The 55821-nt window shown below is 71.4% G+C and carries 52 protein-coding genes and 2 tRNA genes (1 of these 54 only partly in view); 26 read left to right on the top strand and 28 right to left on the bottom strand.

Going from position 1 to position 55821, the window contains the following annotated elements; all coding sequences use genetic code 11:
* The 6 genes in view from ACWCQ6_RS19405 to ACWCQ6_RS19380 are tightly spaced (at most 37 nt apart) and all read right to left on the bottom strand, a layout consistent with a single transcriptional unit that may run on beyond the window.
* Positions 1–289, bottom strand: the 5' portion of a protein-coding gene (locus tag ACWCQ6_RS19405) for an STM4011 family radical SAM protein (protein WP_451090680.1). The gene continues 590 nt to the left of window position 1, outside the view; only the first 289 of its 879 coding nucleotides appear in the window; it begins with the start codon at positions 287–289; its stop codon lies off the left edge, out of view.
* Between the two features lie 8 nt (positions 290–297).
* Positions 298–1659 (bottom strand): STM4012 family radical SAM protein, encoded by a 1362-nt coding sequence (locus ACWCQ6_RS19400; RefSeq protein ID WP_451090678.1) that lies wholly within the window; start codon positions 1657–1659, stop codon positions 298–300.
* Positions 1656–2471, bottom strand: a complete 816-nt coding sequence (locus ACWCQ6_RS19395; RefSeq protein ID WP_451090716.1) for an STM4013/SEN3800 family hydrolase — start codon at positions 2469–2471, stop codon at positions 1656–1658. The genes ACWCQ6_RS19400 and ACWCQ6_RS19395 overlap by 4 nt, the downstream gene beginning before the upstream one ends.
* A gap of 37 nt (positions 2472–2508) precedes the next feature.
* On the bottom strand, positions 2509–3663 hold the full coding sequence (locus ACWCQ6_RS19390; RefSeq protein ID WP_451090676.1) for an STM4014 family protein: 1155 nt from the start codon (positions 3661–3663) through the stop codon (positions 2509–2511).
* Positions 3644–4615, bottom strand: coding sequence for an STM4015 family protein (locus tag ACWCQ6_RS19385; protein ID WP_451090674.1), 972 nt, complete (start codon positions 4613–4615; stop codon positions 3644–3646). The genes ACWCQ6_RS19390 and ACWCQ6_RS19385 overlap by 20 nt, the downstream gene beginning before the upstream one ends.
* Before the next feature lie 6 nt (positions 4616–4621).
* On the bottom strand, positions 4622–5578 hold the full coding sequence (locus ACWCQ6_RS19380; RefSeq protein ID WP_451090672.1) for an STM4015 family protein: 957 nt from the start codon (positions 5576–5578) through the stop codon (positions 4622–4624).
* A gap of 190 nt (positions 5579–5768) precedes the next feature.
* Between ACWCQ6_RS19380 and ACWCQ6_RS19375 the strand changes: the two genes are divergently transcribed.
* Positions 5769–6095: a hypothetical protein gene (locus ACWCQ6_RS19375; protein ID WP_451090670.1), complete on the top strand. Its 327-nt coding sequence runs from the start codon at positions 5769–5771 to the stop codon at positions 6093–6095.
* A gap of 114 nt (positions 6096–6209) precedes the next feature.
* On the top strand, positions 6210–7211 hold the full coding sequence (locus ACWCQ6_RS19370; RefSeq protein ID WP_451090668.1) for a DUF6745 domain-containing protein: 1002 nt from the start codon (positions 6210–6212) through the stop codon (positions 7209–7211).
* Positions 7212–7276: 65 nt separating this feature from the next.
* Here the strand turns inward: ACWCQ6_RS19370 and ACWCQ6_RS19365 are convergent, their stop codons facing one another.
* The 3 genes from ACWCQ6_RS19365 to ACWCQ6_RS19355 all read right to left on the bottom strand — a co-directional run bounded on the left by ACWCQ6_RS19365 (position 7277) and on the right by ACWCQ6_RS19355 (position 12443).
* On the bottom strand, positions 7277–7867 hold the full coding sequence (locus tag ACWCQ6_RS19365; protein WP_451090714.1) for a TetR/AcrR family transcriptional regulator: 591 nt from the start codon (positions 7865–7867) through the stop codon (positions 7277–7279).
* 125 nt (positions 7868–7992) lie between these two features.
* A complete protein-coding gene (locus tag ACWCQ6_RS19360) occupies positions 7993–11721 on the bottom strand; it encodes a S8 family serine peptidase (RefSeq protein ID WP_451090666.1) in 3729 nt (1242 codons plus the stop codon).
* A 158-nt stretch (positions 11722–11879) separates the two neighbouring features.
* The gene (locus ACWCQ6_RS19355; protein ID WP_451090664.1) at positions 11880–12443 is read right to left on the bottom strand and encodes a carboxymuconolactone decarboxylase family protein; all 564 of its coding nucleotides are present in this window, start codon (positions 12441–12443) and stop codon (positions 11880–11882) included.
* Positions 12444–12603: 160 nt separating this feature from the next.
* Between ACWCQ6_RS19355 and ACWCQ6_RS19350 the strand changes: the two genes are divergently transcribed.
* The 7 genes from ACWCQ6_RS19350 (at position 12604) to ACWCQ6_RS19320 (ending at position 19076) form a co-directional block, all read left to right on the top strand.
* Positions 12604–13044 (top strand): PPOX class F420-dependent oxidoreductase, encoded by a 441-nt coding sequence (locus ACWCQ6_RS19350; protein WP_451090662.1) that lies wholly within the window; start codon positions 12604–12606, stop codon positions 13042–13044.
* 98 nt (positions 13045–13142) lie between these two features.
* Positions 13143–14384, top strand: a complete 1242-nt coding sequence (locus tag ACWCQ6_RS19345) for an MBL fold metallo-hydrolase (RefSeq protein ID WP_451090660.1) — start codon at positions 13143–13145, stop codon at positions 14382–14384.
* Between the two features lie 363 nt (positions 14385–14747).
* On the top strand, positions 14748–16688 hold the full coding sequence (locus ACWCQ6_RS19340) for an ATP-binding protein (protein WP_451090658.1): 1941 nt from the start codon (positions 14748–14750) through the stop codon (positions 16686–16688).
* 7 nt (positions 16689–16695) lie between these two features.
* On the top strand, positions 16696–17130 hold the full coding sequence (locus ACWCQ6_RS19335; protein ID WP_072488891.1) for a roadblock/LC7 domain-containing protein: 435 nt from the start codon (positions 16696–16698) through the stop codon (positions 17128–17130).
* Positions 17131–17132: 2 nt separating this feature from the next.
* Complete coding sequence (locus ACWCQ6_RS19330; protein WP_451090656.1) at positions 17133–17504, top strand: DUF742 domain-containing protein; 372 nt, start codon at positions 17133–17135, stop codon at positions 17502–17504.
* Positions 17505–17868: 364 nt separating this feature from the next.
* Positions 17869–18492, top strand: a complete 624-nt coding sequence (locus tag ACWCQ6_RS19325) for a GTP-binding protein (protein ID WP_451090712.1) — start codon at positions 17869–17871, stop codon at positions 18490–18492.
* A complete protein-coding gene (locus ACWCQ6_RS19320; protein ID WP_451090654.1) occupies positions 18489–19076 on the top strand; it encodes a GAF domain-containing protein in 588 nt (195 codons plus the stop codon). The genes ACWCQ6_RS19325 and ACWCQ6_RS19320 overlap by 4 nt, the downstream gene beginning before the upstream one ends.
* Before the next feature lie 12 nt (positions 19077–19088).
* Here ACWCQ6_RS19320 and ACWCQ6_RS19315 read toward each other — a convergent pair whose 3' ends face one another.
* The 3 genes from ACWCQ6_RS19315 to ACWCQ6_RS19305 all read right to left on the bottom strand — a co-directional run bounded on the left by ACWCQ6_RS19315 (position 19089) and on the right by ACWCQ6_RS19305 (position 21167).
* Positions 19089–19217 carry a hypothetical protein gene (locus tag ACWCQ6_RS19315; protein WP_451090652.1) on the bottom strand — a complete coding sequence of 43 codons (129 nt, stop codon included), beginning with the start codon at positions 19215–19217 and terminating at the stop codon, positions 19089–19091.
* 279 nt (positions 19218–19496) lie between these two features.
* The gene (locus ACWCQ6_RS19310; RefSeq protein ID WP_451090650.1) at positions 19497–20399 is read right to left on the bottom strand and encodes a transketolase family protein; all 903 of its coding nucleotides are present in this window, start codon (positions 20397–20399) and stop codon (positions 19497–19499) included.
* A gap of 66 nt (positions 20400–20465) precedes the next feature.
* Complete coding sequence (locus ACWCQ6_RS19305) at positions 20466–21167, bottom strand: transketolase (protein WP_451090648.1); 702 nt, start codon at positions 21165–21167, stop codon at positions 20466–20468.
* Positions 21168–21293: 126 nt separating this feature from the next.
* On the opposite strand from ACWCQ6_RS19305, the gene ACWCQ6_RS19300 reads away from it, so the two are divergent.
* Positions 21294–21367, top strand: a tRNA-Pro gene (locus ACWCQ6_RS19300).
* Positions 21368–21649: 282 nt separating this feature from the next.
* On the opposite strand, the gene fusA is transcribed toward ACWCQ6_RS19300, so the two are convergent.
* Positions 21650–23752, bottom strand: coding sequence for an elongation factor G (gene fusA, locus ACWCQ6_RS19295; protein WP_451090646.1), 2103 nt, complete (start codon positions 23750–23752; stop codon positions 21650–21652).
* A gap of 542 nt (positions 23753–24294) precedes the next feature.
* Here fusA and ACWCQ6_RS19290 point away from each other — a divergent pair.
* Positions 24295–24927 carry a class I SAM-dependent methyltransferase gene (locus ACWCQ6_RS19290; protein ID WP_451090644.1) on the top strand — a complete coding sequence of 211 codons (633 nt, stop codon included), beginning with the start codon at positions 24295–24297 and terminating at the stop codon, positions 24925–24927.
* Between the two features lie 19 nt (positions 24928–24946).
* Here the strand turns inward: ACWCQ6_RS19290 and ACWCQ6_RS19285 are convergent, their stop codons facing one another.
* Positions 24947–25273: a hypothetical protein gene (locus ACWCQ6_RS19285; protein WP_451090642.1), complete on the bottom strand. Its 327-nt coding sequence runs from the start codon at positions 25271–25273 to the stop codon at positions 24947–24949.
* A gap of 122 nt (positions 25274–25395) precedes the next feature.
* On the bottom strand, positions 25396–26274 hold the full coding sequence (locus tag ACWCQ6_RS19280) for a DUF2510 domain-containing protein (RefSeq protein WP_451090710.1): 879 nt from the start codon (positions 26272–26274) through the stop codon (positions 25396–25398).
* A gap of 109 nt (positions 26275–26383) precedes the next feature.
* Between ACWCQ6_RS19280 and ACWCQ6_RS19275 the strand changes: the two genes are divergently transcribed.
* The 6 genes from ACWCQ6_RS19275 to ACWCQ6_RS19250 all read left to right on the top strand — a co-directional run bounded on the left by ACWCQ6_RS19275 (position 26384) and on the right by ACWCQ6_RS19250 (position 32302).
* Entirely contained in the window at positions 26384–27163 is a 780-nt protein-coding gene (locus ACWCQ6_RS19275) for a crotonase/enoyl-CoA hydratase family protein (protein ID WP_451090640.1), read from the top strand.
* 92 nt (positions 27164–27255) lie between these two features.
* On the top strand, positions 27256–28302 hold the full coding sequence (locus tag ACWCQ6_RS19270; RefSeq protein WP_451090638.1) for a S66 family peptidase: 1047 nt from the start codon (positions 27256–27258) through the stop codon (positions 28300–28302).
* A 144-nt stretch (positions 28303–28446) separates the two neighbouring features.
* Complete coding sequence (locus ACWCQ6_RS19265; RefSeq protein ID WP_451090636.1) at positions 28447–29193, top strand: FadR/GntR family transcriptional regulator; 747 nt, start codon at positions 28447–28449, stop codon at positions 29191–29193.
* Between the two features lie 168 nt (positions 29194–29361).
* Entirely contained in the window at positions 29362–30129 is a 768-nt protein-coding gene (locus ACWCQ6_RS19260) for a (Fe-S)-binding protein (protein ID WP_451090708.1), read from the top strand.
* Entirely contained in the window at positions 30126–31673 is a 1548-nt protein-coding gene (locus ACWCQ6_RS19255; protein ID WP_451090634.1) for a lactate utilization protein B, read from the top strand. Before ACWCQ6_RS19260 ends, ACWCQ6_RS19255 begins: the two co-directional genes overlap by 4 nt.
* Positions 31670–32302, top strand: coding sequence for a LutC/YkgG family protein (locus ACWCQ6_RS19250; protein ID WP_451090632.1), 633 nt, complete (start codon positions 31670–31672; stop codon positions 32300–32302). Before ACWCQ6_RS19255 ends, ACWCQ6_RS19250 begins: the two co-directional genes overlap by 4 nt.
* Positions 32303–32353: 51 nt before the next feature.
* Here ACWCQ6_RS19250 and ACWCQ6_RS19245 read toward each other — a convergent pair whose 3' ends face one another.
* From ACWCQ6_RS19245 to ACWCQ6_RS19230, 4 genes are all read right to left on the bottom strand, one after another.
* Entirely contained in the window at positions 32354–34255 is a 1902-nt protein-coding gene (locus ACWCQ6_RS19245; RefSeq protein ID WP_451090630.1) for a DUF2264 domain-containing protein, read from the bottom strand.
* Positions 34252–35292, bottom strand: coding sequence for a hydroxyacid dehydrogenase (locus ACWCQ6_RS19240; protein ID WP_451090628.1), 1041 nt, complete (start codon positions 35290–35292; stop codon positions 34252–34254). Before ACWCQ6_RS19240 ends, ACWCQ6_RS19245 begins: the two co-directional genes overlap by 4 nt.
* A 41-nt stretch (positions 35293–35333) precedes the next feature.
* Positions 35334–35522: a hypothetical protein gene (locus ACWCQ6_RS19235; RefSeq protein ID WP_451090626.1), complete on the bottom strand. Its 189-nt coding sequence runs from the start codon at positions 35520–35522 to the stop codon at positions 35334–35336.
* A 166-nt stretch (positions 35523–35688) separates the two neighbouring features.
* Complete coding sequence (locus tag ACWCQ6_RS19230) at positions 35689–36825, bottom strand: substrate-binding domain-containing protein (RefSeq protein ID WP_451090624.1); 1137 nt, start codon at positions 36823–36825, stop codon at positions 35689–35691.
* A 435-nt stretch (positions 36826–37260) separates the two neighbouring features.
* Here ACWCQ6_RS19230 and ACWCQ6_RS19225 point away from each other — a divergent pair, with 435 nt between their 5' ends.
* The 3 genes from ACWCQ6_RS19225 to ACWCQ6_RS19215 are packed head-to-tail and all read left to right on the top strand — an operon-like array spanning position 37261 to position 41050.
* Entirely contained in the window at positions 37261–39177 is a 1917-nt protein-coding gene (locus ACWCQ6_RS19225) for a RiPP maturation radical SAM C-methyltransferase (protein ID WP_451090622.1), read from the top strand.
* On the top strand, positions 39174–39779 hold the full coding sequence (locus ACWCQ6_RS19220) for a DUF5825 family protein (RefSeq protein WP_451090620.1): 606 nt from the start codon (positions 39174–39176) through the stop codon (positions 39777–39779). Before ACWCQ6_RS19225 ends, ACWCQ6_RS19220 begins: the two co-directional genes overlap by 4 nt.
* Before the next feature lie 5 nt (positions 39780–39784).
* Positions 39785–41050, top strand: a complete 1266-nt coding sequence (locus tag ACWCQ6_RS19215) for an MFS transporter (protein WP_451090706.1) — start codon at positions 39785–39787, stop codon at positions 41048–41050.
* Positions 41051–41131: 81 nt separating this feature from the next.
* On the opposite strand, the gene ACWCQ6_RS19210 is transcribed toward ACWCQ6_RS19215, so the two are convergent.
* Together ACWCQ6_RS19210 and ACWCQ6_RS19205 are read right to left on the bottom strand one after the other, a co-directional pair.
* Entirely contained in the window at positions 41132–42661 is a 1530-nt protein-coding gene (locus ACWCQ6_RS19210; protein WP_451090618.1) for an amino acid permease, read from the bottom strand.
* A 77-nt stretch (positions 42662–42738) separates the two neighbouring features.
* Positions 42739–43746: a hypothetical protein gene (locus ACWCQ6_RS19205; RefSeq protein WP_451090616.1), complete on the bottom strand. Its 1008-nt coding sequence runs from the start codon at positions 43744–43746 to the stop codon at positions 42739–42741.
* A gap of 442 nt (positions 43747–44188) precedes the next feature.
* Between ACWCQ6_RS19205 and ACWCQ6_RS19200 the strand changes: the two genes are divergently transcribed.
* Both ACWCQ6_RS19200 and ACWCQ6_RS19195 read left to right on the top strand, forming a co-directional pair.
* Entirely contained in the window at positions 44189–45622 is a 1434-nt protein-coding gene (locus ACWCQ6_RS19200; protein ID WP_451090614.1) for an FGGY family carbohydrate kinase, read from the top strand.
* A 19-nt stretch (positions 45623–45641) separates the two neighbouring features.
* Positions 45642–45812: a hypothetical protein gene (locus ACWCQ6_RS19195; RefSeq protein WP_451090612.1), complete on the top strand. Its 171-nt coding sequence runs from the start codon at positions 45642–45644 to the stop codon at positions 45810–45812.
* Positions 45813–45819: 7 nt separating this feature from the next.
* Here the strand turns inward: ACWCQ6_RS19195 and ACWCQ6_RS19190 are convergent, their stop codons facing one another.
* A complete protein-coding gene (locus ACWCQ6_RS19190; RefSeq protein ID WP_451090610.1) occupies positions 45820–46188 on the bottom strand; it encodes a hypothetical protein in 369 nt (122 codons plus the stop codon).
* Between the two features lie 133 nt (positions 46189–46321).
* The gene (locus ACWCQ6_RS19185; RefSeq protein WP_451090608.1) at positions 46322–46843 is read right to left on the bottom strand and encodes a DUF309 domain-containing protein; all 522 of its coding nucleotides are present in this window, start codon (positions 46841–46843) and stop codon (positions 46322–46324) included.
* A 108-nt stretch (positions 46844–46951) separates the two neighbouring features.
* On the opposite strand from ACWCQ6_RS19185, the gene ACWCQ6_RS19180 reads away from it, so the two are divergent.
* From ACWCQ6_RS19180 to ACWCQ6_RS19165, 4 genes are all read left to right on the top strand, one after another.
* Positions 46952–49585, top strand: coding sequence for an ATP-binding protein (locus tag ACWCQ6_RS19180; protein WP_451090606.1), 2634 nt, complete (start codon positions 46952–46954; stop codon positions 49583–49585).
* A gap of 50 nt (positions 49586–49635) precedes the next feature.
* Positions 49636–49709 (top strand) — tRNA-Pro (locus ACWCQ6_RS19175).
* A 262-nt stretch (positions 49710–49971) separates the two neighbouring features.
* A complete protein-coding gene (locus tag ACWCQ6_RS19170) occupies positions 49972–50391 on the top strand; it encodes a GNAT family N-acetyltransferase (RefSeq protein WP_451090604.1) in 420 nt (139 codons plus the stop codon).
* Positions 50392–50545: 154 nt separating this feature from the next.
* On the top strand, positions 50546–51772 hold the full coding sequence (locus ACWCQ6_RS19165) for a cytochrome P450 family protein (protein ID WP_451090602.1): 1227 nt from the start codon (positions 50546–50548) through the stop codon (positions 51770–51772).
* 26 nt (positions 51773–51798) lie between these two features.
* On the opposite strand, the gene ACWCQ6_RS19160 is transcribed toward ACWCQ6_RS19165, so the two are convergent.
* The 5 genes from ACWCQ6_RS19160 to ACWCQ6_RS19140 all read right to left on the bottom strand — a co-directional run bounded on the left by ACWCQ6_RS19160 (position 51799) and on the right by ACWCQ6_RS19140 (position 55730).
* A complete protein-coding gene (locus ACWCQ6_RS19160; RefSeq protein WP_451090600.1) occupies positions 51799–52293 on the bottom strand; it encodes an FBP domain-containing protein in 495 nt (164 codons plus the stop codon).
* A gap of 55 nt (positions 52294–52348) precedes the next feature.
* The gene (locus ACWCQ6_RS19155; RefSeq protein ID WP_451090598.1) at positions 52349–52840 is read right to left on the bottom strand and encodes a nucleotide triphosphate diphosphatase NUDT15; all 492 of its coding nucleotides are present in this window, start codon (positions 52838–52840) and stop codon (positions 52349–52351) included.
* A 119-nt stretch (positions 52841–52959) separates the two neighbouring features.
* Positions 52960–53859: a hypothetical protein gene (locus ACWCQ6_RS19150; protein WP_451090596.1), complete on the bottom strand. Its 900-nt coding sequence runs from the start codon at positions 53857–53859 to the stop codon at positions 52960–52962.
* The gene (locus ACWCQ6_RS19145) at positions 53856–54869 is read right to left on the bottom strand and encodes an SPFH domain-containing protein (RefSeq protein WP_451090594.1); all 1014 of its coding nucleotides are present in this window, start codon (positions 54867–54869) and stop codon (positions 53856–53858) included. Before ACWCQ6_RS19145 ends, ACWCQ6_RS19150 begins: the two co-directional genes overlap by 4 nt.
* Positions 54870–54923: 54 nt before the next feature.
* The gene (locus tag ACWCQ6_RS19140) at positions 54924–55730 is read right to left on the bottom strand and encodes an SDR family oxidoreductase (protein ID WP_451090704.1); all 807 of its coding nucleotides are present in this window, start codon (positions 55728–55730) and stop codon (positions 54924–54926) included.
* Between the last annotated feature and the right edge of the window lie 91 nt (positions 55731–55821).

The raw sequence follows: 55821 nt of genomic DNA, 5'->3' as shown, positions 1-55821 counted from the left end.
TACGGCTGCTGATGTTGGTCTGGATCGCGACCCGGCGGATGTGCGGCAGCTGCGCCAGCTCGACCAGCGCACGGCGGTACCAGGAGCGGACAAGCCCCTCGCCCCACGGCGTGAAGAGCACCGAGACCCGGTCACCGGTCTGCGCCGCGGCCCACGCCGTGAACCGCTCCAGCGCGGCACGGTCGGCCCGCAGCTGCTCCCGGCTGTCGCGCCGCTTGGCGAACGGGCAGTACGGACAGTCGTAGTCGCACGACGCGAGCGGGCCGCGGTAGAGGATCGTCAGGTCCACGGGCACGCTCACTTCAGCTCGTACGCGGCCATCGCGGCCCGCACATCGGGGGAGAACAGCTCCGGTCCCAGCGCGTCGGAGTGGGCCAGGCCCTCGGGGGAGAGCCGCAGCAGCCCGGACGCCCCGGCCGACGCGTCGAGCCAGCCGCGCGTCTCGAACCGGGCCAGCTCAAGGGGGAAGTCGTCGGCCGGCGAGGTGCCGAACCGCTCCCGGTAGTCGGCCAGTCGCAGCCCCTCCGCCTGGAGGACCGACTGCAGGAGGTGACGCCGGCGCGCCTCGTCGCCGGCGACGTACCGCCCGACCTCCGCGCGGGAGAAGTCCTCGGTGGCCGCGTAGCCGTCGATGATCGCCCGTACCTCCCGCATCTCCACCGCGTAGTCGAAGGAATAGTGCAGCTTCGTGGTGTACGAGCGGGCACCGCATCCCAGGCCGATCATGCCGTCGGTCTGGCACGCGTAGTCGTCGGGGCCGTCCGTCCGCGGGGTGTCGGCGCGGCGGAACATCCGCATCGAAACCTGCTCGTAGCCGTGGGCCAGGAGATGGTCCCGGCCCGCGCGATACAGCCGCAGCCGCTGCTCGTCCCAGGCCGCGTCCGCCGACGCCCCGCCGTCCGCGTCGAGCCGGCCGAGACCGGTCAGCGGGCGCACGTACAGCGGGTAGAGGTACAGCTCCTCCGGACGCCAGCCGAGCGCCGCGTCCAGCGAGGTGAGCCAGCTTTCCTCGGTCTGCCCGTCGATGCCGTAGATCAGATCGATGTTGAGGACCGGGACGCGGGCATCGCGTATCCGGTCCAGCGCCGCCTCCACGTCGGCCCGCCGCTGCGGGCGCACCGCGGCACGCGCCTCCGCCTCGACGAAGCTCTGCACCCCGATGCTGACCCTGGTCGTACCGCGGTCGGCCAGGACGGCCAGCCGGTCGGCCGTCGCGGTCGAGGGCGACGTCTCGACCGACAACGGGACGGCCCGCAGATCGGCGCCCATCCGCTTCTCCGCGATGTCGCAGAGCCGCTCCAGCTCCGCCGCGGTCAGGAACGTGGGCGTACCCCCGCCGAAGGCGGCCGCGGCGAAACGCACCGGCTCCTCGTCGCCCAGCGCCTCCCGGACCGCGGTGGCCTGCCGGTCCAGCGCGTCGAGATACCGGGTCGTCAGCTCGCCCGGTGCGCCGATCCGGGTGAAGAGATTGCAGAAGCCGCAGCGGACCTCGCAGAACGGTATGTGCAGATACAGCGAGAGCGCGTCCTTGCGCTCGGCTGCCCACAGCTCGCGCAGCGCCGGCCGGCCGACGAGCGGCCGGTAGGCGGTCTTGTGCGGATAGGCGTAGACATAGCTCTGATACGGCCGGGTGGCCGGCGCGACGGTCGTGGTGATCATGGTGCGATGGCCCCCGGTTCCAGGAAGAAGTGCGCGTACGGAACGGTCCAGACGGACTCGTGGCCGAGCCGGTGACCGGTGTAGCCGTCGTCCCCGTACGCCGTGCCGTGGTCCGAGCAGACGATGGCGAAACAGCGACGGCGGCTGCTGGCGGCGGCGAAAAGCCTGCCGATATGGGCGTCGACGTACTCCAGGGCCGCGGCGTGCGTGTCGCGGGAGTCGCCCGCCTCGCGAGTGGCGCCCGGCCGGTGGAACCAGTTGGGCTGATGGAGGGCGGACACATTGACGAAGAGGAACAGCCGCTGCTCCTCGGGGAGCCCGGCGACGACCTCCTCGGCACGGGCCACCTGTGCCTCGAAGGAGATGGGAGACGCCACGCCGAACTCCGGCTCCCAGTGGCTCTCCTGGAACATGCCGGGCAGCACGGAGCCGAGCGGCGCCTGCTTGTTGAAGAAGCCGACACCGCCGATGCACACCGTGCGGTAGCCCACGCGGGCAAGACCGGAGAGCAGATCCGGCGTGTCGAAGACGAAGGTGCCCGAGGCGGTGGACTCACTGCCCGCGAACCGCGCCGCGAACAGCCGGGGGTGCGGCCCCTGGCCCGCCGGGGTGGGCAGGAATCCGGCGAAGATCGCCTGGTGGGAGGCGTAGGTGAAGCTTCCCGGTGCATGCCGCTTCTCCCAGACGCCGCCCGGCAGATGGCGCGCCAGATGTGGGATGCGGCCCGCGGCGGCGAGTTCCGCCGCCACGTCGTGGCGCAGGGTGTCGAGGGTGACGAGCAGCAGATCGTGGCTGCCCACGATCTCGCTCATGTCCGGGTTCCGGGCGTCCATGGGGGCGCGCGGGGTGTCAGGCAGTGGCGGTTGCACGGTGGTTCCTTGCTGTGTTCATTACGGCGGCGACCTGCGCCGCATAGGTGTCCAGGCCCTCGGCGCCGCTGCCCGGAAGACCGGTCAGCCGCGGCAGGAGGTCACCGAAGGCGTTGACCTCGCCGACGGCGAAGCGCCGCCAGCCGGTCGCGGGCAGCAGATCGACGCCCACACACAGGGTGTCCGGGAAACACTCCGCGGCCCGTTCGCACGTGGCCAGGGCCTCGCTCCAGCTGCCGCCCGCCGCTTCGACGGCAGCGCGGACCTCGTCGAGATCCCCGCGCTCGCCGCCGAGATGGAGGTTGGTCATGGGGGAGCGGCTGGTGCGCACCACGGCGTGGGTGGCCCGGCCCGCCACCACCACGACCCGCAGATCCGTCGCCCGGCCCAGCCGGGTGGCCTTGGGCAGCCAGCGCTCGATGTGCAGCCCGTCCGGTGCGAGCGCGTCCACGAGCGCCGCGACCTCCCGCTCCGTCGTGACGCGCCGCACCCGCAAGGAGTTGAAGAGCCGGCCCGACGCGTCCCGCTCCACCGATGTGGTGGCTCTGACCCGGCCGGGCCCGGCCGTTTCCACCGCCAGGACCCCCGAGGCGGACGAGCCGTGCGCGAGCTTCACGAACACCCTGGGCAGGCCGTGGTCCGCCATCCGCTCCCGGACGTCCGCCCAGTTCCGCACCACGGGCGCTGCCGCGCCCGAGGTCGGCGAGGCCGGGACCGGCACCCCGGCGCCGTCCAGCACGGCATGGCAGAGCCGCTTGTCGAACAGCACCGCCACATCGCCGGGATCGTCGAGCAGCACGGCACCGGCAGCGGCCGCCGCGCGCGCCACCTCCCGCACGGCCGCGGTGAAACGGGCGTACCAGAGTGCCGTCCCCTCGACCCGGGTCGGATCCCCGACCGCGCGGAGCCGCCGCTCCAGCTCGGCGTCCTCACCGGGGGAGTCCATCCGGACGGTCTCGCCGGGCAGGAAGCCGGCCTCGCCGTGCAGGACATCGAGCCAGGACACGACACGCACCGCCGGCAGCCCGGCTCCGCGCACGGCGTCCTGGAAGAGCGTGACCCGGCGGTTGCCGGGCACACCCACGACGGCGAAGCGCGGCAGCGGGCCGGCCGTACTACTCGCCGACAGCGACATAGCGGTCGATGTCCTCTTCCGGATCCCAGTACTCGACCTCGTCGATCTCGACGTTCACCCGGTCCGGACCGAGGCGGTCCCTCAGGCGGTCCACCAACGGGTCGCTCATGTAGTGGTGGTGAAGATCCAGCGAGGTCAGGTGGGTGAGCGGCTGGCCCGAGAGCAGCGCTTCGGCGCCTTCGTCCCCCAGGGTCCCCATCGAGAGGGAGAGCGTCTCCAGCTGGGCGACGACCGGGGCGGAGGCCACGGCGGCCGCTATCTCGTCCTGGATCTCGCTGTTCTGCAGCCCCAGATGGCGCAGGGCGGGGAACGTCGCGCCGGACAGCAGCGGGGCGAGGTCCTCGACCTCGGTGTCACCGCCGTACTCGGTGACGCCGAGCCAGAGGTCGAGGCGCTCCAGCGCGGGCAGCTCGGAGGCGCCGATCGCCCGCACGATCTCGGACGGAAGCCCGCCGGACTCGAACCGCAGCGACTTGAGCGACTTGTGCCGCACCGGCCGCAGACCGAGCGAAGGCCGGTCGGAGACCGGCTCTCCGCAGCCGCGAACCGTCAGCTCCTCCAACTGGCCGAAAGCTTCGACCACCGGCGTCACGTCGCACATCTCCAGCCACGACACCTCGCACTCCTCGCTGACGACGTCGGCGAGGAAGAGCGCCCGCAGGGCCGGGAAACGGTCGGCATGACCGACCAGCAGATCGACGACCGGGGCGAAGGACTCGTACTCCTCCTGCCACCAGGGGCCGATCAGCAGGGCCCGCACCTGCGTCGTGTCGACGGTCTCGACGAAGTACCGCCACAGCGGGCCGAACGTCAGATCGCCCTGCCAGGCGCTCTCCAGCCGCCACGCGACCGAACCGGCCTCCGGCAGCGGCGTGCCGGAGGCCCGATCGGGACCGGGAAGGGTGTGGACGGGCAGGCCGTGAAACGACTCGGGGTGTTCGATGTCAGTCACGGGGCGTCACTCCGACGCCGAGGTGTAGCGGCCTTCGACGCCGCGGTCGCCCCAGGGCTTCTCGCGCTCCGACACATCGACCCGCACGCCGTGCGGTTCCAGCGCCTCGGTGATCCGGCGCTCCATCGGCTCGGTCATGAAGTGGTGGTGCAGATCGAGCATCTCGAGATGGGTCAGCGGCTGGCCGTCCAGCAGCGCCACCGCGCCCTCGTCGCCCATGGTGCCGTTCGACAGGTCGAGGACACGCAACTGCGCGACGACCGGGGCACTCGCGACGGCCGTCGCGATCTCGTTCTGCAACTCGCTGTTGCGCAGACCGAGATGGGTGAGCCGGGGGAAGCGGGTGCCGGAGAGCAGTGGGGCCAGGTCGGCCACATCGGTGTCTCCCCCGTACGCGGAGACACCGAGCCAGAGGTCGAGCCGCTCCAGCGCGGGCAGCTCGCTGTCCAGGATGCCCCGGATCACCTCGACCGGCAGACCGCCGGTCTCTATGGTCAGCGAACGCAGCCGCTCGTGCTTCGTAGGGGAGAAGACCAGGTCGGTGCCGCCGCGCACACCCAGTTCCAGCAGACCGGGGAAGGCCTTCAGCAGCGCCGTGACATCCGACTGCTCGATCCAGGAGATCTCGTTCTCCTCCGAGATCATGTCGCCGACGAAGACGGCCTCCAGCGAGGTCAGCCGGTCGGCCGCGGCGATGATGAGATCGATCGGGTAGGACGAGTCCTCCTCGTACGACTCGCCCCACTGACCGACGATCAGTGCCCGCACCCCGGCCGGGTCGACCGCCTTCAGGAACGCCTGGAAGGCCTCCTCCCAGGTCATCTCGGAATCGTCGTCGTACGGATCGACCGAGATGCGCCAGGCTGCCGCATCGGCGGCCTGCACGGGCGGCTCACCCGTCGCGTGCTGGAAGTCGACAGTGGGAAGGCCGAGCAACTCGTGCAGATGGTCCACACCGGACATGACCATGAGCTCCTGGTACTGGGGAACGGCTGATGCCCACAAGGTCTATCAAGCCGCACTGACAGCCGGTCGACCGGGACCGCCGCGAAGGGTCGCCGGCCCGGCCGGCCGCCGGTCGATTGTCAGACCCTCCACGTAGCGTTTTCTCCGTGGCCGGCACAGCGGGTGCGGCCATCGAGGGGAGACGTCTGTGTACCGGCAGGGCGATGTACTGATCGTGTCGTTGGAAGAGTCGGCGGTGCCCGCGCATCTCGTGGACGCGCCGGGTGAGCCGAGGGACGGCAAGGGCCGCATGGTCCTTGCGCTGGGGGAGGTCACCGGCCATGCCCACGCGGTCCAGGGGCCGGGCCGGCTGATGCGCGAGGCGGGGGCGTTCGGGCCGATGCTGCTCCACCTTCCCGAGGGCGGCCGGGTGGTGCACGAGGAGCACGCGGCGATACCGCTGTCGAAGGGCTGGTACCGCGTGGTGCGCCAGCGGGAGTACACACCGGGCGCGGTCCGCGTCGTCGCGGACTGAGGCGGCCGGGGAAGGGGCCCGAAGGCCCCGCGGCGCACCGGATCACCGTGGCGCACGGCGCGCCACGAACAACACAGAACACAGAACACAGAACACAGGGGACGGGGAAGACCGATGCAGTACGTGGACTCATGGCGGGCCGTGGCAGCGGCGACGGGCGCGGCAGACCGGTCCGCGGCCGAGGACGGGCTGCGGCTCGCCTATAGCAGCGCAGGACTCGCCGAGCCGGAGCGGATCGTCTGGGTCGACTCGCCCAGGGCCGCCGTGGAGGCCGTCGAGAAGCTCGTTGACGCAGGACGCTCGGTGCGCGACGAGGTGCGGACCCGGCCCTGGGCGCAGGAGCGTCGCCGGATGTACGACGAACTCGGCCCGGCGGGCTGGTCCGCGCTCTGGTCCGCCACGGGCGCACAGCTCTGGGAGACCACCGCGGCACTGGCCGAGCGGATCAGGGCCGGTGTCGTCGCGGATCTCGCCGAGCGCCCCGAGGACGAGTCCGACGTCCGGCTGGTGCTGCTCGACGCAGTCCTGGGCCAGCACGACGCGGCCTGGCTCGCCGCCTTCGACGGCCGGGGTGACCGGCTCGACGGCCTGGCCGAGGTGGCCAGGCACGCGGGCTGGTGGTGGCCCTACGAGCGTGTCGTGGTGATCAGCGAGCGCCCGGAGGCGTTGTACCGGGACGAGGCGGGACGGCTCGACCGCGGGGACGGACCGGCGCTCGCCTACCGTGACGGTTTCGCCCTGCATGCCTGGCGCGGCATGCCCGTGCCCGCCGAGTTCCTGGACGAGCTGAACTCCCTCACTCCCCAACGGATACGCGAGGAGGAGAACGCGGAACTGCGCCGCGTGATGCTGGAGTTCTACGGCTACGACCGCTACCTCACCGAGTCCGGCGCCGAGCCGGTCCACCGCGACGAGACGGGCGTCCTCTGGCGCATCGCGATGGACGGCGACGAGGACGTGGTGATGGTCGAGGTGGTCAACTCCACCCCGGAGCCGGACGGTACGCACCGCGTCTACTGGCTGCGGGTGCCGCCGAGCACGAGGACCGCGAAGGACGGTGTGGCGTGGACCTTCGGACTTCAGGGCGACGCGTACGCACCGGTGCGCCAGACCTGACCGCCGCCGGAGGCCCGGACCGCGCGGCGGGACCACCGCCCGGACCGGCATCGGGGCGGGCGGGGTCAGGCCGTCAGTGCCTCGTGGTCGATGCCGAGTTCGCGGGCGAGTGCCTCGTCGGTCCAGGCCAGCATGGTGGCCCGGGAGAGCGGACCCGCGTACGACGTCTGCTGGACGGCCAGGCCGTCCAGCAGGGCGGTCAGCCGCCAGGCCGCGGACATCGGGTCATCGCAGTGGAACTCACCGGCGGCGGCGCCCTCTTCGATGACCTCGGCCAGTTCGGCCTTCCACTGCTGGTCGAGATCGCCGGCCACATTGCGCAGCACCGGATCGCGCAGCGAGGCGGCCCAGGCCTCGATCCACAGCCGCCAGCCCTTGGCCTGACCCGTCGGCGCGTACCAGCGGACGGCGGCGCGCAGCCGCCGTACCGCGCTGGTGCGGCGGCCGAGCACCTTGCGCAGCTGGGCGAGGTCGGCCTCGGCGGCATGCGCGAACGCAGCCGCGACCAGCTTCTCCTTGGTCGAGAAGTGATAGAGCACGAGTGCGTTGCTCACTCCGAGCACGGCGGCCACGTCGGCGATCCGTACCGCCGCGACGCCCCGTACCTCGATCTGTTCGACGGCAGCGCGCAGAAGCTCTTCACGTCGTTCCGCCACGCTCAACCGCACTCTTGCCACGGCGTCACCCTAACGAATATGCCACGCACGGGAAGACCGGGGGGCGGAGCGTCCACGACCCCGCCCCCCTCTTCAACCGGCGCTCCCGGCGCCGGCCCGCACCATCAGCACCAGATGTCGGCACAGCCGGAGTTGTAGGCATCGATCAGCGTCTCCGTCAGCGAAGCGCCCGAGGCGTCCGTGACGGTGGACCTCAGATCGACCTTGGCCGTCCCGAGCGCCGGCACGGTGACCTTCCACCGGCCGTCCGCACCACGGGCCGCCCGGGCCGGCTTCCAGTCGGTGCCGTCCGTGGCGTACCAGACCCTCAACGAGGCGATGGGCAGCGCCTTCCGGTCGCCCTGTGCGGTGAGACCGACCGTGTAGTCCAGCGGCTTTCCGGGATCGGCCGCGTTCTCCCCGGAGAGCGGCAGCCGGTAGTCCAGGTCCAGCAGCCGGGCAGGGACGGCCGACTTCTCGTGCCCGGAACGCAGACGCCATTCGCTGGTGACCCTGGTCCCGAGCATCCAGGTCACCGGATCCGGCGATGTACGGGTGGCGTCGACGGCGAGCCGGTACCAGCCCTTCTCGCGCGGCAGGTCGAACGTGGCGCGTCCCGGTGCGGCATTGCGGGCCAGCACCTTCCCGCTGTCGTCGGAAAGGACCGTGCTCCCGCTGTCCGCGCCCGGCGCCGTCTCGGCGCGGTGCCCGGCCGCGTCGGAGAACAGCGGCAGCGCCACCTTCAGTTTGTCGCCCTCCCTGACGACCTGTGCGGTGCCGGCCTGCCGGCCGAGTGCCGGGTTGAAGGGGGCGGACATCCAGTCGTCCCGGTACTCGCCGCGCGCCCGGTAGACGGTGGGTGCGCCGACGAGCGTGCCCAGCGGATAGACCAGGTCCCCGACGTAGTACTGGTAGTGGAAGGTCGCCGTCGTCCACGCCACGCCGGGGGAGAAGTAGAGCCGCTGCTCCGACGGCGGACGGTAGCGGGTCACCTGCTGGTTGAGCGTCAGTCCGTGCCAGGTCGTCCAGGCGTACATGGCCTTGGGGTCGGACGGGTTGCCGTGGGTGCGCTGTGTCGTGCGCACCTCGGCCAGTTCGGACCGCCGGTCGAACCATTCGGCCCCGGCAGGGACCCGGCCGTCGACCGAGTGGTGCAGATAGTAGGCGTCCGCCCCGGTGCTGACGCCGTTCAGAGTCAGTGTCAGGGGCCCCTGGGCCAGCCGGTCACGCAGCCCGGGCACACTGGCTCGATCCAGCCGGAGTACAGGGGTGGGCCGGTAGACGGAGAGGCCGTAGCCGACGTACATGATGGCGGCCGTTCCGGCGTCGGTCAGTTTCTGGTAGAGCCCGTTGTTGAACGAGGAATTGTTGGACGCCGGCGTCCACAGCACGATTCTGCCCTTGAGATCCATCGCAGCCGGATCGGTGTCCGCCCCGGTGCCGATGTCGACGACCTCCCCGGTCGCCGTGCCCAGCCACCTGTAGATGCTGTACTGCGACAGCAGCAGCTTCAGAGCCTGCGGGGAGGAGCCGGGCTCGTGTGCATCGACCTCCCGCTGCTGCCAGCTCAGCCCGCCGAAGAAGGTGAGTCCGTCCAGCGGACCGCCGGTGGTGGGTACGGCCTCGACGCGGTACTGACCGGCGGAGCTCGGCGCGACGAGTCCGCTGTCCGTGGTGTCCGAGCCGGTGCCGATCCGCGAGGCGATCCCGGTCGCCGACTGGAGGGACACCCGGGCGGACCCGTCGTCCACCCCGATCCGCACCGGCTCGGCGCCCTCGGTGTCCAGTGCGACCGAGGTGTCCCGGTCCATCGTCACCCGTCGGGCGAAGTGGATCGCCGTGGTCCCGACGACGGTGTCGTCCACTGTGTCGTACTCCCATGTGTGGCCGAGGACCCGGTAGCTGCCGCGCGGCAGCGTCACCTTCTTCTGCACGGTGCCGGTCAGCCCGATCAGCTGGGACGCGCCGGTCCGCTCGTTCTGCAGGACCACACCTGTCGAGGTGGCCTCGCTGCCCGCACGGGGCGCGGGGCCGGTCAGCGTGAGGATATGCGTCTGTGGGGCGGCCTGGATCGAGACGGGTACGGTCGCCCGTCCGTGCCCGGGCCAGGACGCGGTCACGGCTCCGTCGTACGTCGTCCCCGGCTCGACCCGGGAGGGTTCGAGGGCGACCGTCGAGACGGCCGAGGACCGCGCGGGCACGGTCAGCGTCCGCGCGCCGAGCCGTACCGCGCCGTCCTGCCCCGCCGAGAGCGTGAGCCGCACGGGCTTGCCGGTGGTGTTCGTCCAGGTCAGCTTGCGGCTCTGCGGCTCGGCGGAGCCGTTCGGGTACGTGGCCTCGGCCGCCAGCGTGGCGGGTTCGGCGACCACCGCGGCGGACAGCGCGGCCGGTACGTCGACAAGGCCCGAACCGGTGTCGCCGACCGTCGCGCCGTCCACCCGCGCCGCGCTGCCGATCAGCGCCGCCTTCAGCCGGGGGCCGGACCAGTCGGGATGCCGCTGGGCCAACAGGGCGGCGGCGCCCGCCACATGCGGGCTCGCCATCGACGTACCGGAGAGCGAGGCGTACTGCTCGGTGACGGCGGCGTCGTCCAGGGTGCCCGCGGCGCGCGCGGCGACGACGTCGCTGCCGGGGGCCGTGAGCTCCGGCTTGACGGCGGGCCGGCCCTGGCGCGGTCCGCGCGAGGAGAACGGCGACATCGCGCCGGACTTGGTGACCGAGCCCACGGTCAGGGCCGCGTCGGCGGCGCCGGGCGCGCTGATGGTGTGGTCGCCGGTGTTGCCCGCGGCGATGACGAAGAGCGTGCCGTGCTCCGCGGAGAGCTTGTCGACGGCGGCGGACAATGGGTCGGTGCCGTCGGAGGCCATGCTCTTGCCGAGGCTCAGGTTGACGATCGCGGCGTCCTGGTCCACGGCCCACTGCATGCCGGACAGGACCCAGGAGTCGTAGCCGTAGCCGTTGTTGTCGAGCACCTTCCCCTCGACGAGTTCCGCGTCCGGCGCGACTCCTGCGTACCGGCCCGCGGACGCGGCCCCGGAACCGGCGATGATCGAGGACACATGGGTGCCGTGGCCCTGCATGTCCTGGACGTCCCCGTCCCCGGTGAAGTCCTGCGAGGCGACGACGGCGTTCTTCAGATCGGGATGGCTCCGGTCGTAGCCGGTGTCGAGAACGGCGACCCTCGCGCCCTCCCCGGTGATCCAGGCCCGGTGCGCCCGGTCGGCGCCGATCTGCGGCACGGACCTGTCGAGTGCGGCCCGCACCCTGCCGTCGAGCCAGACCTTCCCGATGCCCTGGTCACGGGCGCGTGACGGTGTGCCGAGCTGTTTCCAGACGGTCCCGGCCGACTTCTTGGGCACGTCCAGCGCTGAGGTCCCGACGGTCGGGAAAGCTGCGGCGACGCGTGCTCCCTTCGGGGCGGCGGGGCTCGGCGACTCCTCCGTGGCGCCGCCGACGAGGATGCGCAGCGAGTCCGTCTCGGCGTCCGCGTAGCCCGAGGCGGCGAGTTCGGTCACGTCGAACAGCCGTTGGTCCACCCGGCCGCGGGAGATCTGGCCGATGGCATCGATCGGGACGGCGTACTCGTGGCCGCCCGCCCGGAAGCGGGTGAAGCCCATGCCCTCACGGCCGGCACCGGGCACGATCGAGCTGATCTGTAAGGCGTTCCCGCGGCCGGCGTACGTCACCACATCACCGGTCAGCAGGGTGACGCTGCTGACCCGGCCGGCCGTTGCCGGGGGGACGGAAGGGTCGGTGAAAGCGGGGCTGTGGTCGGCGGCGGCAGGCAATGTTCCACCGGTAAGGGCGGCGGCGAGCGCGGTGGCGCAGACCGCCATCCATCTGGTCCGTCTCATTCTCACCTCGTGAACTCGTCGGTTCTCAGGGGGTGGTGAGGTGAGAATGTCAGGAGCATGGCGAGAAGGGGCTGGGTGCGGGCTGGCGGGTAGCTGTCATGGCAGCTACCCGCCGCACCGGCCGGGGGAGAGACGGAAGTGCCGGCCGGGCTGCCGGGTCAGCGGTTCGCGGGGCGTTCCACCTCGCACCGGTCCTTGAAGCCCTGACTGGTCAGGCCGAGAGCGGAATTCGTGCGGGAGCGCATGTTCTCCACCGCGACCATCGTCGTGAGCTCGACGAACGCCGCCTCACCGAGCGCGGCCCGCAGCCGCTTTGCCAGTTCGTCCCCGACCTCCGGCGGGGTGAGGCTCATCGCCTCCGCGTACTTCATGACATCGCGCTCCAGCGGGGTGTACAGCTCGCTCTCCCGCCACACCGGCACATCGCGCAGCTTGCGTGCGTCCATGCCGTGGCGGTGGTTCTCCCAGTAGCCGAAGTCCATGCACCAGCTGCAGCCGATCGTGGCCGCCGACGCCATCACGGCCAGCGCCTTGAGCTGCGCGTCCAGCTTCTTCCAGCGGCCCACCGACAGCTCGAACCGGGCCCCGGCCCACAGCACCCCGGTGTGGTGGGCAGAGGCTCTCAGCGGATCGATGACCTTGCCGTACGCACGGTTCGAGTACCACGACACGGCACGGAAGAGGAGGGAACGGGGCGGGTCGAGCGGGATTCGGGCGGTCATGGCCGGTCTCCTTCGGTACGGCTCCGGCGCCCCGGGCGGCGCCGTGGGGCGCTGCCCGAGGGCTGCTTGCACCGGTGTGACGGACGAGGGGTCCTCGGATGTGACATCGCGATCCGGCCGGATGCGGAATCCTGCGGCGGGCACGGACGTTGGATCCGGCATGACGGGATTCGACGCACGGCAGGAAGCGCTGCTCGGGCTGCTCGCCGAGGAGAACGGAGGAGTGCTCGTGACGCTCAGGCGGGACGGCCGGCCCCAGCTGTCCAACGTCAACCACTTCTACTACCCCCAGGAGCGCATCGTCCGCGTCTCGATCACCGACGACCGGGCCAAGACGAAGAACCTCCGCCGCGACCCCCGGGCGAGCTACCACGTCACCAGCGCGGACCGCTGGGCGTGGACGGTCGTGGACGCCACCGCCGAGCTGTCCCCGGTCGCCACCGATCCGCACGACGCGACGGTGGAGGAGCTCATCGCTCTCTACCGCGACGTCCAGGGCGAACACCCCGACTGGGACGACTACCGCAGCGCGATGGTCCGAGACCGGCGCATCGTGCTGCGGCTCCACATCGACCACGTGTACGGGCAGCCGCGCGGCTGACGCGGCCCGGTCCGGGCGTCGGCGCCGCGGGCCTTCCACCTTCGCGCCCCCGTACCCCCTGCCCATAATGAGACGAACCGACTCCCCCAGGAGATGCTGTGACCGGCGCTGCCCCCTTGCCTCCGCTCCGCACCCGGCTGCGTTCGCTGCGCCCCGCAGCATTCGGCGCTGACCCGGGCGGTGCCCGCATGGAGCGCATCCGCCGCTCGCCCAACTTCGCCGACGGCGTCTTCCAGAACCCGGTGGGGGCGCGGACCAAGCCGTCCGGATCCGCTTTGGAGTTCGCCAAGGTCTACTTCCGCAAGGAGGAGCGGGCGCGCCGGGCACCGGCCGGCACCGTGCCGGTCCACGCCACCACCTACGCCGATCTCGCCGAGATGCCCGCCACGGGGCTGCGGCTCACCTGGATGGGCCATTCCAGTGTGCTCGCCGAGATCGACGGGCGACGGGTGCTCTTCGACCCGGTCTGGGGCGAGCGCTGTTCCCCCTTCGCCTTCGCCGGACCCAAACGGCTGCACCCCGTCCCGCTGCCGCTCGCCGCCCTCGGGCCCGTGGACGCGGTGGTGATCTCCCACGACCACTACGACCACCTCGACCTGCCGACGATCAGGGCCCTCGCCGGCACGGACACGGTGTTCGCCGTCCCGCTCGGTGTCGGCGCCCACCTGGAGCGGTGGGGCGTCTGCGCCGACCGGATGCGTGAACTGGACTGGAACGAGACCACGAAGATCGCCGGGATCGGCCTGACCGCCACCCCGGCGCGTCATTTCTGCGGCCGCGGCCTGCGTAACCAGCAGCACACGCTCTGGGCGTCCTGGGCCGTCGCCGGTCCCGAGCACCGGATCTACCACAGCGGTGACACCGGCTACTTCCCCGGCTTCAAGGACATCGGCGCCGAGCACGGCCCGTTCGACGCGACGATGATCCAGATCGGTGCCTATTCCGAGTACTGGCCCGACATCCATATGACACCGGCCGAGGGGATGCGGGCCCATCTGGATCTCCAGGGCGGCAAGCCGCTCGGGGTGATGCTGCCGATCCACTGGGCCACCTTCAACCTCGCCCCGCACCCGTGGGCCGAGCCGGGCGAGGGCACCCTCGCCGCAGCGCAGGACGTGGGTGCCCGGATCGCGTTGCCCCGGCCCGGTGAGCCCTTCGAACCCACGGCGCGGACCATGCCTTCCGAGCCCTGGTGGCGCGAGGTGGCTCCGCAGCCGCTGGAACGCAGGCCTGTGGGCGCGGCCCGGATCACGGACCCGTCTGCCGATCCGGCGGACGGCAAGGGCTGCGAGCCCGAGGGTGCGGAGGCGGACCACGCCGAGGTGGCGCCGAGCGCGTAGCGGCGTACGGATCATGTGGGGGACATCAGACGGCTCGGCCCGTCCGGCAGGACCGGACGGGCCGAGCCGTTTCCCGTGTTCAGGGGTTTCGCATCCGTAGGCCGTTCGGGTGCCCGCCGATCAGGTGTCAATGCGGTCGTAATCGGTCAACCGTGCGAGCGCTCATACCAGGGCGGGACGGATGGCGGGCAAGTTCGACAACTGCCCGCCGCACCCGTGTGATTGACGACTACCGTGTGTGGCCGGTGATCAACGGTGGGCTCATGACTTTCGAGCCTGCCCGACCGAAGAACCGAGCCTGGACCACCGTAGGTGCCACCGAATGAACGCCGATTCCAGGTGCCCCACGTACCGAGGACACTGATGTCTCAACTTCGCGCACCCGAAGCGCGACCGGAACGCCGAGAGGGCGGACGGCACGGCCGACCGGGTGCCCGTTCCCACTCGGCCACGGGCAGGCCGCGCGCCGCCCAGCCGTCCCCCGAGGCGCGTATACGCCCCCAGATCCTGCGCACCGCGGTGCTGCCGACCCTCGCAGCGGTACTGAGCGGAGCCGCAGCGGTCATCTTCACCGCCCGCTCCACCGGAGCCCGGCCCCCCACCGAACTCTGGACCGTGCTGGGCGCGGCCGGTGCGCTGGCGCTCGCCTCGGTCCTGGCCGCGTACCTCGCCGCCAACCGCGTCGCCACTACGGTCTTCGGACGCTGCCTGGCACTCCGCCGCGCCAGCGCCCAGGGCCAGGCCGAGCTGCGACAGGTGCTGGAACAGCTCCGCAACGGCGAACCGGTGACCGCGCGCAGGCCCACCGAGCCCGCCGCCCCGGGCAGCGACGCCTTCGAGCTGCTCGCCCAGGAACTCGGCCGCCAGCAGGAAGCAGCCGTGGCCGCGGTCGTCCAGGCGTCCCGGCTCTTCGACCACTCCGGCGAGGACCAGAAGGTCGAGGTCTTCGTCAATCTCGCCCGCCGGCTCCAGTCGCTGGTGCACCGCGAGATCCAGCTCCTCGACGAACTGGAACACGAGGTCGAGGACCCCGATCTGCTCAAGGGTCTCTTCCAGGTCGACCATCTCGCCACCCGCATCCGCAGGCACGCCGAGAACCTCGCCGTCCTCGGTGGCGCCGTGTCCCGGCGGCAGTGGAGCAACCCGGTCACCATGACCGAGGTACTGCGCTCGGCGATCGCCGAGGTCGAGCAGTACCCCCGGGTCAAGCTCGTCCCGCCGATCGACGGCACGCTGCGCGGCCACGCGGTGGCCGACGTGATCCATCTGCTGGCCGAACTGGTGGAGAACGCAACCGTGTTCTCCGCACCGCACACCCAAGTGCTGCTGCGCGCCCAGCAGGTCACCGCCGGACTGGCCCTTGAAGTGGAGGACCGCGGGCTGGGCATGCCGGGCAACGAGCAGAAGCGGATGAACGCCCTGCTCGCCGACCCCGACCAGGTCAACGTGGCCCACCTGCTCCAGGACGGCCGGATCGGCCTGTTCGTCGTCGCGTCACTGGCCCGGCGGCACGGCATCGCGGTCCGGCTGCAGAGCAACATCTACGGAGGCACGCAGGCCGTACTCGTCCTCCCGCAGTCCCTGTTGGGCGTCGACGGGGATGCCCCGGCCGCGGAAGGCGCGGCCCCGGTCCCGCCCCCGGGCCCCGTACACCGTCCACCGGCCGAGGCCGAAAGGGGCGGCCGGCACAGGCCGAACCCGAGCCTGAGCCCCGGCCCGGACTCCGCACCGGGTCCGCAGCCGAACACCGGACGTCAGCCCTATGTGCCCAGCCAGCCGCTGCGCCTGCACCAACCGCCCCAGCAGGCACAGGGCCAGGGCGAGGCACCACCGCTCCCGCTGCGCTCCGAGCACCTCGACCGCCCCACCCCGGCCGAGGCCCGTCCCGGAATCCGTTCCACGGACGACGGCCCCGACGCACTCCACTCCGAGCCCGGAGTGGTACGCGGCACCATGGGCCGGCCCCAGCTGCCCCGGCGCGCCAACCAGGAGCACCTGGTCCCGCAGCTCAGGGCGGCACCGGCCCCGCGCACCGAGGACGAACAGACCCTGCACGACCCGGGGCTCGTGGCCGCCTTCCGACGAGGCATCGAACTCGCCGAGGCCCGCAGCGAGTCCGAGGCCGACGCCGCCCCGGAACCTGACACGAGCCCGGAGGCAGCGGCAGCCCCGCAGTCCCGGCCCCCGCTCGCACCGCTGCCGGTGCGCGGGCTCACCGCGACCGTCGCCCCGTACCCCTCGGCCCCGGACCAGGGCGCGGCCCCGGCCGACGACCACCTCGATACGAACACCTCCAAGGAGTAGATGCACCATGGCGACCGATATGCCGTCCGGTCAGGTCTCGGACCTCGACTGGCTGCTGAGCGGGCTGGTCCAGCGCGTCCCGTACACACGCAGCGCGGTTCTCCTCTCCGCCGACGGGCTGGTGAAATCCCTTCATGGCATGGACGCCGACAGCGCCGACCACATGGCGGCGCTGGCCGCCGGCCTGTACTCGCTCGGCCGCAGCGCGGGCGCGCGCTTCGGCGACAGTGGCGAGGTACGGCAGGTGGTGGTCGAGCTCGACTCGACCCTCCTGTTCGTCTCCACCGCCGGGTCAGGCACCTGTCTCGCCGTCCTTGCCGGACGCGAGGCGGACGCGGCCGTACTCGGCTACGAGATGACCATGCTGGTCAAGAGCGTCCGGCCCTATCTGATGACGCCGGTGAGACAAGCGGCCGGGACACCCGGCGCCACGGGGCTGTGAGGGTGTCGGTTTCTCAGGAGGGGCCGCTGCTCGACGACGCGGCCGGCCGGCTCATCCGCCCGTACACCGTGAGCAACGGCCGTACCCGTCCGACGGCCGTGCTCGATCTGCTCTCCCTGGTCATGGCCACGGGGACCGAACCGCAGATACATCTCGGCCCCGAGCACTCCGTCGCGCTGGGGCTGTGCGGCGGTCCCACCTCGGTGGCCGAGATCGCCGCTCACCTGCGGTTGCCCGCAGTCGTCACCAAGGTGCTCGTCTCCGACCTGGTCGACTGCGGGGCAGTGACCGCGCACCCGCCCGCCTTCCATGACATGCCCACCGACCGATCTCTGCTGGAGGCAGTGCTCGATGGCTTACGACGACAGCTCTGACGGCTTCGGCAGCTCCGCCGCGTACGAGAACAACGCAAGCGCCGAAGGCTTCGGAAGCCACGGAAGTCACGGCCGCTACGGGGACACGCAGAACTACGGAAGTGCGGAGGATTACGGGGCCGCGCAGAACTACGACTACGGCTACGGGGAGAGTCCGGGCTACAGGCACGGTGACGCGCAGGGCCACGGGGATGTTCCGGGTTACGAAGCCGGGTCGGGTTACGAAACCGGGCGGGGCTTCGAATCCGGGTCGGGTTACGAAGCAGGGCGGGGCCACGCCGACGTTCCGGGTTACGAAGCCGGGCAGGGCTACGAATCCCGGCCGGACTTCGAATCCGAACCCGCCCACGTCGACCGCGGCGGCATCCCGGACGTCTCCGGGGCCGCAGGCCCCGCCGGCTCCGAAGGCTTTCCCGTCGCGCTCAAGGTGCTGGTGGCGGGCGGGTTCGGCGTCGGCAAGACGACATTCGTCGGCGCGGTCAGCGAAATCGCACCGCTGAGCACGGAAGAGCTGCTGACCCAGGTCAGCGCCGCGACCGACAGCCTTGAGGGCATCGAGTCCAAGACCGCGACCACCGTGGCGATGGACTTCGGCCGCATCACCCTCGACGAGCAGCACGTCCTCTATCTGTTCGGAACCCCGGGCCAGGAACGCTTCTGGTTCATGTGGGACGAGCTCTCCCAGGGGGCGCTGGGAGCGGTCGTGATCGCGGACACCCGTCGGCTTGCCGAGTGCTTCGCCGCCGTCGATTTCTTCGAACGGCGCGGCATCGGATTCATCATCGCGGTGAACGAGTTCGACGGCGCCTACCGTTACGCGCCGGAGGAGATCAGGGCCGCCCTCGACCTGGGGCCGGACGTACCGGTGGTGCTCTGCGACGCCCGGATCGCCAGCTCGGGCACCGGGGCGCTGGTCACGCTGGTTCAGCACCTGATCAACGTCACCTCGGCGCCGGCTCCGCTGACCGGCTTCGGAGCCCGCCCATGACCCGGAACGCCACCGGTCGCATGCTGCTCACACCCGTCGACAGCGATGCCGTCGTCCGTACCCAGCGGCTGAGGACGCTCGGGCTCGGGGAACGCGCGGACGCGTCGTTCGACAACTTCGACGCCTTCGCCGACCGGGTGGCCGAGGTGACCGAAGTGCCCTTCTCGATGGTCAACTTCATCGACGGCAACCGGCAGTTCTTCGCCGGGCTGCACACTCCGGCCGGCACGCACAAGGGCTCCGACCTGGGTGCCGCGGCAGCGGGCAGCAGTCGCAGCGGCCGATACGTCGCGCTCGACCGCGGCTACTGCCCGCATGTCGTCGTGCGGCGCAAGGCGCTCGTGCTGGAGGACGTCTGCGACTACCCCAGGTTCGCGGGCAATCCGGTGGTCGACGACATAGGCATCCGTTCCTATCTCGGCGCACCCCTCATCGACCGCACGGGCATCGCCCTGGGGGCAGTCTGCGCGGTCGACACCGTGCCCCGCCCGTGGGGCAGGGCGGGGCTCGACACCATCAAGTCGCTGGCCCTGGAGCTCGTCGGGCACATCGACCAACGGGAGGGGAACAGCATCGGAATCTGACTCCGGCGGCGGTCAGACCTCGACCGTCGTCCCGTCCAGGAAGGTCAGCACCGCCGAGTCCGCGCCTGCCCGCACCCGCACCGCGTCGCGCAACGTCTGCGGATGCAGGGGTGTCCCGAGAGAGGGCGACGAGCGGCGCATGGACGCTCCGCCCGCCCAGGTTCGGCCTGCTGCGGAGACACGGAATCGCCTAAGGCGGCCCGTACGCGTCGGACTGGACGTCACACGCCACTGCGGCCCCTTCCCGTACCGCCGTCCCAGCCGTGCAGGGCGGTCACGGCGCTGCTCGGACCGTCGGCCGTGCGCGCGCGAGTGCCCAGTCGGGCCCCGACAGGGCACGCGATGGCCGCGCGGTGCTTCTGGCGCCTCCGGTGCGGGCCGGGGGAGAGGCGGCCCCGGCCCGGTGCTGCTCCTCCCCGGTCAGCGGTGGAGGAAGGCGCCGATCCGCTCCCGCAGTCCCCGGGCGTCCAGGCCGTGTGCGGCGAGGTGCTCGTCCATCTCCCCGTACTTGCGCAGCTCGGCCCGCGCCACTCCGAGCCCCAGCACGCGGTGCGGCAGCTCGGCGAGCGCGTCATTGGCGGCGGCCGTGGAGGTGCCCGCCAGATACGGCTCGACGATCACCACATCGGCGACCCCGTGACCGCCGACCGCCCGTCGTAGCCCGGCCCCGTCGAACGGGCGCACCGTCGTCGCGTACAGCACCGTCACATCGAGCCCGTCGGTCGCGGCGAGCACATTGTCGAGCATCGGCCCGACCGCGATCACCGCCGCGCCCGTCCCTTCCCGTACCGTGGTGAACCCGGCCCCCATGCCGACCGGCCGCGCCCGGTCGTTGGACTGCGCCGACAGGCGCACATACACCCGGCCGTCCCCGGCCGCGGCCTCCCGCAGCAGCGCCTCCGCCTCGTCCGGGTGGCCCGGCACATGGACCGTCCAGCCGTCCAGGGTGTCCAGGAGCGCAACATCGCCCGGCGACATATGGGTGAACCCGCCGGCCGGCCAGTCGTACGAAGCTCCGGCGCTCACCAGCACCCCGCCCACTGCCTGGTGGCCGAAGTCCAGCTTGACCTGCTCGAACGGCCGCTCCACCAGAAAACTGGCGAAGGTGTGCACGATCGGCCGCAGCCCGGTGAGCGCCATCCCGGCGCCCGCTCCGACCAGCAGTTGCTCCCTGATCCCCACATTGACGACCCGGTCCGGATGCGCCCGCTCGGCCCGGTCGAAGCCGGCCCGGCTGATCTCGGCCAGGACCAGCGCGAGGCGCGGGTCCTCGTCGAGCAGCTGTGACGTGGTGGCGATGAAGCGGTCACGCATCGTATCCATCTGAAGTGTCCCTCTCATGTTCTCTTCGGTCCTCGCGGCGGCACCTGTCCGGTACGGTCCGTCGGTTCAGTCCTTCGGGTCGACGCGTGCGATCACGGCCCGCGGCCGTCCGGGGTGCGGCGCCGTGAAGGCCGCGTACAGCGCCTCGTGGTCCCGTCCGTCGACGGTGCCCACCGACCAGCCCGCCGCCTCGAACCGGGCCGCGATCCCGCCGGGCCGGGCGTACGAGGCCGACGCGTTGTCGATCACCACGGTGTGCAACTGCTCCAGCCCGGCCGGGCCGGCATAGGCGAGCGCTTCGTGATTGCTCCCCTCGTCCAGTTCGGCGTCCCCGATCAGCACCCACACCCGCGGATCGGTGAGCCCCTGCGCCCGCAGCCCGAGCACGCTCCCCACGGCCAGCGGCAGCCCGTGCCCCAGCGACCCGCTCCCGATCTCGACTCCCGGCACCAGCGTCCGGTCCGGATGGTGCCCGAGCGGCGAGTCGTACGCCCCGAACTCCGACAGCAGCTCCTCCCCGAAGAACCCGTGCGCCGCCAGGACCGCGTAGTACGCCATCGGCCCGTGCCCCTTGGACAGCAGGAACCGGTCACGGCCGGGCGCGTCGACGGTGCCGGGCGTCACCCGCAGCACCCGGTCGTACAGCACCCAGAGGGCGTCCAGGGTGGAGGTCGCCGCGGGACCGTGCTTCTCGTCCCCGGTCATCAGGCTCATCAGGCGGTTCATGTCGCGGTAGTCGCGCTTTGGTGCGGCAGTGGTGTTCGTCATGGAACAAGCGTTGAACATCAAGCTTGGTTGAGGTCAAGCGGTAAAGGTGTTCGTGACCACCCGCCCGAGTGCGGTATTGTTCTCATGCGCGTTCGGCCAGGGGGAAACCCCAGGTCAGGCGGGCATCGGGACGTGGCGCAGCTTGGTAGCGCACTTGACTGGGGGTCAAGGGGTCGCAGGTTCAAATCCTGTCGTCCCGACTTTGAAAGTCGGAGGTCAGGGCCTTGTTTCACTTCGGTGAGCAGGGCCCTTGATCGTTTTTCTGTGTGAACGACAGGTCGCTGTGCCCGGCTCACATCGACGCCACGGTGCCCCGGCACTCTCTTGTTCACCGCCAGGACAGACAGGCGTGCCGCACATCGTGCAGCTGCGTCTGCCGCGCCTCGGCCCCTCGGTGTTTCCACCGCGTGCCCGGTACGGGATGCCACCGACGATTCGGCCCAGCCGGTCCCGCCCGCGGACGGGCGGGACCGGCTGGGCCGCTACCGGGCCGAAGTCCCCGGGGAAACCGGCTTCGGCGCCGGGGCGTAGCCGGTGGGGCGCGAGGTGAACGTTCCCCGGCCCTGGGTCCGGCTGCGCAACCGGGTCGCGTAGCCGAACAGCTCCGCCAGCGGCACGGTCGCCGTGATCACCGCCGTGCCCGCCCGGGTGGTGGAGCCCGAGACCCGGCCGCGCCGCGCCGCCAGATCGCCGAGGACCCCGCCCACGGCGTCGTCGGGCACGGTGACCGTGACCTCCGCCACCGGCTCCAGCAGCACCATCGCGCTCGCGCGCAGCGCCTCGCGGAGCGCGAATCGGCCCGCCGTGCGGAACGCCATCTCCGAGGAGTCCTTGGAATGGGTGGCGCCGTCGGTCAGTGTGACCCGCAGTCCGGTCACCGGGTGCCCGCCCAGGGGGCCCTCGGCCAGCGCGTCCCGGCACCCGGCCTCCACCGCACGGACGTACTCCTGCGGCACCCGCCCGCCGACGACGGTCGACCGGAACTCGAAACCGGCATCGCCGCCGTTGCCGGCGAGGTGATCGTCGGCCTCCAACGGTTCCGCGTCGAGGACGACATGGGCGAACTGTCCGGCGCCCCCGTCCTGCTTCACGTGCCGGTACACCAGCCCGGACACCCCGCGGGCGACCGTTTCCCGGTACGCCACCTGCGGCCTGCCGACGCCGATCTCCAGCTCGTGAGCACGCCGGATCTTCTCCACCGCGACCTCCAGATGCAGTTCCCCCATTCCCGAAAGCACCGTCTGCCCGGTCTCGGGGTCGGTGCGGACCCTGAGTGAGGGATCCTCCTCGACCAGCCGCGCCAGCGCCGTCACCAGCCGTTCGGTGTCGGTGCTCCGGCGGGCCTCCGCCGCCACGGAGACGACCGGGTCGGCCGAGACGGGTGGTTCGAGGACCAGGGGTGCCGCTGGGGCGCACAGCGTGGCTCCGGTGCGGGCCGCCTTCAGCCCGATCACCGCGACGATGTCCCCGGCCACCGCCGTCTCCACGTCCGAGTGCCGGCCGGCCTGCACCCGCAGGATCCGTCCGATGCGCTCGTGGCGCCGCGTCCCCGCGTCCAGCACCGTGTCCCCCTTTCTGATCGTTCCCGAGTACACCCGCAGAAAGGCCAGCCGTCCCGTGGCCGTCGAGTTCACCTTGAACACCAGCGCGGCGAACGGCGCCGCCGGATCGGCGGCCCGCTCCTGCACCGCACCGTTCAGCGTGCCGCGCACCGCCGGCACGTCCAGTGGTGAGGGCAGGAAGGCCACGACGGCCTCCAGCAACGGCTCGACCCCCCGGTTGCGGTAGGCCGAACCGCACAGCACCACGACGGCCTCACCCGTGCGGGTCAGGTCGCGCAGCGCGGCCGTCAGAGTCCGCTCGGAGACCGAGGACTTTGCACAGAACTCCTCCAGCGCGGCCGGATGGAGCTCCGCCACCGTTTCTTCGAGCAGCCGCCTGCGGCGCTGCGCCTCTTCGCGCAGCCCGTCCGGGACCTGCCCCTCCTCGTAGGTGTCGCGGCCTTCGGCCCAGATCAAGGCGCGCATGCGGAGCAGATCCACCACTCCGGTGAAACCGTCCTCGCTCCCGATCGGCAGCTGGACCACCAGTGGGACGGTGTGCAGCCGGTCCCTGATCGAGGCGACCGCGGCGTCGAGGTCGGCCCCGGCACGGTCCAGCTTGTTGACGAAGGCGATCCGCGGCACCCCGTGCCGGTCGGCCTGCCGCCACACCGACTCGCTCTGCGGCTCGACACCCGCGACGGCATCGAACACCGCTATCGCGCCGTCCAGCACCCGCAGCGATCGCTCCACCTCGTCGGAGAAGTCGACATGGCCGGGGGTGTCGATCAGGTTGATCCGGTTACCGTCCCAGGTACAACTCACCGCGGCGGCGAAGATGGTGATGCCGCGGTCGCGTTCCTGGGAGTCGAAGTCGGTGACGGTCGTGCCGTCATGGACCTCACCCCGCTTGTGGACGGCGCCGGTGAGATAGAGGATCCGCTCGGTGACGGTGGTCTTGCCCGCGTCGACATGAGCGAGGATGCCCAGATTGCGAACGGCGTTCAGCGGACTGGTGGGTTGGCGGTGGAGTTCGGTACGCACGGCCCATGGCCTTTCGGAGTGATCCGGAACGGGACGGCGCGATTCCCGGACGGACCGGCCTGCGATCAGGCCGGGCGAAGACCCCGGACGTGGAGCGTCGCACCGATGGGCTTCCGCCCGGTCGTGTCGACGCCGGGCGGTGCGGGGTCAGTTGTTCGTCGCGGGGGACCGGTACGGGCCGCGCAGCCTGCACCGGGCGCACGTAGACACCAGGATCACCTCGTACCGCGACGGGGGAACGACGGCAGCGGTGCGGTAGCGCACGGCCGGTCTCCCCCCACTCGTCACGGTGCGCGCCGCGGAGCTGCTGCGGCGTGCGATTCGTGGCGAGTGTAGTGAACCCGAGTACGGGTGGGGAATCGGTTTTCGAGGCCGTCGCTGATGAGAGAGTGGGGTGTACCGCACCTCTGTTCCCTTCCTTTCCCTCATTCGTGGAAGGTCCCCTGGGCCCCATGTCCCTTGCGAGGTAAGGGCGTTGAAGGCAGTGACGAATGATGAAACGATTCCGGGGACCGCAGGGGGCTACGGAAGGAACCACATCGATGGACGAGGACCACGGCCTCGCCGCCGCCACGGTGTTCGACGCACTGGGCGCCGACTACGAGCGGGCATTCGGCGGATCCGCCGCCCATCACGCCTCGTTGCAAAGGCTGTTGGGCGACCTCGCACCGCACAGCCGGGTCCTGGACGTCGGTAGCGGTACCGGGCGGCCGACCGCACTGACCTTGGCCGAGGCCGGGCATGACGTGCTGGGGGTCGATGTCTCGCCCGTCATGGTCGAGCTGGCGGTCCGGCAGGTGCCCGGCGCGGCCTTCGAATGCGCCGACATCCGCGAACTCTCCTTTGACCAGGGAGCTTTCGATGCGGCCTGCGCGTACTTCTCACTGCTTCAGATGTCCCGCGAGGACCAGTCCCAAGTCCTGCGGAAGCTCGCGCGGCTGCTGGTTCCCGGCGGCCATCTGGTCGTGGCCACCGTGCCACTGGACGTCGAGGACCTCGGTGTCGTCTTCATGGGGCACGAGGTACGGGCGACGAGCTTCGGACCGGAGGAGTTCACGGAGCTGGTCACCGAGGCCGGCTTCTCGGTGGTGTGGGAGCAGAGCACCCTTTTCACCCCGGAGTACGAAGCGGCGTTGGCGGAGCCCCAGTTGTTCCTGCACTGCCGTCGGGCCTGACGCCGGGTCCGGCGGCTATTCAGCGCTCGACCGGCACCTGTTCGGGGCGATGCCCGCGCCGGATCCCAGGGCACCGCCGGACAAGGGCGGCGGTGCGCCCGCCCGCGCGCAGCGGGCCCCTCCAGTTGCGCAGTGCCTGCCTGCTGCATCCGCGCCACTGCGCGGGCGAGACCGGTACGGCCTGCCCGCCCCGCGTGACCAGCGCGTTCACCGGGGTCATCGGATCCGTCGCCATGGTCTTGGCGAGCAGCACGCCGATCACCAGCGGGGCCAGGGACAGCGCCAGAGTCGTGCCGGCCGTGGTGACCTGCTGGATGCGGGGGCGGAGCGGTGCGTCAGGAAGCATGACTGTCATTCGACCAGCGGCCGCCCGCCGCCGGATCGGACGACGTACTCAGCTCGACCCGCCCGCGTACTCACGCCCGGATGCACGAGGGCGGGCCACCGTGCCCGTCCGGTGACGGGCCCCTACGCTTCGGTGCCGGGATCGGAACCCGTTCCGGAGGCGGCCTTGATGCCCTTGGTGATGTCGTCCATGACCGAGAGTGAGGGCGCCTCGGAGTTGATGTCGAAGCCGGACCGGACCACGATCAGCATGTCCTTGGAGCGGGGGGACGGGAAGGCCAGCGACTGGACGTACCCGTCGTCACCGTTCTCCGTCACCACCTTCCAGCGCACCACGTAGCCCTGCTCGCCGGCCACGGTGACCGGCTCGGACTTCAGCTCCTGATGCGAGGTGATGTCGCCGTAGCCCTGCGAGCCGTACGATTCCGTGGCATTGGCGGAGATGTCCTTCACCGCCGTGGCCTTCGCAGTCGTGGTGTCGAGCTTCAGGCCCTTCGCGGGCATGGAGACCACCCCGCCGCGCACGCACTTCTCGGCGGTGTCACCGGGACAGGGGTACTCACCCGTGGTCACCTCCGCACCGGCGATTCCGGAACTGCCCTTCCAGCCGTCGGGCACCGGCAGGCTGATCCCGCTGGCCAGGTCCGTGGCGTAGCCCTCCTCGGTCTGTGGCATCCGCTGCTCGGGGCCCCCGCTCTCGCCTCCGCCTCCGCCCGGCGCGCCCGGCTCGGGGCCGGGAGCCTCCGGCGCGGTGGACGGATTCGGCGCCGCGCGTTCATCGGTGTCGCCGGAGTTGTCCGACAGCAGGAAGAGGCCGCTCCCGATGGCGGCGAGGACCACCACACCGGCGGTGATGCCCAGTCCGATGCGCGTACGGCGGCGCCGGGCGACGGCGGGTGGCACACGGAGGTGGTCGGTCCAACGGGTGCCGTCCCACCAGCGCTCGTGGACGGGACCGATTCCTGTATACCCGGGGTCTGGGTGCCAGCCGGGCGGGCTCATCTGGGTCACGAGCCCCACCGTAGAACGGTTGCGTGAGAATCGCATGAATCGGGCTGTGCCGACCGGGATCTCCGTCGTCCCGGCGTCAGCCACTGTGGGAGGCCGAACGATGAGCGAACAACCAGCCGTGCGGACCGAGCGCGACGGCCCCGTGTTCACGGTGATCCTGAGCCGGCCCGAGGTCCGCAACGCCGTGGACGGGCCGACCGCGAGCCGACTGGCCGATGCCTTCCGGGAGTTCGATGCTGATCCGGACGCGTCCGTCGCCGTGCTGTGGGGCGAGGGCGGAACGTTCTGCGCGGGCGCAGACCTGAAGGGCATCGGCACGGCGCGGGGCAACGAGGTCCTGGCCGACGGCGACGGGCCGATGGGGCCGACCAGGATGCGCCTGAGCAAGCCCGTCATCGCGGCGGTCTCCGGTCATGCGGTGGCCGGGGGCCTGGAGCTGGCCGTCTGGTGCGACCTCCGGGTGGCCGAGCAGGATGCGGTGTTCGGGGTGTTCTGCCGCCGCTGGGGTGTGCCGCTGGTGGACGGCGGAACCGTGCGGCTGCCGCGTCTGATCGGTGAGAGCCGGGCCATGGACATGATTCTCACCGGGCGGCCCGTCCCGGCCGCCGAGGCGTACGCCATGGGGCTTGCCAACCGGATCGTGCCGCCCGGCGAGGCGCGCGGCGCGGCGGAGCGGCTGGCCCGGGAGATCGCCGCGTTCCCGCAACTGTGCCTGCGCCACGACCGGCTGTCGGTGCGCGAGCAGCACGGTCTGAGCGAGCCCGAAGCGCTGGCCGCGGAGTACCGGCACGGTCTGGTGCCACTGACCTCGGGGGAGACGCAGGCCGGGGCCGAACGGTTCGGGGGCGGTGCGGGCCGGCACGGATCCTTCGACGAGTGACCTGTGGGCCGGCGGCGGGGCCCTGCCTCTGCCGCCGTCGGCCGGAGCGAAAACTCGACGACGCCGCCTCGCGAGCCGCCTACGCTCATCGGATGTCGACCAATCAGTACCCCGCCAAGCCCCGGCCCGGTGACCGTGTCGCCGTGCTGTCCCCCTCCTCCGGCCTCCCCGGCATCCTGCCCCTGCCCCACGAGCTGGGACTGCGCAGGCTCCGCCGGGAATTCGGGCTCGAACCCGTGGAATACCCGACGACGCGGAAGATGGGATCCACCCCGCAGGAACGGGCCGCCGACATCCACGCGGCGTTCGCCGACCCGGACATCAAGGCCGTGATCTCCAGCATCGGCGGCGACGACCAGATCACCGTGCTGCCGCACCTGGACCGCGACCTGCTGCGCGCCAACCCCAAGCCCTTCTTCGGGTACAGCGACAACACCAACCTGCTGGTGCTCCTCGAAAACCTGGGCATCGTCGGATATCACGGTGGCACGGTGATGGTCGAGATGGGGCGTCCCGGCGCGATCCACCCGCTGACCGCCGAGTCCCTGCGGGCCGCCCTTTTCACCCACGGCGCCTTTGAACTCACCCCGTCCAAGGAGACCGGTGGGGCGAACGGCCGGTGGGAGGAGCCCCGCACCTTCGATTCCGAACCCGAGATGCGGCCCTGCAACGGCTGGACATGGCACAACGCAGACGGCCGGACCGTGCAGGGCGCGAGCTGGGGCGGAAGTCTGGAGATCCTCTCCTGGATGCTGATGGCCGATCGTGAGATCCGGCCGGTCGACGGCTACGCGGGGCGGGTGCTGTTCCTCGAAACGTGCGAGGAGATGCCTTCGGCAGAGGAGGTCTACCGGATTCTGCGGAACATGGGAGAGCGGGGTCTGCTCGCGCGGTTCCCCGCCCTCCTCATGGGCCGGGCCAAGAACTGGTCGTTCGAGCAGCCGCTCGACGCCGAATCGGGGGAGCGCTTCCGTGAGGAGCAACGGCAGGCGGTTCTGCGGGCGTTAAGCGAGTATGCCCCCGAAACGATGGCCGTGCTCGACGTGGACCTCGGCCACACCGACCCCCAACTGGTCATTCCGTTCGGCGGACAGATCGAGGTGGACGGAGTGGGCCGCCGCATCGTCGTCACCTACTGAGCCGGAGCCGGAGCCGGAGCCGGAGCCGGAGTGCGGGCGGCACCGGTTCTTTGGTCCGACCATATGCGGTGTGTGACATAGTTGAAGATCGGGCAGCAGAAGCGACGGCAACCGGACGATTCCGGCTGAGGCAGGGGGTGACGGATGCCCGTCGAATGGCAACCCGTACGGCAGTCCCGTACGCATGAGCTCGTGCTCCAGAGCATCGAGGAGCGGGTGTTCGCAGGCGAACTCCGGGCGGGCGACCGGCTGCCGCCCGAGCGCGAACTCGCTCCGGTGCTCGGGGTCAGCCGGTCCGCGCTGCGCGAGGCGCTGAGGGTGCTGGAGACCATCGGTGTGCTGGTCGCGCAGCCGGGCCGGGGGCCGGATGCCGGGGCGCGGATCGTGCGCAACCCCGACGACGCGCTCGGGCGGCTGCTGCGACTCCACTTCGCGCTGGGCAGCTACAGCCTGGAGGACGTCCTGGAGGCGCGCGTCGTGCTGGAGAGGTCCAGTTTCGAGGCGGCGGCGCAGCATGCCTCCCCGGAGGGCCTCGAAGAGGCCCAGGTGCTGGTCGTGCGCATGGGGGAGCCGGATGTCGGGGTGGCGGAGTTCAACGATCTGGACACCCGGTTCCATGTGCACATCGCCCGCAGCTCCGGCAATGAACTGACCTCCACGCTCACCTCCGCCGTCCGTGAGTCGGTGCGCCCGCTGATCCTGCGGGCGCTGGAGGAGGCCGAGGACTGGCCGGCCACGGCCGCCGCACTCAACGCGGAGCACACCGAGCTGCTGAGGCTGGTGCGCGCCGGCAAGGGGGCGAAGGCCGCCGATCTCGTGGAGCGGCACATCCGCAGTCTCCACGGCACGCTGGTCGACGAGGACTCCGACCGGGTGCGCGAGGATTCCTGACCCCCGCGCGGAGTTCTCCGGCCGGACGGCCGGAGAACTCCGCGCGACCGAGTCGTTATTGTCAGGTTCATGGAAAAGGCGCGTGGCGCGCTTCAGTCTTCAGGTTCCGGACCGAGGCTAGTATGGTCGGACCGTAAAAATGAAGACGTGAACGATCGGAGAGACCCCATGCGCATCGGACTCTTCGCCACTTGTCTGGGAGGCACGCTCTTCCCCGAGGCGGTGAAATCGACCGCGGTCCTGCTCGCCCGCCTGGGCCACGACGTGGTGTTCCCGCCGGGGCAGACCTGCTGCGGTCAGATGCATGTCAATACCGGCTACCAGCGCGAACCCGTGCCTCTGGTGCGGAACTTCGCCGATCAGTTCGGCGACGCCTCGATCGAGGCCGTCGTCATGCCGTCCGGATCGTGCGCGGGCTCGGTCCGTCACCAGCACGAGATCGTCGCCGAACGGTACGGGGACGCGGCGCTGCGGGCGGGCGTCGCCACGGTCAAGGCCAAGACCTACGAGCTCTCGGAGTTCCTCGTGGACGTCCTGGACGTCGAGGACGTCGGAGCGTACTTCCCGCACCGGGTGACGTACCACCCAACCTGTCACTCCCTGCGCATGCTCCGCGTCGGTGACAAGCCTCTGAAGCTGCTCCGCGCTGTCGACTCCATCGACCTCGTCGAGCTCCCGGAAGCAGACTCCTGCTGCGGATTCGGCGGAACCTTCGCTGTCAAGAACGCCGAGACGTCGACCGCGATGCTCCAGGACAAGATGCGCAACATCGCCACCACCGACGCCGAGGTCTGCACTGCGGGCGACTCGTCCTGCCTGATGCACATCGGCGGCGGACTCTCCCGGATCAGGTCGGGCACCCGCACCCTGCACCTCGCCCAGATCCTCTCCGCCACCCGCACCTCGCCGTACGTCCCCACGGAGGCCGTCCGATGAGCAGCACCTTCCTCGGCATGCCCGCGACCCCGCCCCGCTCCCCGTACGGGACCGGCAATCTGCGCGGCGACCGGAAGTTCCCCAGGGCCGCCCACGACGAACTGCGCAACGAACAGCTGCGCCGCAATCTCGGCCGGGCCACCCGCACCATCCGCGCCAAACGCCTCAACGTCACCGGTGAGCTGCCCGACTGGGAAGCACTGCGCGAGGCGGGTTCGGCCATCAAGACCGACACCATGAACCGGCTCCCCGAACTCCTGGAGCAGCTGGAGCGGAAGGTCACCGAGCGCGGCGGCACCGTCCACTGGGCGCGCGACGGCGTCGAGGCCAACGAGATCGTCACCCGGCTGGTCAAGGCGACGGGCAGCAGCGACGTCATCAAGGTCAAGTCGATGGCCACCCAGGAGATCGGCCTCAACGAACACCTCGAATCGGTCGGCATCACCCCGTACGAGACGGACCTCGCCGAACTGATCGTCCAGCTCGACCACGACAAGCCGTCGCACATCCTGGTCCCCGCGATCCACCGCAACCGCGACGAGATCCGGCAGATCTTCCTCAAGGAGATCCCGGGCGTCGACCCGGGCCTGGACAACGTGCCCGCGCATCTCGCCGCCGCAGCCCGCGCCTATCTGCGCGAGAAGTTCATGACGACCAAGGTGGCGGTCTCCGGCGCCAACTTCGGCATCGCCGAGACCGGGACCCTCGCCGTCGTGGAGTCAGAGGGCAACGGCCGTATGTGCCTGACGATGCCCGACACCCTGATCACCGTCATGGGCATCGAGAAGGTACTGCCGCGCTACCAGGACCTCGAAGTCTTCCTTCAGCTGCTGCCGCGTTCCTCCACCGGTGAGCGGATGAACCCGTACACCTCGATGTGGACCGGGGTGACGCCGGGCGACGGGCCGCAGGACTTCCATCTGGTCCTGCTCGACAACGGACGCACCGCGGCGCTCGCCGACCGGATCGGACGCGAGGCCCTCAACTGCATCCGCTGCTCGGCCTGCCTCAACGTCTGCCCGGTGTACGAACGGGCCGGCGGCCACGCGTACGGATCGACGTACCCCGGACCGATCGGTGCGGTCCTCACCCCGCAGCTCGCCGGGATGCACGCGGCCAAGGACGACCCCAACAGCTCGCTGCCGTACGCCTCCAGCCTCTGCGGCGCCTGCTTCGACGCCTGCCCGGTCAAGATCGACATTCCGTCACTGCTGGTCGAACTGCGCCACCAGAACACCGAACAGGCCGGCACGACGGCGGAGAAGCTGGCCATGAAGGCCGCGGCCACTGTCATGAAGCACCCGAAGCTCTTCACCGCCGCGCAGAAAGGGGCGGCGATCGGCCGTGTCGTCGGCGGGCGGGACGGCAGGATCTCGCACCTGCCGCCGCCGTTCAACGGCTGGAGTGAGAGCCGGGACACCGCGGCGCCGCCGAAGCAGACCTTCCGCTCCTGGCTGGCATCGGCCGAGGGCGCCGCGACGATGCGGGCCGCCGCGGGCGAGTACGAGAAGAACCGGAAGCAGAAGAAGGAGGAGGAGAAGTGACGACCGCTCGTGACACGGTGCTGGGCAGGATCAAGGACGCACTCGCCCTCGCCCCCACCCCGGACATCACCGTCCCGCGCGCCTACCGCACCGGCCGCACCCTCCCCGACGACGAACGCCTGGCCCTCTTCACGGACCGGCTCGTCGACTACAGGGCGGCGGTGCACACCTGCACCGCCGACCGCACGGCCCAGGTCGTGGCCGAGGTGCTGCGGGAGCACGGGGCGCGGCGGATCGGTGTGCCGGCCGGACTCGACCCGCAGTGGCTGGACGCGTACGAGGGCGAGGTCCAGCAGGACTCCGGCGACATCCCGGCGCCCCGGCTCGAAGCCCTGGACGGAGTCCTCACCGCTTCCGCCATCAGCTGCGCCGAGACGGGCACGATCTTCCTGGACGGCTCGCCCGGCCAGGGACGGCGGGCGCTGTCCCTGGTCCCTGATCTCCATGTGTGCGTCGTCGATCTGTCCACGGTCGAGGCCGGTGTGCCGGAGGCGGTGGCGCGGCTGGAGCCGCAGCGGCCGACGACGCTGATCAGCGGACCCTCGGCCACGTCCGACATCGAGCTGGAGCGGGTGGAGGGCGTGCACGGTCCGCGCACCCTTGCCGTGGTGATCAGAACGGACAGATAGGCCCTGCCGACGGGTGGTGGCGCGCGGCCGGCAGGTCGCGCACCCCGGTGCTCAGCCGTGCGTGACCGTCATCGGCTCGAAGCGGATACGGGTCTTCGCCGCGTCCTGCGCCCAGCGGACCTCCACCGTGTCCCCGTCCACCGTCACACCGCTCACCACCGTGTCGAGCGGCGCCGCTTCGGACTCTGCAGTCAGCGAGGCGAGCGCGACCAGCACCACCTTGCCCTCGGCGGGCGCGGCCAGCCGGGGCACCACTGCCCAGGGGGTGTACGCGGTGCCCTGCGGGGCCCGCACCTCGTCCCTCGATTCCCAGCCGTACAGGCCGTGCAGGGCGGAGGCCAGGCCGTCGTCGCGGCCGGTGGCCCAGCCCGTCTGCTCCACCCGGGCCCCGTCCGGCGCGCCGACAACCCGGTGCACCCGCAAGTCGTACCGGCCGTGCGCCACGGTGACGCTCTCCACCCGCATCCCCGGCACCATCGGGGAGCCCGAGGCGAACACCGGGCGGTGCCAGGAGGCGGCCCAGCCCCAGCCGTCGCCCCCACCGGCGCCCAGCGCACGGATGACCCGGCGAACGCTGCGCACTCCGGCGACCACCACGGCCAGATGATTGTCCGCCACGTTCGCCTTCGAGGTGGGGCCGGTCACCGTGGAGTACGACTGGCGGCTGTACAGCGGATCGTCCTGCGCACCCGACTCGCCCTCGTGCGGGCGCACAAGGTCGCTGCCGTGGTTGTGCAGCCGCACGATCCCGTCCGCGCGGGTGGACTGGGCGAGCAGTCCCGGCGCGGGCAGCGCGAGCACCCGGTCGGGGCCCTCGCTCGGTGCGGGCTCCTCGGTCGCGGCCCACAGCGGATGGCCCTCGGGAGCGAGCAGCGAGACGAAGGCCTTGGACGCCCAGTACGGCGACGCGGGCGCCGAATAGTTCTGCAGCGACGCCTCGTGCGGGCCGTGCCAGCCCAGGTTCAGCAGCCCGTCCGTACCCGTCGCGCCCCGCTCCAGGAAGTAGCGCAACGATCCACTGATCACCCGCCGTGAGGCGCCGGGTGTGAGCGGGGTGTGCCCGCTGATGGCGCCGAGCGCGACCGAGGAGGCGGCCGCGAAGCGGTAGGTCAGCGAACGGCCGAAGTGGATCGGCGCACCGTCGCCGCCGAACAGCAGCGAGAAGCCCTCCAGATGCTCGCGCAGCCGGGCGCCGTAGTGCGCGGACAGCTCCGCGTCGCCCGACAGATGCGCGTCCAGCATCGGATAGAGGTGCAGCGCCCAGCCGTTGTAGTGGTCGAAGGCGCGGCCGTCGCCGTCCGCGTACCAGCCGTCGCCCCGGTACCAGCCCTCCAGCAGTTCGAGGGCCCGCTGCCTGGCCCGTGCGGTCTCCGCGTCGCCACGTCCCACGGACTCCAGGAACCCGGCCACGGAGTAGGGGAAGAGATACCAGTTGTTGGGGGAGGGGACGTGCCGCAGCGCGTCGCGCAGCCACTCCTCGGTCCGGTCCCGCACCCCGTCGTCCAGCCGGTCCCAGAGCCACGGCCGGGTCAGCCGCAGGCCGATGGCGACCGAAGCGGACTCGACCATGGGCTGGCCGAAGACGGAATGATCGCGGATCAGCGGCCAGGACTCCGCATCGTCAAGGCCGGGGGTACGGGTGCCGGCCGCGAGCCCGTCCGCATACCGGTCGAGCCAGCCGTGCGGGTCCTTGCCGTCCGCGCCCGCGACCCGGAAGGCGGCGGCGAGAAAGGTGCGCGCGTAACCCTCCAGACCGTCGGAGCGCACTCCGGACGCGGACGGCCTGCCCGGCAGATCCAGCAGCGCGCCGCCCGGCGTGGCCCACTCCCAGGCGGCCCGCAGCAGCCCGTCGGCAGCAGCCTCCCAGTGGGTGCGGGTGTAGCCGGTGTGCGGGCTCAACGCCAGGTCATCGGCGGGGAGTTCGATCGGAGAGCTCGGGCGGGGAGCGGTCATGCGAGGAATGCCAGCCTTTCGCGTCGTACGGGATGGGCGAAACCGTCGCCCATGGCCCAGCGGCCGGCCTCGCCCGCCGCCAGATCGACCAGTCGCCGCAACTCGTTGCCCTGGGAGCCGGCGAGGTGCGGGGTGATCAGGGCGTTTTCGCACTCCCAGAGGGGATGCGCGGGAGGCAGTGCGTCGGGATCGGTGACGTCGAGGATCGCCCGGATCCGGTTCTGCCGGAGTACGTCGGTGAGCGCGTCCTGGTCGACGACGGCGCCCCGCGCGGTGTTGATGAGCACACCGTCCGGGCGCATCGAGGTGAGCAGTTCACGGCTGACGAGCCCGCGGGTGGCCGGCAGCAGCGGGGTGTGGACGCTCACCACGTCGCTCTGCTCGAACAGTTCGTCGAGGGCTACGGGCCGGACGCCCAGCGCGGCGGCCTCCTCGTCGCTGACGTACGGATCGTGCAGCAGGACGGGCAGATCGTAGGGGCGGAGCAGTTCGACGACGCGTCGGCCGATCATGGAGGCGGACAGAATGCCCACGGTGCGGCCGTAGTTCCCGACCCGGTCGGGGGTGGCGAGCCAGTTGTCGCGGCGGCGCTGAGTCCGGTAGTCGTGGGCCCGCTCCAGGACCCGCTTGCCGGAGAGCAGGATCATCGCGACGGTGTACTCGGCCACCGGCAGCGCGTTGGCGGCGGCTGCCGAGGACACCTCGATCCCGCGTTCCCAGCAGGCCTCGGTGATGTGTCCGCGGACGCTGCCCGCGGTGTGGACCACGGCGCGCAGGCGCGGCGCCGCGTCGAGGGCGGCCGCGTCGAGCGGTGGACAGCCCCAGCCGGTGACCAGGATCTCGACACCGGCCAGCACGGCGCGGGCCCGGTCGGTGCCGAAGTCGTCGATCGCGGGCAGCGGCGCGAGGTCGCACACCTCGTCGAGCGCGGCCAGGAACCGGGCGTCGAGGAGCGCGTCCGCGGCGGCCGGTTTCATGGCGACGGCGGCGCGTGGCCGGTTCCGGGCGGCCGGGGCGGAGGGGTCTGTGCTGGGCATCTCTCTCCTGGCGGGGGTAAGGGGGCGGTGGCCCGGTCACTTCACGCATCTGCGGTGAGCCCCGACTTCCGGAAAAGCTGGGGCAGGGCGAAAGCGAGCATCAACGGCAGGACGGCGAGCAGCGAACCCGTGATCACGACGGTGATGCGCGTGGCGCGCTTCCCGTGCCTGCTGCCCGGCCCGGACGGCGCGTCGCCGTTGCCGTTTCCACCACCGCGGGCGCCCGACACAGCCGCCGGCGGCAGGGCGGGGATCGTGGCCGACGCGGATCGACGGCTCTGTCCGACCGGGCATGTGCGCCTCCCGCGGCTTCTCCATCGGCTCACGGGGAATCCTGATCGGCTGATCGGTACTGGTCAAGAGATCGCTCAGAAGAAAATCAAAGCGGTCAAACGCTCAATCCTTGGAGGGTGGCGGCCCTTGCGCCGATCCGCGCACCTCAAGCGTGGGAAGCAGCTCCGTCCGGCGCACCGGACCGCTCGCCCCGACGGCTCCGGAAAGCCGGTGGAGCAGCAACTCGGCGGCGGCCCGGCCGATCTCCGCCTTCGGCGGTGCCACCGCCGTCAGTGGCGTACTGCCGAGGGCCGCGACCACATCGTCGTACGCCACCACCGAGCAGTCCCGGGGGACCTCCACACCGCTCTCCGCCAGCCGCTGCACCAGCATCAGCGCATCGATGTCGCCGTGCAGCACGGCCCCCGTGGCACCCCGCTCCCGCAGCAGCGCGGCGAGGTCGGGAGCGGCCCGGCCGCCGGCCGCCGGAGCGGATCCGCGAGGCTCGCCCGAGGCCTCGGGCGAGCTCAGTACCACCGACCAGTCCTCCACCTCCGCACGGCCCGCCGCGATCTCGGTGAACGCCGCACGAATGCTGCGCGCCGTGGGGCTGTCGTCCCGGGCGGCCAGCACGATGCGGCGATGCCCCAACGACACCAGATGGTCCACGGCGAGGTGCGTTCCGTACCAGTGGTCGGAACATACGGAGTCCAGGGCGTGCAGCGCGCTGCCCGGCCGGGGCCGCCGCTCCATCAGCACGGTCGGTACCCCCACATCGGCCAGCCAGCCGTAATCCAGCTCCTCCGACCGGGCGCTGGGCCAGCGCGGCGCGATCAGCAGCCCGCGCGCCCCGTCCGCCAGCGCCCGCTCCACCAGCGGACGTTCGGCACCCGGCGACGGGGGCGCGATGTGCAGGGCGATCCGTACCCCGGACTCCTCCAGGACGGACCGGGCACCGTGCAGCGTCTCGTACAGGTACGAATGCCGCTCCGGGACGACCAGGGCGACCGCCCCCGCCTCCCCGGCCGCCTCCTCGCCCCGGGCCGCCGGGACCGCGGCGGGCGGCTCCGGCTCCCGGACCGGCCGGGCCACCCCGTGCCCGCGGCGCAGCCGTCCGACCCGGGCCAGCTCCTCGACGTCCCGCCGGACCGTGACCACCGAGACGTCCAGCTCGGCCGCGAGTGCGCTCACCTTGACGGCGCCGCGCGACTCCACCACCGACAGGATTCGCTGACGCCTGAGTTCAACCGGCTCCCGCATGCTGCTGGCCCCCTCGCCGTACCGCCACGCGTTGTTCGTTTGAACGCTTCCGGTGAGCGTTCGGGTCGCAGCATAGCGATCGGGCTTCGGCCGTCCACGGACGCGAACTGCCCCGTACATCCCACCAGCCCCGGCAGGCACTCTTGCGACTCCCGCGCAACGGCGCCTAACGTCAATGGACTTGGGACCGACGCCGAGGGGAGGGGCACATGGAGATCAAGAAGGTAGTGGTCCGCGAGGAAGAGGCGAAGAACCGCGAACGGCAGACGATCGAGAAACGCCCGACGCGCTGAGAGGCTGTCGGGTGCGTGCGTTCCGGTCGGCCGGCACCTGACGCGACCGGCCCACCGGGCCGGGGCGCCGCGGCCGGACAGTGAGGAAAAGGGCGGACGCCGGGCGAGACCCGGCGCCCGCCCCCGTGCCGTGGGAGACGCAGTGCGCATACATCTGGTGACCATGCCCTGGCAGCCGATCGAACTTCCCTCGCTCCAGGTGGGGCTGCTGCACTCGCTGCTGGGCCGTACCCGGCCGCACGACGAGGTGCGCGAGTTCCACGGCTCCCTGCGCTGGGCGGAATTCCTGCTGGAACGTTCGCAGGGAGCGCTGCGGCCCGGCGACCACGTTGCGGTAGGCAGTGAATCGATCTTCGACGGCCTCGGGGACTGGGTCTTCTCCGGCGTCCTGTACAAGGACCCCGAATGGGGCGTGGCACAGCTCAAGGAGTACGCCACCCGGCACGGGACCGACATCTCCACCGCGACCGCGATGAGGGCCCATGCGGCGGAATTCATCGACGAGAGCGCGAGCGCGATACTCGGCGACGCACCTGATGTCGTGGGATTCACCTCCACGTTCATGCAGAACATCTCCTCGCTGGCGCTCGCTGCGGAGCTGAAGCGACGCCGCCCCGGACTGACCGTCGTGTTCGGCGGAAGCAACTGCGACGGCCCGATGGGTCACGCCCTGCACCGCAACCACCGCTTTGTCGACCATGTGGTGCGCGGGGAGGGGGAGTACGCCCTGCCCGCCCTGCTCGCCCACGTCGAGGCGGGCACCCCACCGGCCGATGTGCCCGGACTCTGCTGGTGGGACGGGCCGGAGTCGCGCGCCAACGAGGAGTCCCGGCGCACTGTGGCGCCCGGCGACATCCCCTCGCCCGACTACGACCTCTGGCAGGCGGCCATCGACGCCTCCCCGCTCGCGGAGTACGTCCATCCGAAACTGGTGGTGGAGGGGGCACGGGGCTGCTGGTGGGGCGAGAAGCACCACTGCACCTTCTGCGGGCTCAACGGATCGGCGATGACTTTCCGCGCCAAGACCGGAAGCCGGCTGTGGGACGAGGTCGACCGCCTGGTGCGCCGCCACCGCATACTGGATGTCGTCACCGTCGACAACATCATCGACATGGCGTACTTCAAGGACTTCCTCCCGCTCGCCGCCGACAGCGACTGGGACCTGCGCATGCACTACGAGGTCAAGTCCAACCTCACCCCGGAGCAGCTGGAACTGCTCGCCCGCGCCGGATCGGTCCATATCCAGCCCGGCATCGAGAGCCTCAACAACAAGGCCCTGGAGCTGATGGACAAGGGGGTCAGTGCGGCCCGCAACATCCGTACGCTCCGCGAGTGCGAGAATTACTCGCTCACCTGCTCCTGGAACTATCTGTACGGCTTCCCGGGAGAGAGCGCCGCGGACTACGCCGCCGTCATCGACCAGATGCCCGCGCTCGTCCACCTCCAGCCGCCCGGCGGCGCCCACCGCATCCAACTGGAGCGGTTCAGTCCCAACTTCGCCGACCCCGCGCTGGGATTCCACGAGCGCAGGCCAGCCGAGATGTACCGCCACGTTTACGACCTGCCCGAGGAACAACTGGCCGATCTGGTCTACCTCTTCGACACCCCGCCCGCCGGGATCGGCGGCGGGACCGAGGCACGGCTCAAGGCCGCGGCCCGCGACTGGTACACCGGCCACCCCTCCTCGACCCTGGTCCTGGAACAGCCGGAGGGCACGGAGGGCGAGGAGGCGCTCCTCGTCCACGACCGACGGCACGGCTGGCCGCGCCGCACCCACCGGCTCACCGGCTGGCGGGCCGCCGCCCTCCGCCACCTGGAGGCTGGCCGCACCCGCCCTGCGCTGCACCGGCTGCTGACGGCCGACGGGGACCCGCCCTCAGCCGAGGAGCTCGGCGCCTGGCTCGACGAAGCGGTCGCACTGGGCCTCCTCTTCGACGACGGACGTTCCTACGTGTCCCTGCCCACCTGGTACGTACCGGTCCGGTCGGTCGAACGCACCCAGGGACCGGACGGGACGACGGACGCGCCCCACAACAGCCGGGAGAAGGCCGCCGGATGAGCCCCCTGCCCGCACCCCCGGCCCGTACCGCACCCGCCCTGCCGGCCGGGCCGGTACCGCACCGGATCCGAGGACGGCTGGTGACGGTGGACGAACCCCTGCGGCTGGGCGGGGGCGGCCGACCGGCGGCTGAAGCGGTTCGGTTCCTGCGCGAGTGCCAGAGCCGCGATCTCGTCGTGCGATGGACACCGGCCACCGACGACCCCCTGTTCACCGGTCCCGCACACGAGGTCGCCGCGACGGCCGGACTCCTGCGCCATCTGCCCGCCCCCGGCCCGCTGCCCGGCGAACCGCCGGAACTCACCGTGTGGCGGGACCGCCACGCCTACGGACAGCTCTACCACCGGCGCGGCCCGGACTTCGTCACCGTCATGGACCGCAGGGAGCCCTCGGCCGCCGCCCGCTTCACGATCGACGACCCGGACCTGCTCGCCACCTTCCGCACCGTCCAGGACCCCGCCGCCGCGGCCGAGCTGAGCCCCGTCGGACGGGAAGCGGTGGAACTGCTGGCCTCCGAACGCCTCGCATGGGTGAGAGGCGGCTGGGTGGTGGCCCTGCCGCCCCGCATCCGCCGGTGGCCCGTGCCCTGCACCGACATCTGAGCCGGATGGAGCAGCTGCCCGACCCGTCTCCCCCTTCCGCCCGCACACGCACCGACGGGACCGGCCCTCCCGGCCGCCCGCTGCTGCGCCACCGGCCGTTCGCGCTGCTGTGCGGGGAACAGATCGCCAGCTCCGTCGGACGCCAGGTCACCACCCTGGCCCTCGCGCTGCTCGCCGTGACCCGGCTGGACGCGGGACCGTTCGGCGCCTCCGCGCTGATGGCGCTGAGCTACCTCCCCGGCGCGCTGCTCAGCCCGTTCGCCGGTGTGCTGGCCGACCGGGCGCGGCTGCGCGCCCTGACCGTACTCCTCACCATTCTCCAGGTGCTCGTCGTCGGCTCCGTACCGCTGGCGGCCGCCCTGGACCGGCTGGCGTTGCCCCAGCTGTACGCGGTGGCCACCGCGTCCGGCGCGCTGACCTCCATGCTTGCCGTCGCCCTCCAGACGGCCCTGCCCCGGGTCGTGCACCCCGAGCAGCTGCTGACCGCCAACTCCGCGCTGACCGGCGCCCGGACCACCGGACAGATCGGCGGCCCCGCGCTCGGCGGCGTACTGGTGGGTCTGACCGGTGCCTCGACGGCACTCCTCGCCGCCTGTGCGGCGTACGGAATCGAGTCACTGCTGCTGCTCGCACTTCCCGCCACGCTCAACAACCCTGCCCGGCAGGGCAGTCGCACATCGGAGTCCCGAACAGCCGTGCTACGCGAGGGACTCGAAGTGGTGCGCGGGGAAAGGGTGCTGCGTCGGCAGGTGCTCGCGGGGGCCGGGTTCAATCTCGGCAGCGGCGCCGCCGACGCGCTCTTCGTGCTCTACGCCACCCGTGATCTCGGGTTGCACGCCTGGCAGTTGGGGACGGTCTACGCCGCGTTCAGCGTCGCCACCATTCTCGGAGTGCTGCTGGCTGGCCGGTTCGCCGCCACCATCGGACTGGCCAGGGCGACCCGGATCTGCGCCGTGGTGGCCGCCCTCGCGATCTTCCTGATCCCGGGCGCCTCGCTGGGCCCCGGCTTTCCGGCGCTGCTCGCGTACCAGTTCCTCTTCGGCCTCGCGGCCACGGTCTGGGCCATCTCCATGACCACCACCCAGCAGCTGATCACACCGCCCGAGCTCCAGGGCAGGGTCGCCGGGGTCCTTCAGGCCGCACTCATCGGCACGGTGCCGATCGGCGCACTCGGCGGCGGCGCGCTCGCCGCCTGGCTGGGCAACGTCCCGGTGCTCACCGGCGGCGCGGCGGTGGCACTGGTTGCCGCCGCCTGCCTCTGGTGGCCGTAGGCGGGGCCCGTCATGCACTCGGCCCTCCCGGAACGTCCCTGCGGTCAGGGCTGTTCCGGGAGGGCCGGGGGACGAGCGGGCTCAGACGATGCCTTCCTCGATCTCGGCCTGCTCGCGGGCGTTGCCGTACGCCGAGGGCGTGCTGTACGAACGCCGGGCGACGAACCACCACACGGTGGCCAGGACCAGCACCGCGACCAGTGCGATCGACGCGTAGTTCATCGAGTCGACCGTCACCGGGGAGGACTGCGGGAGCAGGAACAGCACGGTCACGAAGGCGACCCACACGACGGCGATCCAGCCGATCGGCTTGCTCCAGCGGCCCAGGTGCCAGGGTCCGCGCTCGAACCGGTTGCCGGAGCGCAGCTTCAGGAAGATCGGGATCGCGTAGGCGGGCGTGATGCCGATGACGTTGATCGCGGTCACCGCGCCGTAGGCGGTGGCGGAGTACAGCGACGGCAGTGCGAGCACCCCGGCGACGACGACCGACAGCCACACCGCGTTGACGGGTGTCTGGGTGCGCGCGCTCACCTTGTGCCAGAGCGCCGAGCCCGGCAGGGCGTTGTCACGGCTGAACGCGAACACCATCCGGCTCGCGGCGGCGACCTCGGCGTTGCCGCAGAACAGCTGTGCCGCGATCACGATCAGCAGCAGGGCGGTGGCCCCGGTGGTGCCCAGCGAGTCGATCAGGATCTGCGCCGGCGGCACACCGGTGGGGCTTTTCTGGGTGCCCACGTAGTCCTGGATGGCGAAGGTAAGCCCGGCGAGCAGCACGAAACCGGCGATCCAGGAGACCCAGATCGCCCGGACGATGCCCTTGGCGGCCGTCACCGAGGCGTTCGACGTCTCCTCCGACAGGTGGGCCGAGGCGTCGTAGCCGCAGAAGGTGTACTGCGCGAGGAGCAGGCCGATCGCCGCCACGTACAGCGGGTTGTGCCAGCCCGTGTCATTGACGAACTCGGTGAAGACGAACGACGGCGACTGGTGGTGCGAGGGCACGATCGCGAGCACGGCGACGATCACCGCGACACCGGCGAGGTGCCACCACACACTGATCGAGTTGAGCACACTGACGAGACGGACGCCGAAGAGGTTCAGCACGGCGTGCAGCAGCAGGATGCAGACAAAGATGATCATTGTCTTGCCCGGTGTGGGAGTGAACCCCCACTGCAGATTCATCAGCGCACCGGTGAACAGTGCCGCACCATAGTCGATGCCTGCGATCGCACCCAGCAGACCCAGCAGATTCAGCCAGCCGGTGTACCAGCCCCACTTGCGGCCACCGAGCCGGTCGGCCATGTAGTAGAGCGCTCCCGAGGTCGGGTAGGCGCTGGTCACCTCGGCGAGCGCCATGCCGACGCAGAGCACGAACAGCCCGACACCGGCCCAGCCCCAGAGCATCACGGCCGGACCACCGGTCGACATGCCGAAGCCGTACAGGGTCATGCAGCCGGACAGGATCGAGATGACGGAGAAGCTGATGGCGAAGTTGCCGAAGCCTCCCATGCGGCGGGCGAGCACCGGCTGGTAGCCGAGTTCGCGCAGCCGCTCCTCCTCGTCCTTCGGCGGGGTTGCCTCCGCACCCGACTTGGTCGGGGTGGATATGGACATCGGGAAAACCTCCGTGAGCGGGATGGAAAGGGACGGTCGGGGTCGGTTCGGGACGGGAGGCGGCGCGGCGCGCTCGCTCAGCGGTGCGGCCCCCGTCCGGGGGTGCGGGGCGCCGACAGACAACGGCTTCGGGCGCGCAGGAAGACATCCTCGGCGTCTCCCGGGCCCTTGCGTCCGCGTATGCGGTACACCCATGGAACCGAGGTGAAATACGGGCCGAGCTCCTCGAACACCGTTGCGGCCTCGGTGAATTTGAGGGCTCCCCACAAGGCGTGGGCCAGGTGGTTCAGGTCGAGCAGGGAGTGCGAGATCGGAGGCGTACGGCGGAACCAGAGCTCCAGCGCACGGGCCGCGTCCCGTTCCGCGTCCTCGGTGACCCAGTGCAGGTCCAGGGCCTTCTCGTGGCCCTGCTCGCGGCGGTAGCGCTCGACCCGCACATACAGGGGCAGTACATGCAGTGCGGAGCCGTCCGGCGCCGAAGAAGCCGCCCACTGTACGAAGTTGACCGCCTCGGAGAGGGATCCGCCGGCCTGTCGCGCATAGACGAACTGGAGCATCCGGTGGTAGGCCTCGCGGTTGCACGGATCGCGCCTGTCGGCCTCCGCGAGCAGTCCCCACGGACCGGGGAAGAGCATCGGCCCCGGCGGGTGCAGCCGGTGCTCCTCCAGCTGTTGCCGCTCGTCCAGCTGGGACAGGGCCAGCAGGCACACCCAGGGCACCGGGTCCGCGGGCGAGGCGTTCGCGGCCGTGCGGCAGGCCTGCCAGGCCTCCTGCCACAACTCCTGCGCCCGGTGATGGCCCTCGCGGTGGGCGCGCACCGCCCGCTCGACGACGACGCGCGCCTGCATCACCGTGGCGGCGACGCTCCGGGGATCCTCGGCCAGCCAGGCCTGCACGGCGTCCGAACCGGCGGCGACCGCCCCGAGCACCTGGGTGCGCTGGGTCCACAGGGTCCAGTCCGGCGTGCGCTCCAGCAGCGTCCGCATGGACATCCAGCGTCCGGTGCGCAGGTCCTGTAACGCGACCCGAAGATCGTTGTCATGGCCGGCCGGGTGGTAGACCGGCCGAAAATCATTGTTCGCCATGGACTCGCCCTGCCCCCGTACGACAGGTCGGCACGCGACGGTCGGAAGTTCTCCTCAGCACGTCACGCAACCCGGTGGTGACATGGAACCCGTGCAGATGCGGAAAGGCGGGGAACCGGTGGATCGGGGATCGGGGCTGGCTGTCGGTCTCATCAATCCTCAAGGACGTGGGGGGTGAAGCAGCAGTTGGGAATCGAACTGCTCGAAAGCGTCCGGTTGTTGCACGGCGGTGAGTGTAAGGCCAGTCACTCCGAACTCCGGACCGATTCGCGGATCTTACTCAAGTCCGCTGATCCACCAGGACGTTGAAAGATGTACCGGTTATTCCGGTCGTGTCCCGGGCAGCCCTTGACGTGCGCGGTGGTCTGCACCACTCTGGGCGGCGAGTTCAGTGATCACGATTCCGTTCAAGCCGCAGAGCTTCAGCACCACTGGAGAGTCGATGACAGGCCCGGTACTCGCCGTGGACCAGGGCACGTCGGGTACCAAGGCCCTGGTGATCTGCCCCGAGCGCGGCGTGATCGGCTCCGCTTCCGTTCCGGTGAAGTCCCGGCACGGTGCCGGCGGTGCGGTCGAGGCGGACCCCGTCGAACTGCTCGGCTCGGTCGTCGAAGCGGGCCGCCGGGCCTTGATGCAAGCCGACGAACCGGTTGCGGCGATCGGCCTCGCCAACCAGGGCGAGACCGTGCTCGCCTGGGACCCGGACAACGGGCGGCCGCTCACCGATGCGATCGTCTGGCAGGACCGGCGCTCCACCCCGATCTGCGAGGAACTGGCCCCGCACGACGAGGAGTTGATGCACCTCACCGGCCTGCCCCTCGACCCGTACTTCGCCGCACCGAAGATGGCCTGGATCCGCCGGGAAATGACCGGCGAAGGCGTCGTCACCACCACCGACTCCTGGCTCGTCCACCAGCTGACCGGGGCCTTCGTCACGGACGCGGCGACGGCCGGACGCACCCAACTGCTCGACCTCGACCGGGCCGACTGGTCGCCCAGGGCCCTGGAAATCTTCGGTCTCGGCGACGAACGGCACCCGGATGTCGTCGACTGTGACACCACGGTCGGCACGACGACCGCCTTCGGCGGCGAACTCCCGCTCACCGGACTGCTCGTGGACCAGCAGGCCGCCCTGCTCGCCCAGAACGCCCTGGACCCCGGCAACGCCAAATGCACCTACGGAACGGGCGCCTTCCTGCTCGCGCAGACCGGGCCCGCCCCGCGCCGCGGCTCCACCGGACTGGTCAGCTGCGTCGCCTGGCGGCTCGGCGGCCGTACCAGCTACTGCCTCGACGGGCAGGTCTACACCGCCGCGTCCGCCGTCGACTGGCTCGCCGGCCTGGGGATGATCTCCGGCGCGGCCGACCTCGACCCCGTCGGCGCCACCGTCCCCGACTCCGGAGGCGTCACCTTCGTACCGGCGCTCGCCGGACTCGCCGCCCCCTGGTGGCGCGGTGATCTGCGCGGATCGGTCACCGGCCTCGGCCTCGGCACCACCGCAGGCCATCTGGTGCGCGCGCTGTGCGAAGGCATCGCCGCCCAGGTCGTCGAGCTCACCGACGCCGCCGCGACCGACCTCGGCTCACCATTGACGTCGCTCCGCGTCGACGGCGGCCTGACCCGCTCCGCACTGCTCATGCAGACCCAGGCCGACCTGCTGCAACGGCCCGTCGAGGTGTCCGCCCTGCCCGATGTCACCGCCCTCGGCGTCGGAGCGGTCGCCCGGCTCGGCCTCGACCCGCGGCTCCCGCTCCGGCAGGCCGTGCCCGACTGGAAACCCGCCATCGTGTACGAACCGCGGATCGGCGCCGACGAGGCCGCCGAACGGCGTGCCCGGTTCCGGACCGCCGTGCAGACCCTGCTGGACCAGGCCTGAGACGTACAAGAGCCACACGATGCACCCCACGATCACCTTGCCGCTGCTCCTCGTCCGCCAGGACAGCCGTGAGCTCCACCGGCAGCGGCTGCTGCCGTCCGCCCTGCCGGAGCGCGCGTTCCATCTGCGCGCCGAATGGCTCGACCGGGTCGATCCGCACGGCGGGACCGTACGGATCGCGGTGCGCTGACCGTACGTCAGGGAATGAGCAGCCAGTCCGATCCGATCGCCGCGACCAGGCCGACGGCCAGCAGCCAACTGCCGAGCCGGGTACGGCCGTTGCGGCTCAGCTCGATCACGATCCCGCACAGGATCAGCGCCAGCCCGTACACCCCGACCACCAGGACGGACGACCGGCTGGCGATCCGCAGTACGAGGACCACCGCCATCGCCGCCATGCCGACCGACGAGAGGACCACGCGCAGCCGCCTCGCCTGGCGTGGTGTCAGCCTCTGGTCCCCGGCCCCGTCGTCCGCCTCGAAGTCCGTCTCCTCGACGGCTTCGGCGTCGGCCTCCGGGACGGGTATCGGGGTGTCCGCGGCCTGGTCCTGGTCAGAAGTGCTCATGACGCGCGATCGTAGTGGCTGCGGGCCGCCCTGTTCACCGCTCCGGGTGACACACGGCGAATGCGGCGCACGGCCGACGCGTGCCCGGTCACAACCCGACCCTCGCACCGGTACGCCCCGGGCCCGGTCCGGGTCACGGGACCGGGGGCCGCAGACACGGTGCCTCGGCGGCCGCGTCGACGGGCTCCGCCCGTGCCGCGCCCCCGCCGTCCGCGGCCTGCCCCGCCGCCACCCGCCCGGCCAGCTCCTCGGCCCAGACGGTGAGTCCGTCGACACCGATCCCGTACGGCCGCAGACCCGCGAACCCGGCGAGCGCCGCCGCGCCGCGCCGCAACAGCCGTGCCCCGCCGGTTGCGTTGCCCCGGGCCGCATGGGTCAGCCCCACGGCCAGCTGCGCGAGCCCGCGCCACAACTCCCGCTCCGCCGCAGGGCCCGACTTCCACGCATCCTCGAACACCTCGTGCGCGTGGAACGGCATCCCCGCATCCAGCAGCCGCTGCGCCTCCCGTACGGTCTCCTCGGGGGTTCGCACCACCCCCTCCGGCTGCCGTTCGACTCCCGGAGCCCCGTACGGAAGGGGGCGCCCCAGCCCGTCACGCGGGCGTGCGTTGCGTGCCCTGCCCTCGGTGTCGCGGTCCCTGCGCGTCTCGTCCACTCCACGATTGTGCCCCGCACCTGCGGCGAACTGTCCGAACCACTGTCCGTGGACCCCCGGGCACGACTAGTGTCGAAAGCCATCCGCACCACCCTGGGGAGGGTAGGCATGAAGCCGTCCCGGCCGCTGTACGAGCGCGAACCGGAACTCGCTGCCGCCGCACAAGCCGTGGACGCCCTTTGCGGCGCCCAGGCCGTCGGCGGGCTGCTGATCTTCAGCGGCGAGGCAGGCATCGGCAAGACAGCACTGCTCCGCGAGATCCAGTCGATCGCCGCCGACCGCTGCACGGTCTGGTCCGCACGGGGCGGCGAAACGGTCACATCCGTGCCGTTCCACGTCGTACGCCAACTGCTGCAGCCCGCGCTCGACCCGTTCCCGCCCGACGAGGTGCGGGCCCTGTTCGGGCCCTGGTACGAGATCGCCGCGCCGGCCCTCGGACTGGCCGAACCGACCGGCCCGCAGCCGGACCCGCAAGGTGTGCGCGACGGCCTGGACTTCGTCGTCGCCCGGCTCGCGTCCCGGCTGAGCCGGCGTCCGCTGCTGCTCATCATCGACGACGCGCACTGGGCGGACGGCGAATCCCTCGCCTGGCTCGCCTCGTTCACCGCACGCCTCGGCGAACTCCCCGTCCTGGTCGTGCAGGCGCACCGCCCGGAGGAACTGGCCGCCCGCCAGAAGGAGAGCGGACCGGGCAGCGCCCACCCGTCCCAGGTCCGTGTCGCGCTGCGCGCACTCACCCCGGACGCCACTGCGGCACTGGTCCGCGCGGCCCTCGGCGAGCACGCCGACGACCCGTTCTGCCGCGAGGTGTGGGCCGTCACCGGCGGCAACCCCTACGAGGCGGTCGAGCTCGTCGCCAAGGTGCAGGACCGCGAACTGGCGCCGCTGGAGGAGTCGGCCGGGCTGCTGCGCGAACTCGGCGCATCGGCACGCGGCAGCGGCCTCGTCGCCCGCCTGGAACGGCTCGGCACCAACGCCAACCGCTTCGCCTGGGCCGCCGCCGTCCTCGGCACGGACATCTCCCAGGAACTCGCGGCCACACTGGCCGGAATGAGCCCGGCCGAGGCCGCCGACTGCACGGCACGGCTGCGCGAAGCCCGTATCGTCACCGGCTTCGACCCGCTGGAGTTCGTCCACCCGCTCATCGCGAGCGCGGTCTACCGGTCCATCCCGCCCGCCACCCGCACCGCGATGCACGGCCGGGCCGCCTGGGCGATCACCCGCGCCGGACTCGGCCCCGCCGCGGCCTCCCGGCACCTGCTCGAAGTACACCCGGACGACGACCAGGAACTGGTCGAGCAGCTCCGCGAAGCGGCCAAACAGCACCTTGCCGTCGGCGCTCCGGAGGCCGCCCGCCGCTGCCTCGAACGCGCCCTGCAGGAACCACCGAGCCAGCGCGTGAAGGCCACCCTGCTGTACGAACTGGGCTGCGCCACACTGCTCAGCTCCCCGGCCACCACCGTCCAGCACCTGCGCGCGGCCCTGGACATGCCGGGACTCGACGACGACCAGCGGATCGACGCCACCTACCGGCTCGCGGCCGCGCATTCGCACAACAACCAGCTCAAGGAAGCGGCGAGCGCCCTCGCCGCGGAGGCCGCACGCACCGCTCCCGGCCCCGGCCTGATGCGGCTCCAGGCCGCCCACTTCCTCTGGGAGGGCATGCAGGCAGACGAGGAGGACGGACCCGGTCGCTCCAGCCGCCTGGCACGCAACGCCGACCATCTGCACGGCCGCGACAACGCCGAGCGCGCCCTGCTCACGCTCCGCGCCTTCGACGCCATGCTGCGCGGCGAGAACGCCCAGCTCGTCGTCGACCTCTGCGAACGCGCCCTGGTCGACGGCCACCCCGCCCGGGGACTCGGCTGGACAGACGCGGAGTGGGGCTTCGAGCTACCGACCCTCGTCGGCATCACCTACGCCTTCACCGACCAGCTCGACCGGGCCGAGGAACTCTTCGGCGAAGCCGTCCGCGCCTTCGAGATCTCCGGCTGGAGCGGCGCGCACCTCGCGTTCGCGCACACCCTGCTCGGACTCGTCCACCGCCGTCGCGGCCGGCTGGCCGAGGCCGAGGGCTTCCTGCGCGAAGGGCTGCGCCTCGCCGACCGTGTCGGCAGCGGGCTCCCGGTCCACTGGGACGCGGCCTGTCTGCTCATCGACACCCTGGTCGCCCGCGGACGCGTCACCGAGGCCCGCGAGATCGCCGACCGCTACGCCTTCGGCGCGCCCTACCCCAGTGCGATGGTGCTGCCCGACGGCCCGTGCGTACGCGGCCGTCTGCTGCTGGCCGAAGGCCGTATGAAGGAAGCGATCGTCGAACTCGAAGCGGCCGGCCAGGCCCTCGAACCCCGTGGCAGGTTCAACGGGGTATGGGCTCCCTGGGCCGGCGACCTCGCCCGAGCCCTGGCCGAGGAGGACCCGGCCCGAGCCGAGCAGATCGCCACCTCGGCCCGGGTGCACGCCGAGCGCTTCGGCACGGACACCGCGATCGGCGAGGCCCTGCGCTGCGTCTCCCAGTTCGCCGCACCCGAGGACGCCGTCCACCTCCTGGCCGAGTCGGTCCGCCATCTGGAGGCGTCCCCGTCCGCGTACGAACACGCGCTGGCCCTCGTCGACTACGGCATCGCGATCCGGTCCCCGCGCGAACTCGCCAGGGCCCACAAACTGGCCACCGCCTGCGGTGCGGAGTCCCTGGCAAACCGCGCCCACCAGGCACGGGCGTCGATCCGGTCCTCGGAGTGAGGTAATGTTTGTCCCGCGAAGCCGCCCGGCAAAAACCGGGGGAAACGCATCGGGACGTGGCGCAGCTTGGTAGCGCACTTGACTGGGGGTCAAGGGGTCGCAGGTTCAAATCCTGTCGTCCCGACTCGTGAGAGTCGCAGGCAAGAGGCCGTATCGGAGCTATCCGAAACGGCCTCTTGGCCGTTCCCGGGATCGGGGGCGATTTCCCGCCGTTGTACCGACAGAGTGCAACCTCCCTTCTTCCGCAGTGAGTTGCCCGGGGCCGGGGCAGCGCCCCGGGCGAGCGGATCGACCCGCCGTTGGCAGGCCCGCCGACGGGTGGCGCCCTGGCCCGAATATGACGTGATGGCACTCGGACAGGGCGCGACCGCCGGCCGCAGGGCGAGGTGCTGACCTGCCAGGACGACCTGGACGACAGGGACATCGAGTTCACCTACGGCAATCGGGCCCGGTACCGGCGCCAAGGGTCGGCATCCGAAGCGGTCACGGTCGCCACCGAATACGCCGTTCAGCGCCTCGGCGCGTGGCGGGTGCTGCTCCGGATCGAGGCCGGCGATGCCCCGAGTGCCGCCGTGGCGCGAACGGCCGGATTCCGGCCCACCACGGACGAGTCCGTCGCACGGGAGGCTCAAGGACCGGCAGGTGCTGCTGCGGCCCTAGGGCGTGTCCGGCGGATCATGGCCGGGGGCGCGGCGTCTGGCACGGCGCCTCGCGGCGTTGCCGAAACGTCCGAACAGCTCCGCTGTCAAGACGCTCCGGCGCCTTGCGATGCACCGCACCGGACGCCGCGCCCTGTCCGACCCTGATCCGCCGGACAGGCCCTGGTGCCGGGGGAACGGCGCACCGGCATCCTGACCGCGCGGGCTGCCCCAGGGCCACTACGCTGGAACGCAGCAGCGTACAAATGGTTCAGAGCGAACAGAACCGCGCGGAGAGGTGCGGTGGCCTCCGGGAGGCATGATGAGCCAGCAGCCGGTCCTTCTTCCCTACGCCGATCCCGCTTTCGTGGCCGACCCCTTCCCGGTCTACCGGCAACTGCGCGAGGACGGCCCGGTACGCCGCGCCGTCATCGCCGGCGGCCTGGACGCATGGCTGGTCACACGGTACGAGGACGGCCTGGCCGCGCTGTCCGACCCCCGGCTGAGCAGCGACGTCCGCGATGCGTCGGACCCCCGGCTCATCGAGCGGCTGCCCGCCACGGACCGCGAGTCCGCGCTGCGCAACATGCTCCGCACGGATCCCCCTGACCACACCCGGCTGCGTCGGCTGGTGTCCAAGGCGTTCACCGCACACAGGGTCGCCGGGCTGCGGCCCCGCGTCCAGGAGATCGCCGACCGGCTGCTCGACGGGATCGGGCCGGACGGCCGCGCCGACCTCGTCGAAAGCTACGCGCTGCCGCTCCCGGTCACCGTGATCAGCGAACTGCTCGGAGTGCCCGTCACCGACCGGCACGATTTCCAGCGGTGGACCGACGACCTGGTCCTGCGGGGGGCCGAGCCACCGGACCCGGCCCGGACGGACGAGGCATGGCGCAACATGCGCGGGTACTTGACCGGGCTTGTCGGAGCCAAGCGGGACCGCCCCGGAAACGACCTGCTCAGCGCGCTGGTGGCCGCCCGGGACGAGGAGCAGAGCCTGGACGAGGACGAACTGATCGCCATGGTCTTCCTGCTGCTGGTGGCCGGGTACGTCACCACGGTCAACCTGATCGGCAGCGGTATCGCGGCGCTGCTCGCCCATCCCGACCAGCTCCGGAGGCTGCGGAACGACCCGGCACTGCTGCCGGGCGCCGTCGAGGAGTTCCTGCGCTACGACGGACCGGTCAACCCCGGCATCGCCCGGTTCGCGCGCGAGGACGTCACCATCGCGGGCGTGGACATCCCGTGCGGCGCGACCGTGCTCGTCGCGTCCGCCATCGCCGACCGCGACCCGGACCAATTCCCCGACCCCGACCGCCTGGACATCTCCCGGCAGGACAACGCCCACCTCGCGTTCGGGCACGGCATCCACTACTGCCTCGGGGCGCCGCTGGCCCGGCTGGAGGGGCAGATCGCCATCGGTACCGCACTGCGCCGCCTCCACGGTCTCGCCCTGGCCGTGCCGCCCGGCGAACTGTGCTGGCGGCCGGGAGCGCTGCGTGGCCCCGAGCGGCTGCCCGTCACCTTCATCGCAGACGTCCCGGCCTGAGGACCGGCATTGCGCCGGTGGCCGGCTCAGCCGAGGAGCTTGGCGAGGAACGCGTCGAGATTGGTCCTGGTCCGCTCCACCTGCTCCTCCAGTGTCAGGGTCTCCTTGAAACGGCCGCCGGGCGCCGCGGTTCTCTTGCCCCGGACATAGAGCGAGCAGGCGAGGTCGGTGCAGATGTACAGGCCGACCGAATTGCCCTCCCGCCCCGCGGCACCGGTCCTCCGGGCGGTCATCAGCGAGACGCCGCTCCCCGGGTGCGTGGTGAGGCACAGTGAGCACATGCTCCGATGGAGGAAGCCGCGCTGCCGGGAGGGGAAGCGGAGCGTCACGCCGATCAGTTCGTCGCCGCGTTCGGCGACGATGTAGCTGCGTCCGGGGGCGGAGAGATCCCGCCACCCCAGGAAGTCCAGATCGTCCCAGGGCTGCTCGTCGAGGTCACGGGGGAGCGGCAGACGTTTCGCCTCCCCCTTGGAGCAGTTGATGAACGATGCGCGGATGTCCTGCTCTGTCACGGCCTTCATGCGGGGGACGCTAGCTCTGCCTATGACCACTAGGCAAATGGTTAATAGGGCAAGGTTATGTGCCGTCCGTGATGGTCAACCGGTGCGCGGGCGGGTGCTCGATCGAGAGGTCGGGACGCCAGGCCGCGAGCACTTGCGCGGAGGGGCCGAACAACGGTTCCGGGAGTGCGTCGAGCCCGGTCCACTGCCAGCTGCTGATCAGATGGGGCTCGGTCACCCGCGGGCTCCCCGACCGCACGGTCACCGCGGCGCCCATCGACACCCGGTTGATCCCCCCGACCACGTCGTGGAGCATGGCGAAGACGCGTACGTCCTCCGCGTCGACCTCCAGTCCCGTCTCCTCCCGGAGCTCACGGACGGCCGCCTCGGCGATGGACTCGTGGTTCGGGTCGACCTTGCCGCCCGGCAGCTCCCAGGTCCCGCCGTGGTGCCTGCCGAGGAGGACCCGTCCCCGGCCGTCCTGCACGATCACACCCACGCCGAGCGCCGCCTGTGCCCGCGGCGGGCGGGTGTTGCGGGAAGAGGTCTCCGCGGGCGTGGTTTTCATGGTGCTCCCTGTGCTGCTCGCAGGTGGGGGAGTGCCACGGGCGCGGGCCCGGCACTCCGGTCGTTCGTGGCAGCCTACGGACCACCGCGTCGCCTCCCTGCGCGCGGACCGGCCGGACGTCACAGGGCCAGCCGCAGCGAAGTGGCCGAGATGCCGAGCCGTGCGGTCTGACCCCACGTCAGTTCCAGTGCGTCCGCCTCCATCCCGTCGCCGAAGACCACCAGTCGGTCGGACTCGACGGTGAGCCTCAGCCCTTGCCCGCGCCCCAGCTCGCCCGAGACCAGCGAGGTACCGGTGGCGGGGGAGGGCCAGGCCTCGCGGACGAACCAGAGGAGACGCGGGTCGGTGGGCGCCGGGAGACGGAGTTCGCTGCGGCACCCCTGCCACAACGAACGGAGCCAGCCCGTGGCGCCGGTACCGGTACCGACGAGCACGCCGGAGGAAGCCTGCGGCTCGACAACGGCGTCGGGTGCGTCCGGGCCGAGCCGGTAGCGGGCGGTCTGATGGCCGGGCGGGCCGAGGTAGATCTCGTTGAGGGCAAGGAGGTGCTGGGTGTCGTCGGCCACCGCCTCGACCATGGTGAGTTCGTCCACCGCGCCACTGGGCGACACAGCCGCCCGGAGCAGGGCGGCCGCGTCGCGGGGCCGGTGGCGGACGAGCACGCCCGGATTGCGTCCGGGCTCGGTGTCGATGCCCACGACGGGCTGGCCGGAGAGGTACTTGGCGGCGTTGGCGACCAGCCCGTCCTGTCCGACGACGACCACCACGTCCTGCGGCCCGAACAGGAAACGGTCGAGGTCGGCACGCTCCACCCGCGACTGCCGCCACTGCAGCGGCACGGCCGCCGTCACATCGGCGAGCGCCTGCTGGGTCTGCTGGTGCCGCCGGGCCACCTCGTCGATGGACCGGCCGCGGCTGGACAGGAAGAAGGCGGCCTGTCCGTGCGTGCCGTGCCGGGCCAGCAACTCCTCGTACTCGGTGGTGCGGTGGACCATCACCGCGCGCGGGGCGAGGCTCATGCCCGGGTCTCCGGGCGGGTGCTGCCGAGCTTGCTGAGCAGGCCGGTGAGTACGTCGGGGGAGAGGGTGAGGCTGTCGATGCGCGGCAGGTTCTCGGCGAGCCCGGTCACCGCGAGAGCGTGCAGGGTCGCGGCGTCCACGTCGCCGTGCACCCGCAGCCAGGCCGCCTGGGACTCGGCCCGCGCGGCGCCGATCTCACGGGCGGCTTCGGCCTCGGCGCGGGCCAGCCGCACCTTGCGTGCCGCCTCGGCCTCGGCGCGTACCCCGTCGGCCGCCGCGTGCTCCTCGGCCTCGCGGCGGGTGTTGGTACCGCGCTGCTCGACCAACTGCTCCTCTCTGCGGGCCAGTTCGATCTGGCTGGCGAGCTCGTTCTCGGCGATGGCCCGTTCCCGCTCCACGGCCACGGCGCGACGCTCGTAGGTGGCCCGGTCGGCCTCCTGCTGGATCTGCTCGCGGGCGGGGGTGCGCAGGGCACGCTCCACCTCGGCCTCGGGGCGGATGGCCACCACCCGCACCGCCACCACGTCGATGCCGGTGGCGGGCAGTCGCGGTTCGGCGGCGAGCCCCGCGGCGACCCGGTCGCGTACCGACGCGACACCGTCGACCAGCGCCTCGGCCAGTGCCGTCCGGGCCAGTACGTCGAGGGTGTGCTGCTGTGCGGTCTCGGTCAGCAGCGTGGCGATCTGTTCCAGCGGGGTGCCGCGCCAGACCCCGGTGTCCGGGTCGACCGAGAAGTCCAGCCGGGCGGCGGCCTCGGCCGGGTCACTGATCCGGTACGTCACGGTGGCCTGCACGGTGACGTCCTGGAAGTCGGACGTACGGGCATGGAAAGCCATCGTCAACTCCCGGTCGTTGACCGGGACTTCCGAGAGCGCGGCGCTCAATGAGCGGTACCAGAAGCTCAGCCCCGGCCCGTCGTGGGCCAGGCGGCCACGCTTGTGGTGGCGGATGTGTGCGGTGGGTGCGGAGCGCAGATGGCGCCAGCCGAAGCGCCTGGTGATGTCGGCCATGTCGGACCCCCTTTATTTTCGTCATCGCGACGATAATGGGGGTGACGATTATCGTCAAGGGGACGAGAAAGGGTGGTTGCCCGCCGCGCCCCGCGCTGTTGCGAGAAATCTGGCCGGCGCCTCGCCTCCGCCGTGCACCGCCAGATCGGCGCCGTTGACGTAGGAGGCCAGGCCGCCCGCCAGATACAGACATGCGTGGGCCACGTCGTCCGGTGTCGCCATCCGTCGCATCGGGATGACTCCGGTCAGCGCGGCGCCTCCGTCCTCGCCGTAGACCGATGCGGCACTCACCGTGCGGACGAGTCCGGTCGTGATGTGGTTGACGCGAACCTTCGGCGCCCACTCCAGGGCCAGTGCCCGGGTCAGCGCGAGCAGTCCGGCCTTCGCCGCCGTGTACGCGGCCGTGCCCGGCTGCGGGGTGTGTGCGGAGACGCTGCCCACGTTGACGATCGAGCCTCCCGTGTCCTGGTCCCGCATGACCCGGTTGGCGGCCTGTGACACGTAGAACGGGGCCAGGAGGTTGAGGGCGACGATCTTCTCCACGAAACGCGGTGACACGGTGGCCGCGTCGGCGTCGGGGGAGCCGCCCGCGTTGTTGACGAGCACGTCCAGCCGTCCGAAGAGTTCCGCCGCCGCGTCGACCAGTGCCGCGGCCGCCTTCGGGTCACGGACGTCGGCCGGCCGGAAATGCGCCCGGCGGGTGCCGCTTCGGGGCGGCGTGGGCGGCGCGCCGCGGCCGCAGACCAGTACGTCCGCCCCGGCGGCGAGAAACGCCTCGGCGATCACGGCGCCGATGCCCTTCGTGCCGCCGGTGACGATCACGGCCCGCCCCGTGAAGTCGATGGGATTACCGATGTCCAGTCCTTCGTCGGGCGGACCTATCCGCCCACCCCGCCGTACGAAGTCGGCCGGGAGAAGATCCGCGAGTTCGCCGAGGCGGTGGGCGACCCGA

It is taken from the genome of Streptomyces sp. NPDC001880, assembly GCF_053594575.1.
The sequence above is the reverse complement of the archived record's forward strand: the minus strand, read 5'-3'. Positions and strand labels throughout refer to the sequence as shown.

Bases quoted from the DNA above. Each gene is read 5' to 3' on its own strand.
- ACWCQ6_RS19400 (WP_451090678.1), bottom strand. From the start codon at position 1,659: ATGATCACCACGACCGTCGCGCCGGCCACCCGGCCGTATCAGAGCTAT.
- ACWCQ6_RS19395 (WP_451090716.1), bottom strand. From the start codon at position 2,471: ATGAGCGAGATCGTGGGCAGCCACGATCTGCTGCTCGTCACCCTCGAC.
- ACWCQ6_RS19390 (WP_451090676.1), bottom strand. From the start codon at position 3,663: ATGTCGCTGTCGGCGAGTAGTACGGCCGGCCCGCTGCCGCGCTTCGCC.
- ACWCQ6_RS19380 (WP_451090672.1), bottom strand. From the start codon at position 5,578: ATGTCCGGTGTGGACCATCTGCACGAGTTGCTCGGCCTTCCCACTGTC.
- ACWCQ6_RS19370 (WP_451090668.1), top strand. From the start codon at position 6,210: ATGCAGTACGTGGACTCATGGCGGGCCGTGGCAGCGGCGACGGGCGCG.
- ACWCQ6_RS19360 (WP_451090666.1), bottom strand. From the start codon at position 11,721: ATGAGACGGACCAGATGGATGGCGGTCTGCGCCACCGCGCTCGCCGCC.
- ACWCQ6_RS19355 (WP_451090664.1), bottom strand. From the start codon at position 12,443: ATGACCGCCCGAATCCCGCTCGACCCGCCCCGTTCCCTCCTCTTCCGT.
- ACWCQ6_RS19350 (WP_451090662.1), top strand. From the start codon at position 12,604: ATGACGGGATTCGACGCACGGCAGGAAGCGCTGCTCGGGCTGCTCGCC.
- ACWCQ6_RS19340 (WP_451090658.1), top strand. From the start codon at position 14,748: ATGTCTCAACTTCGCGCACCCGAAGCGCGACCGGAACGCCGAGAGGGC.
- ACWCQ6_RS19335 (WP_072488891.1), top strand. From the start codon at position 16,696: ATGGCGACCGATATGCCGTCCGGTCAGGTCTCGGACCTCGACTGGCTG.
- ACWCQ6_RS19320 (WP_451090654.1), top strand. From the start codon at position 18,489: ATGACCCGGAACGCCACCGGTCGCATGCTGCTCACACCCGTCGACAGC.
- ACWCQ6_RS19315 (WP_451090652.1), bottom strand. From the start codon at position 19,217: ATGCGCCGCTCGTCGCCCTCTCTCGGGACACCCCTGCATCCGCAGACG.
- ACWCQ6_RS19310 (WP_451090650.1), bottom strand. From the start codon at position 20,399: ATGGATACGATGCGTGACCGCTTCATCGCCACCACGTCACAGCTGCTC.
- ACWCQ6_RS19305 (WP_451090648.1), bottom strand. From the start codon at position 21,167: ATGACGAACACCACTGCCGCACCAAAGCGCGACTACCGCGACATGAAC.
- ACWCQ6_RS19290 (WP_451090644.1), top strand. From the start codon at position 24,295: ATGGACGAGGACCACGGCCTCGCCGCCGCCACGGTGTTCGACGCACTG.
- ACWCQ6_RS19285 (WP_451090642.1), bottom strand. From the start codon at position 25,273: ATGCTTCCTGACGCACCGCTCCGCCCCCGCATCCAGCAGGTCACCACG.
- ACWCQ6_RS19280 (WP_451090710.1), bottom strand. From the start codon at position 26,274: ATGAGCCCGCCCGGCTGGCACCCAGACCCCGGGTATACAGGAATCGGT.
- ACWCQ6_RS19275 (WP_451090640.1), top strand. From the start codon at position 26,384: ATGAGCGAACAACCAGCCGTGCGGACCGAGCGCGACGGCCCCGTGTTC.
- ACWCQ6_RS19270 (WP_451090638.1), top strand. From the start codon at position 27,256: ATGTCGACCAATCAGTACCCCGCCAAGCCCCGGCCCGGTGACCGTGTC.
- ACWCQ6_RS19265 (WP_451090636.1), top strand. From the start codon at position 28,447: ATGCCCGTCGAATGGCAACCCGTACGGCAGTCCCGTACGCATGAGCTC.
- ACWCQ6_RS19260 (WP_451090708.1), top strand. From the start codon at position 29,362: ATGCGCATCGGACTCTTCGCCACTTGTCTGGGAGGCACGCTCTTCCCC.
- ACWCQ6_RS19255 (WP_451090634.1), top strand. From the start codon at position 30,126: ATGAGCAGCACCTTCCTCGGCATGCCCGCGACCCCGCCCCGCTCCCCG.
- ACWCQ6_RS19245 (WP_451090630.1), bottom strand. From the start codon at position 34,255: ATGACCGCTCCCCGCCCGAGCTCTCCGATCGAACTCCCCGCCGATGAC.
- ACWCQ6_RS19240 (WP_451090628.1), bottom strand. From the start codon at position 35,292: ATGCCCAGCACAGACCCCTCCGCCCCGGCCGCCCGGAACCGGCCACGC.
- ACWCQ6_RS19230 (WP_451090624.1), bottom strand. From the start codon at position 36,825: ATGCGGGAGCCGGTTGAACTCAGGCGTCAGCGAATCCTGTCGGTGGTG.
- ACWCQ6_RS19220 (WP_451090620.1), top strand. From the start codon at position 39,174: ATGAGCCCCCTGCCCGCACCCCCGGCCCGTACCGCACCCGCCCTGCCG.
- ACWCQ6_RS19215 (WP_451090706.1), top strand. From the start codon at position 39,785: ATGGAGCAGCTGCCCGACCCGTCTCCCCCTTCCGCCCGCACACGCACC.
- ACWCQ6_RS19210 (WP_451090618.1), bottom strand. From the start codon at position 42,661: ATGTCCATATCCACCCCGACCAAGTCGGGTGCGGAGGCAACCCCGCCG.
- ACWCQ6_RS19205 (WP_451090616.1), bottom strand. From the start codon at position 43,746: ATGGCGAACAATGATTTTCGGCCGGTCTACCACCCGGCCGGCCATGAC.
- ACWCQ6_RS19200 (WP_451090614.1), top strand. From the start codon at position 44,189: ATGACAGGCCCGGTACTCGCCGTGGACCAGGGCACGTCGGGTACCAAG.
- ACWCQ6_RS19195 (WP_451090612.1), top strand. From the start codon at position 45,642: ATGCACCCCACGATCACCTTGCCGCTGCTCCTCGTCCGCCAGGACAGC.
- ACWCQ6_RS19190 (WP_451090610.1), bottom strand. From the start codon at position 46,188: ATGAGCACTTCTGACCAGGACCAGGCCGCGGACACCCCGATACCCGTC.
- ACWCQ6_RS19180 (WP_451090606.1), top strand. From the start codon at position 46,952: ATGAAGCCGTCCCGGCCGCTGTACGAGCGCGAACCGGAACTCGCTGCC.
- ACWCQ6_RS19165 (WP_451090602.1), top strand. From the start codon at position 50,546: ATGAGCCAGCAGCCGGTCCTTCTTCCCTACGCCGATCCCGCTTTCGTG.
- ACWCQ6_RS19160 (WP_451090600.1), bottom strand. From the start codon at position 52,293: ATGAAGGCCGTGACAGAGCAGGACATCCGCGCATCGTTCATCAACTGC.
- ACWCQ6_RS19155 (WP_451090598.1), bottom strand. From the start codon at position 52,840: ATGAAAACCACGCCCGCGGAGACCTCTTCCCGCAACACCCGCCCGCCG.
- ACWCQ6_RS19150 (WP_451090596.1), bottom strand. From the start codon at position 53,859: ATGAGCCTCGCCCCGCGCGCGGTGATGGTCCACCGCACCACCGAGTAC.
- ACWCQ6_RS19145 (WP_451090594.1), bottom strand. From the start codon at position 54,869: ATGGCCGACATCACCAGGCGCTTCGGCTGGCGCCATCTGCGCTCCGCA.